Consider the following 56,789-nt stretch of genomic DNA (forward strand, 5'->3'; position numbering starts at 1 on the left):
GCGTCACACGCGTCCGGACATGGCTCCGCCCACGGTTAGAGATCGGTTTCTAACCGTGGGCGGTATGCCGTGGATGACGAGGGTGGGACTCAGCGGCGGGGACGCACCGTCGAGCCGCGTACGACGATGTGCGTGCCCAGCATCTGGTGCTGCGCGTCCGGGAGTTCACGCCGGTGCAGGGCGAGCCGTACGGCGGTGCGTCCCAGCTCCTCGTGCGGGATGCTGACGGTGGTGAGGGCCGGGTGCAGATCGATGGCGACCGGGATGTCGTCGTACCCCACCACGGACACGTCCTCGGGGACCCGCACACCGCCCTCGCGCAGCGCCTGGAGCACCCCGGCCGCCACCATGTCGGTGGCGGCGAACACGGCGTCGAACACGGCTCCGGACGCGCGGAGTTCGGTCGCGGCGCGGTATCCGAACGAGCGGGTGAACTCACCGTCGACGATCAGCGCGGGATCGGCCTGACGGCCCAGGGCCTCATGGGCGCGCAGGAACCCCTCGACACGCTGGCCGCTGGTGGACAGGCCGGGGACCCGCCCGAGGAAGGCGATCCTGTGGTGTCCCAGGCTCAGCAGGTGGGTCGTCATGGCGAAGGCGCCGTTCTCGTTGTCGTACTCGACCACGGTGGCGGGCACCCCCTCGCCGAGCGGGGGCCGCCCCACCAGCACCAGCCGCGAGCCGGCCCGGTCCAGGGCGTGCGCGAAGTGTGTCATGCGCTCCTGGTACTCCCTGTCGTCCCAGGCACCACCGACGACGATGACGGCGTCGGCGCGCTGCTCACGCATCATCTCCACAACGGCCAGCACCCGCTGCGGGTCGCCGTGGGTCGTGCACAGCATGCACAACCGCCCCTCGGCGGCGGCCTGTTCCTCGACACCACGGGCGACATGGGCGTAGAAGGGGCCGGTGACGTCGTCGACGACGAACGCCACCGTCTTGTTGGTGGATCCGCCGAGCGCCCGCGCGTGCGCGTTGACGACGTAGTCCAGCTCACGCATGGCGCGCAGCACCCGGGTACGGGTGGCCGCGGCCACCGGATAGGTACCACCGAGCACCCGCGAGACCGTCGAGGCGGACACCCCGGCGCGTTTGGCGACGTCCCTGACCGTCGACGCTTCCTTACCGGTCGAACCCGTCGCGTTCATGTCCACGTGTGTGTCCCCTCGGCCTGCCGCCTGCGTTGCGCTCACGATAGTGGAGCCGCGGCACGGGAGAGCCGCAGCAGACGGGCCGACGGCGCGCGCGGCAGATCGACCCGCAGCCGTCCGTTCTCCGCGTCGAGCACCGCGCCGCCGGGCGCCACCCGTGGGTAGACGGGGACGACGGTGTGGGTTCCCGCGGGGACGGGCAGCTCGCACACCTCCTCGGGGCCGCCTCTGCGCCAGATCGCCAGCAGTGTCTCCGTACCGGTGTCGAGGGCGAGCGCGAGCCAGTCGTCGCGCCAGCCGGGCAGCCCGAGCGGCCAGGACGGTACGGCGCGCGCCAGGGTGCGGCGGTAGCCGCGGTAGCTGTCGAGCGCCTCGGTGACCAGGGCGAGCCGTTCCGGTGGGAGCAGGTCGATCCGGCCGCTGAGGTGGACCCGGCCGAGGAGCGCGGACACCAGGGTGAAGACGGTCTCCTCCTCGCTCTGCCCCGGCTGCGGATACGCCCAGACCGCGCCCTGTTCCGGCGGTACGGCGACGGGCGCGGCGGCGGCCACGGCGGCGATGAGCAGGGCGTCCTGCTGATCGGTCAGGGACTGTACGGGGACGTGCGCGAGGGTGGCGTGGTCGATGCGCATGCCTCCGGCCGCGCAGCCCTCCAGGACGAGGCCGGGGTGGCGGTCGTGGACGCCGTCGAGCCAGCGGAGGTAGGCGCGGTTGTGGGCCAGCAGCCCGTGGCCGGGGGCGCCCGGGCCGCTGTCCGTGCCGGCGCCGATGTCGATGTTGTAGTCGAGCTTGAGATAGCCGAGACCGAACTCGGTGACCAGCCGGTCCACGGTGGTGTCGAGATGGGCGCGCGCCGCGGGGTGGGTCAGGTCGAGCTGGTGGCGGCCCCACTCCGTGAGCCGTACGCCGTCGCGCCGGAAGAACGCCTCGTCGGGCAGGGCCGACGCCAACGGGCTGCGTACGCCGACGACTTCGGGCTCCAGCCAGAGGCCGGGGATCATGCCGGCGGCCCGGATGGCGTCGGTGACCTCGGCGAGTCCGCCGGGGAAGCGGGAGGGCGAGGGCTCCCAGGTGCCGACGGCGTCCCACCAGCCCGGCACTCCCCCGGGTCCCTCGCCGGCCCGTTCGTCGTCGTACCAGCCCGCGTCGACACAGAAGTACTCGCAGCCGGTCACGGCGGCGGCCCGGATCAGGGGCAGCAGTTTCTCCGTCGTGGGGTCGCCCATCAGGCAGTTCATGAAGTCGTTGAACACCACGGGGAGTGTGGTGGTGTCCGGGTGCGGGCGGCGGGTGGCGCGGCGGTGACCGGTGAGGTGGGCGAGCGCCGTGTCCCGGTCGGGTGCGAGCGCCACGGTGACGGGCACGGTGGTGAAGCTCTCGCCGGGCGCGAGCCGCAGCGACCAGGTGTGTTCGCGCCGGGTGGGCCCCGACAGCAGCAGACAGATCTCGTCGAACCGGTCGGTGACCTCGGCGTGCCAGGAGCCGTTGTGTTCGATCTGCCAGGCGAGAACACCGGAGGGGCCCGCCAGCCAGCCCATGGGGAGGTGTTCCGAGGAGGGCCAGGATCCGGTGCTGGTGCGGGTGATCCGGTTCTTGGAGCCGGTCTGGCCGAAGCGGGTCATGCCGGTGTCGACCAGTCCCGCCTCCCCGAGCGGCGTGCCGCTCCAGCGGTACTCGCCGCTCCACGGATTGGCCGCCGTCCAGATGCTCACCTCGTGTTCCCACTGGCCGGGGGCCCCGAGCAGTTCCGCCACTCCGGCCAGCGCGAAGGACGACACGCTCTCCACGTCCAACGTGCTTTTCCCGGCGCTCACCTCGGTCCAGGTGTGCAGTACGGGAGCGCCGTCGTCGAGCCGGTAGTGGGTCTCGGCCCGCAGATCCGTGACGGGGTCGTGGGTCCGTACGGTGAGCCGCCCGTCCTCGGTGGTGTGGCCGGCGTACCGCAGCCGCCGGGAGACGGAGCCGTCCACATGGCGCTTGCCCGAGGTGCCGGTGCGGCCGTGTCCGGCCAGTTCGATCTCGACCAGGGGCAGGGCGGCGCGGCCGGGGGCGGCGCCGCCCAGGGCGAGCCGCGGTGGGTGTCCGGCGTCGGCCGTCAGGCGCAGGGTCAGGGCGTCGGTGCCCCAGGTGATGTCGGTCCTGGGGGTCATGCCGCTCTCTCCAGTTCGGCACGGTCGACCTGGTGGGAGAGCGGCACGCCGCGCAGCAGGCGCTCCAGTTCGTCGATGACGCAGCGGCCGAGCCGGTGCAGTTCGTTGCCCTGCGAGCCGGCGATGTGGGGGGTGACGAAGGCGTTGGGCAGGTCGAGGAGCGGGGAGTCCGGTGGCAGGGGCTCGGGGTCCGTGACATCGAGTACGGCGCTGATCCTGCCGCCGCGCAGCTCTTCCACGAGCGCCGGGGTGTCGACGAGGCTGCCGCGCGCGGTGTTGATGAGGGCCGTGCCCGACCCCATCAGGGCCAGCTCTCGGCGGCCGATGAGATGCCGGGTCTCGGCGGTCGCGGGCGCGTGGACGGTGACGATGTCGCTGGTCCGCAGCAGGTCGTCCAGGCCCAGCAGGGTGACGCCGAGCCGCGCCGCCTCGGCGGCGTCGACGTACGGGTCGGCGAGGGCGACCCGGAAGTCGAAGGGGCGCAGCAGTTCGATGACGCGGCGGCCGATCCGGGACGCTCCCACGACGCCGATACGGCGGCCGTAGTTCCCGATGCCGGGGATGACCTCGGCGATGGTGAAGGTGCGCTCGGCGCGGTAGCGCTCGCGGGCGGCGAGGAGACCCTTGCCGACGAGCATGATCATGCCGAGGGTGTACTCGGCGACGGGCAGGGCGTTGGCGTCGGCGGCCGAGGAGACGACGAGTCCGCGCTCCCAGCAGCCGGGGGTGATCAGGCTCTTGACCGAGCCCGCGGAGTGCAGCACGGCCCGCAGACCGGGGGCCGCCTCCAGTACGCGGGTGTCGATGGCGGGGCTCCCCCACCCGGTGATGAGGACTTCGGCCCCGGCGAGGGCGCGGGCCACCCGCGGGTCATGGAAGTCCTCCGCCACCAGGGTGGGGTCGATGTCCACCGAGGCACGGAGCCTGGCCAGGGCGTCGGGCGGGAAGAGCTTCGGCAGGTTCTCTGCACTCATGGCGAACAACGCCAGGGGACGCTCGGGCAAGGGAAGTGGCCTCCGGCTCGGGTCTGTGGCTTCCGTATAGCAACCGATCTCTACGCTAAGCACGCACTCCCGAGAGGGTCAATGGTGCGTCACGACAGAAACAGCGTCTGAGGAGGGGATTGAGCGTCGTTACGAGACGCGTCGGGTGTCCTTCGCGTAGAGACCGGTTTCCCGAATGATCGGCCGGATCGCGCTGTCGTACGGCTCAGAGAGGGGTGAGCGTGAACCGGTCGAAGTCCGCGGCCCGCCGCGTTCCGCCCAGGTCCTGGGCGCAGACACCGACGAAGGCGCCCGTGAAACGGAGCCGGTCGCCGTAGTCGTCGGAGAGCTTGCTCGCGTCGAGGACCGGGCCCACCCGGGTCCACTCCGTACCGTCGGGCGAGGCGCTCAGGCGCAGTGCGGCGCCGTCGAAGTCGGCCCGGAGGTGGAGCAGCGGCCAGTCCTCGACGGGGAGTTCGCAGTCGGCGGGCTCGGCGTACGCGCCGTCGTCGGACACGGCCAGGCCGAGCACCCGCCCGCGCTCCTCGCAGTGGGTGACCCGCAGGTAGTAGTGGGTGGTGGTGTCGTACCAGCAGATCAGTCCGGCCTGCTGGTCGAAGCGGGTGGGCCGGAAGTCCAGGACGGTGGTGGCCCGGCAGTGGACCGAGGTGAGCCGCTGGGCGACCAGGCTCTGGTCGAAAAGCGAGTGCGGGCTCTGCCGTCCGCGCAGCCGCAGCCAGCCGGGGCGTTCGGTCAGACTGAGCCAGGAGGGGTCGGCGGGCACCCGCAGCGAACTCCAGCGCGGGCCGAGGACGGGCGCGTCGAAGTCGTCGCAGTGGTCGCGCCCGCCGTCCCGGCCCCCGCCGGAGGCGGACGCGGACGGGGAGGCGCCGGATCCCGCGCCGGTACGGGCCGCGCGCGGCGCGGGGACCGACAGCCGGGGCCGGTTGTCGCCGTGCGCGAGGCGCAGCCAGCCGTCGCCGGTCCACTGCACCCGCTGGATACAGGTCTCCCGGCCCAGCACACAGCGCGGCCCCTCGGGCGTGGCGACGGGCCGGGACGCGAGATGGGCGAGGTACCACTCGCCGTCGGGCGTGCTGACCAGCTCTCCGTGGCCGGCCTTGAGCAGCGGCGCGCCGGGGTCGTCCCGGGTGGTCAGCAGCGATCCGGCGGGGTCGAGTTCGTACGGTCCGGTCAGGGCGCGGGAGCGGGCCATCAGGATGCCGTGGTTCCATCCCGTACCGCCCTCGGCGAGCATCAGGTAGTACCAGCCGTCGCGGCGGTAGAGGTTGGGGCCCTCGATCAGCTCGTCGTGGCGCAGGAGAAGGACCGGCTCCCCGGCGAGCGCCCGCGCCCCGGGGTCGTACTCCTGGAGCACGATGCCCGCGAAGGAGGGGCGGCCCGGGCGGTGGTCCCACCGGAGGTTGACCAGCCAGTGGCGGCCGTCCTCGTCGTGGAAGAGCGAGGGGTCGAAGCCGGAGGAGTTGAGGAAGACCGGCTCCGACCAGGGGCCCTCGATCGAGTCGGCGGTGATCAGGTAGTTGTCGACGTCCTTGTACGGGGAGCCGACGGTCCGCACCAGGGAGTAGACCAGCCAGAACCGGCCGCCGTGGTGGGAGAGCGAGGGCGCCCAGACGCCGGCGGAGTCCGCGACGCCGCGCAGGTCGGCGGTGTCACGGCTGTTCAGGAGATGTCCGGCGGGTTCCCAGTGGACGAGGTCGGTGGAGCGGTGCACGGGGACGGCGGGGAACCACTCGAAGGTCGAGGTGGCGAGGTAGTACTCCTGCCCCACGCGCACCACGGTGGGGTCCGGATGGCAGCCGGGGAGTACGGGGTTGTGGAGGTGGTCCGCGGTCATACGGGTCCTGCCTTTCACGCCTTGGGGCGGCTTCGGGACGGTCCGTGTGCCGGGCGGGGGCCGCTCGCGCCGGGCGCCCCGCCGACGCCCGTACCGCCGCGCGGACACGCGCCGCCGCACCGCCGCGACAGGTCTCGGGGAGCGGGCCGTGCTTGCGCGGGAGCCGGGCGGCCCCCGACACTGATCGGGCGGCGGCGGGTTCCTCAATGTAGAAAACGGTTGCTACCCCGGTCAATGAGCCGGACCGGGCGACTCCTTCCTCCTGACTTGATTTTCCCTGTCCAAAGGGGGCGACGAGGTGGGGATCAGTCACTTACGCTGCACAGAAAACGCCTTCTACCGGACCTCCGCACCCGCCCTCGAAGGGACAACTCTCCGTGCCCAGCGACCGCCTCGACCACGCCTGTCTTGACTATGTCGAAAGCCGCGATCCGGGTCAGGGGCGACTCGCCCCCCGGGCCCGGTACCGGTCGGATGCCATGGCCCTGGACCTGGACGGCGCATGGCGCTTCCGGCTCGCGGACTCCCTGCACGACCTGACGCCGGACTTCGAAGCCCCGGACCACGACGACACCGGCTGGGAGAGCCTCCCCGTCCCGTCGAGCTGGCAGATGCGGGACGTCGCCGAGGCACCTCGCTACGGCACCCCCGCCTACACGAACATCGTCTACCCGTTCCCCGTCGACCCGCCGCGGGTGCCCGACGCCAACCCCACCGGTGAGTACCGGCGGGAGTTCACACTGCCGCCGGAGTGGCCGGGCACCGGGCGCGGTGTGCTGCGCTTCGAGGGGGTCGACTCGGCCTTCGCGGTGTTCCTGAACGGCGTCCGGCTAGGCGACGGCAAGGGCAGCCGGCTGCCCACGGAGTTCGACGCGACCGAGGCGCTGCGCCCCGGGCGCAACGTACTCGCCGTACGCGTCCACCAGTGGTCCGCCGGCAGCTATCTGGAGGACCAGGACATGTGGTGGCTGTCCGGGATCTTCCGCTCGGTGGCGCTGCTGCACCGGCCGCAGGACGGTGTGGGGGACCTCTTCGTCCACGCCGACTACGACCGTCTCACCGGCGAGGGCACCCTGCGGGTGGAGGCCGGAGCCACCGGCCGGATCACCGTGCCCGAGCTGGGACTCGACCTCGCGGTCGGCGAGCGGGCCACGGCGCCGGTCGAGCCGTGGACGGCGGAGACGCCCCGGCTGTACGACGCGGAGCTGACCACGGCGGGCGAACGGGTCCGGCTGCGGATCGGTTTCCGTACGGTGACGGTCTCCGGGGGCCTGCTGCGGGTCAACGGCACCCCGCTCCTGCTGCGCGGGGTCAACCGCCACGAGTGGGACCCGGACACCGGCCGCACCCTGACCGTCGAGACGATGCGCCAGGACATCGAGCTGATGAAGCGTCACAACATCAACGCGGTGCGCACCAGCCACTACCCGCCGGACGGCCGCTTCCTCGACCTCTGCGACGAGCTGGGGCTCTGGGTCGTCGACGAGTGCGACCTGGAGACCCACGGCTTCCACCTCAACGACTGGCGCGGCAACCCGAGCGCCGACCCGGCCTGGCGCGAGGCGCTCCTCGACCGGATGCGGCGCATGGTCGAGCGCGACAAGAACCACGCCAGCGTCATCATGTGGTCGCTGGGCAACGAGTCGGGCACCGGGGACAATCTGCGGGCCATGGCCGACTGGTCGCACGAGCGCGACCCGGGCCGTCCGGTGCACTACGAGGGCGACTGGGACAGCGGCTATGTCGACGTCTACAGCCGGATGTACGCGGACCACGCCGAGACCGACCGGATAGGGCGCGGTACGGAGGACCCGACGACCGACCCGGAGCTGGACGAGCACCGCCGCTCGCTCCCCTTCATCCTCTGCGAGTACGGTCACGCGATGGGCAACGGCCCGGGCGGGCTGAGCGAGTACCAGCGCCTGTTCGAACAGCATCCCCGGCTCCAGGGCGGCTTCATCTGGGAGTGGATCGACCACGGCGTCCGCCGCCGTACCCCGGAGGGCGAGGAGTTCTTCGCGTACGGCGGGGACTTCGGCGAGGTCGTCCACGACGGCAACTTCGTGGCCGACGGGCTGGTCTTCCCGGACCGCGCCCCCTCCCCCGGGCTGATCGAGTACAAGAAGGTCGCCGAGCCGGTCACGATCCGGGTGGACACCGCCGCGCGCACGGTGTCGGTGCGCAGCGGACTGGACTTCGCCGACACCGGGCATCTGCGTTTCCACTGGCGGGTGGAGGACGAGGGTGTCCCGGCCGGGCAGGGTGAACTGACCGTGCCGGCCGTCGCGGCGGGCGAATCCACGGTGGTGGGCTGGCCGCGCGAGCTGGGCGAGGCCGCGGACGCCGGGGCGACGGGCGGCGAGCGGTGGCTCACCATCAGCGCGCGGCTGGCCAAGGACGAGCCGTGGGCCCCGGCCGGGCACGAAGTGGCCTGGACGCAGGCGGCGTTGGCGGCCGGGCCGGCGGCGCCCGCGGCGGTGCGGTCCGCGGCGGACGCGGTGGCGCCCCGGGTGGACGGTGCGCGGATCACGCTCGGGGACGGTGTCTTCGACGCGCGCACCGGACGTCTGGTGCGGCTCGGCGCGCTCCCGGTGGAGGGGCCGCGGCTCGATGTGTGGCGCGCGCCCACCGACAACGACCTGCGTGGCTGGCGCGGCTCCGACGCCGAGAGGTGGCGCGCGGCGGGGCTCGACCGGATGGAGCACAAGGTGCTGTCCGTCGAGCCCGGGGAGACCACGCTGACCGTGACGACCCGGGTGGCCGCGGCGGGCGGCGACGCCGCGCTGTCGGCCGTCTACCGCTGGAGCGCCGCGCCGTCCGGCGGGGCCGGCGGCGCGGGGTCGCTGCGGCTGACGCTGGAGGTCCGGCCGGTCGGTGGCTGGGACGTGACGCTGCCGCGTCTGGGGCTGCGCGCCGCCGTACCGGCCGCGCTGTCGGCGGTGAGCTGGTTCGGCGCGGGGCCGCACGAGGCGTACCCGGACACCCGGGCCGCCGCCCGCGTCGGACGGTTCGCCTCGGATGTGGACGGCCTCCAGACGCCGTACCTCTTCCCGCAGGAGAACGGCAGCCGTACCGATGTCCGCTGGGTGCGGCTCGCGCCGGCCGGTGGCGGGACGGGGCTGCGGCTGAGCGGTCCCGCGCCGTTCTCCTTCGCCGCCCGCCCCTGGACGAGCGAGGAGCTCGACGCCGCGGCCCACCCGACGGAGCTGGTACGGGGCGATCTCGTCCACCTCACGCTGGACGCGGCGCGGCAGGGCATCGGCAGCGCCTCGTGCGGTCCCGGTGTGCTGCCCGAGTACCGGCTGTTCGCCGCCCCGACGGTCTTCACCGTCGACTGGGCGGTCGAGGAAGCGTAGGGCCCTGGACAACGACGGTGACCGGCCTCCCTGTCAGGAGGCCGGTCACCGTCGTCGGTCCGCGTGGCGGCGGAGGTCAGCGCTTGATCTCCTTGATGCGGAGCATGCGGGTGATGACCTTGTCCAGCTCGTCGTCCTCGAAGACCTTCTTCCAGTCGTCCTTGACGATCGACTCACGGCCGTAGTCCATGGCGATCAGACAGGCGTCGGAGAACGGGTTGTCGCCCTTGAGGGTGTTGGCGAGCGCGACCTGCGTGTGGCCCAGCAGCATCGCGCGGGCGGCGGGCTCCGGCACGCCGACGGTGTGGACCGTCTCGTGCAGGGCCTCGGTGAGCAGCGCGCCGACCATGCAGGCGATGGTCTCGACCAGGGTCGGCTCCAGCACGGCGAGCTGCTTGACCGTCACCCAGTGCACGTCCACGACGGGCGCGTACATCGTACGGATCACGGCCTCGGCCAGTTCCCGTACGGCCGGGTCGGGGCCCTCGAAGGAGGCGACGACCTCCTGCGGGGCGGCGATGCCGCCGAAGGTGTCCGCGTACTCCTCCTTGGTGGTGCGCTCCAGGAAGACGGACGGGTGGCAGGGGTGGGCGACGGCGTTGTGCACGTCGTCGCGGCGGGTCAGCAGGCCCGCGTAGGCCGCCGCCGGGTCGAGGGTGAGCAGGACGGCGCCCGGCTTCATCAGCGGGACGAGCTGCTCGGAGACGACGCCGAGGACGACGTCCGGCACGGCGAGGATGAGCACGTCGGCCTGCTTGGCGGCCTCGTCGGAGTCGGTCAGCTCGCGTCCGAGTCCGCGGATCAGCTCCTGGCCCTGCGGCGAGTTCTCGGAGAACAGCGTCCGGAAGCCGCTCTTGACGAGGTTGTTGGAGACGCGCTGGCCCATCTTGCCAGCGGCGCCGATGACGGCGACGGTCTTGTTCTCGGTGGCCATTACTTACTCCTCTGAAGGGTGGTGATGCAGTGCCGGGTCCACTGGTCCTCGATCCGGGCCGTGGTCTCGAACCCGTCGTCCTGCCACGGGAGCCAGTGCTCCACGATCTGGTTGATGGACCGCTCGTGCGGCCGTACGGTCTCGACGAGGTGGGCGTGGTCGAGCAGGCCCTCGCCCAGCGGTGCGCCGGCGTAGGTGAAGCCGACCCAGCCGTCCCGGCGGCTGAAGGCGAAGTCCTTGACATGAATGTTGACGACGTACGGGGCCGTGGCCTCGACGACATCCCGGGGGCGCTCCAGACGGGCGACGCAGTTGCCCGGATCGAGCACGACGCCCAGGTGGGGGTCGTCGACGGCGCGGACGACGGTGAGGAGGTCGTCGGTGGAGACCTGTTCGTAGGTCTCCAGGCCGAGGGTGACGCCCCGCTCCGCGTACGCGGGGACGGCGTCCCGCAGCAGCTCCGTGGCCTCGGCGGTGCCGGGGCGGTGGTCGGCCGTGTTCATCATGGAGCGGACAAGGGTGACGCCGAGCCGGCCCGCCAGGTCGAGATAGCGGGCGAGGTGGTCCCGGCCGATGCCGCGGGTGCCGAGTTCCAGGGTGATGTCCAGGTCCTCGGCGGTGGCGCGCAGGTCGGCGAGGCGGGCGTCGTCGAAGGTCTCGATCAGCGGGTAGTCGCAGATCTGGAAGACGTCGCCGCCCAGGTTCCGGGTGTCGTGGAGCATCTCCTCGACGGTCAGGGGGACCGGGGCGCGGGAGGAGATCCGCCAGAAGTAGGCGTAGGTGCTCAGTCCGTAGGCCATTACGCGTCCGCCTTCACGGTCCGGTCGCTCAGCTCGTCGAGGATCTGTTCGACGGCCCGCGGGTCGTGGGCGAAACGCCCGAGGAAGAGGCCGTCGACGCCCTCGCCGAGGGTGCCGAGGAGCCCGGGGCCCGCGCTGCCGCCGTAGATGACCCGGCTTCCGGCGTACGCGGGGCGCTCCCCGAGCCAGGCGGTCAGGGCGGCGCAGACGCGGGTGATGTGGTCCGGCGAGGCGGGGCGGGGTGCGCCGATCGCCCACTGCGGTTCGTACGCCACGACGACCGGGCCGTGTTCCCCGCCCTCGTGCGCGGCGGTGTCGAGGATGCGCGCCAGTTCGGCGACGGTGCGCTCCGCGGCCTCGGCGGGTTCCGCGCGGTCGAGTTCACCGACGCAGAGCACGGGGGTGAGGCCGTTGCGCAGGGCGGCGGCGGTCTTCGCGGCGACGACGGTGTCGCCCTCGCCGAAGAGGCGGCGGCGCTCCGCGTGGCCGACCTCGGCGTAGGAGCAGCCGATCTCCTTGAGGTACGGGCCCGAGACCTCGCCGGTGAACGGCCCCCGGTCGTCGGTGGCGAGGTCCTGGGCGCCGACGGCGACGCCGGTGCCGTCCAGGACGGTGCCGAGCGGGACGATCGCGGGGAAGGCGGGCAGCACGAACACCTCGGTGAGGCCACCGGTGACGGCCGGGTGCCGGGAGGCGATGTCTCCGATGCGGCGGGCCCAGTTGAGGGTCTCGTGATGCCCGAAGTACATCTTGAGGCTCACCCCGAGCAGGGTGGGGGCGGACATCAGGCTGCGGCTTCCTCGTCGGTCTCGTAGTCGTTCATGAGCTGGACCTTGGCGGCGGAGGCGGACGACTCGTCGAAGCGGTAGGTCAGCCACTCGGCGGCCAGCCGGCGGGCGAGTTCGACACCGACGACGCGCTGGCCGAAGGTGAGGACCTGCGCGTTGTTGGAGAGGACGGCGCGCTCGACGGAGAAGGAGTCGTGGGCGGTGACGGCCCGGATCCCCTTGACCTTGTTGGCGGCGATCGCCACGCCGAGTCCGGTGCCGCAGACGAGCAGGGCGCGGTCGGCCTCGCCGCGCGCGACCATCTCGGCGGCGGCGATGGCGATGGTCGGGTAGGCGGTGTGGCCGTCGGCGTCGACACCGACGTCGGTGACCCCGGCGACCAGCTCGCTGTTCTGGAGGTCCTTCTTCAGTATTTCCTTGTAGTCGAAGCCGGCGTCGTCCGAGCCGACGACGATCCGCAGCTTGTCGCTCATGGGGGGGTGCTCCTCGTGGGTGTTCAGCGGTGGTCAGGGCGTGTTCCGCGTTCTCCCGTGGAGGAAGGAGCGGTGCTTGGTGCCTGTGGATCCAAGGCGGAGGAAGGAGGCGACGCGGAGCGTCGTGGACTGACGACAACGCCGGAGACGCTGGTGCCAGGCGCCGCGACGCCGCGGGAGAACGCGGAACACGCCCTGAGGACGCCGTGGACGGCGCGGACGATCAGGGCGAGGGAGTGGGCTCCGGCGTCGGGGGTGCCGAGGGACCGCTCCACGTGCGGGCGGGCCCGGCCGATGCGGGGGACGAGGTCGGCGGTGGCCTTCGCGGCCTGTTCGGCGGCGGTGGCGGCGCGGTCCCAGGCGTCGGCGAGCGCGGCGCCCTCGGCGGTGGCGTCGGTGAGGGTGCGCGCGAACGGGACGAGGACGTCGACCATCGTCTTGTCGCCGACCTCGGCCCCGCCCAGGCGCCGCACGGCGGCGGAGGCTTCCGCGACGCCGTGTGCCACGGTCCGCGCGGTGGGCTTCTCGGTGTCGCCGAGGGCGGTGCCGACGGCGTGCAGCAGGACGCCCCACAGGGCGCCCGAGGTGCCGCCGGCCCGGTCGGACCAGGCATCGGCGGCGGCGTTGACCGTCGTACGGGCGCCGGCGCCCGCGTCCGCGGCGGCGACGGCGGCGAGCCGGGCCGCCTCGGAGCCGCGGCGCATGCCGATGCCGTGGTCGCCGTCGCCGGCGACGGCGTCGATCCGGCCGAGTTCGTCGGCGTGGGCGTCCACGATCTCGCTGACGGCGGTGAGCGCGGCGACCGCGGTGGCCGCGGTGGCGCGGGACTCCTCGGTGGCGGCGGGGATCGCTTCGGCCGGTGCATCGCCGGCCGAAGCCGAGACGGCCTCGGCGGCGGGGGCGGCCTGCGCGGCGGGCGCGCCCTTGCGGTAGGCGGGGGTGTCGGCCCCGGCGGTCCACAGGGCTTCGAGGTCCTCGTCCAGCCAGCAGAGGGTGAGCGAGATGCCCGCCATGTCGAAGCTGGTCACCAGCTCGCCGGCCTCGGGCTCGACGGCCTCGACCCCGGCCTCGGCGAGAAGCTGGGCGACCCGCCGGTAGACGACGAACAGTTCCTCGTACTTGACGGTGCCGAGGCCGTTGAGGATGACGGCGGCGCGTTCGCCGCGCGGCCGCTCGACGCCCTCGGGGAGTTCGGACAGGAGGGTGGAGACCAGCAGTTCGGCGGCCTCGTCGGCCGTCGGTACGTCCTGTTCGCCGATGCCTGGCTCGCCGTGGATGCCCAGGCCGACGGCCATCCGGCCCTCGGCGACGGTGAACAGCGGGCCCTCGGCGCCGGGGAGCGTGCAGCCGCCGAAGGCGATGCCGAAGGAGCGGGTGCGCGCGTTCGCGTGCCGGGCCGCGGCGACGACCTCGTCCAGGGTGCGGCCCTGTTCGGCCGCCGCGGCCGCGGCCTTGAAGACCGGCAGGTCACCGGCTATCCCGCGGCGCTTGTCGCGCTCCTCGGCGCTCGCGCTGGAGATGTCGTCGGTGACGGCGACCGTACGGGTCTCGACGCCCTCGGCGGTGAGCTGCTGGGCCGCCTGTCCGAAGTGCAGCACGTCGCCCGCGTAGTTGCCGTACATGAGGACCACGCCGCCGCCGGCGTGGACGCTCCGCGCGACGGTGCGGACCTGCCGGGCCGACGGCGAGGCGAAGACGTTGCCGACCGCCGCTCCGTGGGCGAGCCCCGGACCCACCAGCCCCGAGAAGGCCGGGTAGTGGCCCGAGCCACCGCCGATGACGACGGCGACCTGGCCGGGCGCGGTCGGCGCGGAGCGTACGACACCCCCGGGGACGGCGCGCACCCAGCGGCGGTGGGCCGCCACGAATCCTTCGAGCGCCTCGTCGGCGAAGGCTTCGGGAGCGTTGAACAGGCGGGTCATGTCAGTGCACCTCAAGAAGCGGCTGGTCCGCGGGGTCGGAGGGGTGGGCGGGCCGGCGCCTGGCGAGTACGACCATCAGGACGGCCGACAGGAGCATGAAGCCGCCGACCACGAACATGGAGAGGGTGTACGAGCCACTGAAGTCCTTGAGCCAGCCCGTGACGTAGCCGGCCGCGAAGCCGCCGATGTTGCCCGCGGTGTTGATGAGGGCGATGCCCGCCGCGGCGGCGGCGCCGGTCAGGAAGCGGGAGGGGATCGACCAGAAGACGGGCAGCGCGGCGAAGATCGCGCACGCCGTCACGGTGATCACGGCGATGGTCGCGGCCGGGGAGTCCATGTAGAGGGCGATCGGGATGGAGACACCGCCGACGACGGCCGGCCCCGCGACGTGCCAGGTCCTGGTGCCGTGCCGGGTGGCGTGCCGGGACCAGAAGAAGAGGACGACGGCGGCCGGCAGGTAGGGGATGGCGGTGATCAGCGCCTTGTCCATCACGCTGAAGGAAGTGCCGAAGCTCTCCTGGAAGCCCTCGATGATCGTGGGCAGGAAGAAGGCGAGCGCGTAGAGGCCGTAGATGAAGCCGAAGTAGACCATCGCGAGGGTCCAGACGCGGCTGCTGCGGAACGCCTCCTTCAGGGCTGCGCGGCCGTGGCTCTCGTCGGCGCCCGTCTTGGCGGCGTTCTCCGTGGCCAGCTCGGCGGTCAGCCACTCCTTCTCCGCGGGGGTGAGCCACTTGGCGTCGGCGGGCCGGTCGATCAGGTAGAACCAGGCGATGACGCCGAGGAGGATCGCGGGGATCGACACGAAGAGGAACATCACGCGCCAGCCCTCAAGGCCGAACAGCCCGTGGTGGCCGATGAGCCAGCCCGCGAGCGGGGCGCCGAAGACGGTGGTGAGCGGCTGGGCCAGGTAGAAGAGCGCGAGCACCTTCGTACGGTGCCGGCTGGGCACCCACTGGCTCAGGAAGAGGATCGCCCCGGGGAAGAAGCCCGCCTCGGCGACGCCGAGCAGGAAGCGCAGCGTGTAGAGCTGCTCACTGCTCTGCACCCAGGTGAAGAGCAGGGAGACGATGCCCCAGGTGACCATGATCCTGGCGAGCCAGCGGCGGGCACCGAAGCGGTGCAGCGCCATGTTGCTGGGGACTTCCAGGATGATGTACCCGATGAAGAAGACCCCGGAGGCGAATCCGAACTGCGCCGCGGTGAGCGCCAGGTCCTGCCCCATACCGTTCGGCTCCGCGAAGGAGACCGCCGTCCGGTCGAGGTAATTCACAAAAAACATCAACGCCACGAACGGGACGAGCCGGATCGAGACCTTCTTGATCGCTGATCGCTCGACGGCGGATGGCGCGGACGGCAACGCGGTGGCACCCATGGTGACTCCCTCGGCAGCGCCGGACAGCTCTGTCCGGACTCGGGTCACAGTCGGCGGGGATCATGGCTGAAACAGAGCGCAGCACCCGCTCCACCGGCTGATGTGTCTTCAACGTAACCCCCAGAAGAAAATTGGTCACCAATTGACCAATGTGGCGAGCGTCACTCTTAAAGTGACGCATGCCACTCTTGACAAGGGGTGGGGCGACTCGGCTACAGGCGGGTTCCGGACACCTTTGAACAGCGGGAACACCCATCTGGTGTACTGGTGACCGTGACCAGTCAGCCTGATCAGCAATCGTCTGCCTCGCCGGATCTCGCCCGGCTTCTGCGTCCTGTCGTGCGCGAGTCGTCGGTGAGCGAGGTCGCCAAGCGGCTTCTCGACCATCTCTCCGCGGGCGACATCAAGCCCGGCACCCGGCTGCCCGCCGAGCGTCAGCTCGCCGAGGCCCTGGGCGTCGCGCGGTCCAGCGTGCGGGGCGCGCTCTCGGCCCTCGACGTGCTCGGGATCATCGAGATCCGCCCCGGCTCCGGCTCGTACGTGCGCGAGGGGACCTCGGAGTTCCTGCCGCGCGCCATCAACTGGGGGCTGATGCTGGGACAGCGGCGCACCCAGGACCTGGTGGAGGTCCGTACGCACATGGAGGGCGTGTCGGCGCGTCTGGCGGCGGAGCGCGCCACCGAGGAGGACGTGGCGCGGCTGGAGGACCATCTGCGGCGGATGCGGGACGCCGGCACGGACGTCGCGGCGTTCATCGACGCGGACATCGCCTTCCACCTGGAGACGGCGAGCATCGCCAGGAACTCGGTGCTGAGCGACATCCTGCACTCCATCCGCGCGCTGCTCCAGGTGTGGATGGAGCGGGTCAGCGATCTGGAGGGGACCGTGAGCGGCACCCTGTGCGAGCATGACGCCGTGCTGGCGGCGATCCGGGCCCATGATCCGGACGCGGCCAACGAGGCGATGGCCGAGCACATGCGGATGGCCAGCGCCCGGCTGCGGGAGTCCATCGGCCCGGCGGACGGCACGGCGGCGCCGAACGTATGAGAGCCGGTCGAAGATCACCCGACAGCCTCTGAGGCGCCGCCCCGTGGCAGGCGGGGCGGCGCTCGGCCGCACCCGGTCACGGCGGCGCGGTCACCGGGTGACGATCACCAGTCGTACGGGTCCCGGGGACCGTTGCCCCGGTGCGGGCCCCGCGCCGGGGCGGGGGGCGGGGTGGGCTCCGGGGCCCTGGCGCCGGGCGCCTCGTCGTACACGGGCGGCCAGACGGGCCGGGACGTGGTGTCGTTCCGTACGGGCTTCCTGCCCGTCGGCTGGTCCCATTCGCCCTCGCCGAGGACGAGGAGGGGGTCGAACATCACCACGACGCCCGCCAGCACCAGGAAGACGACCGGGCCGAGCAGCATCGGGAACATGATCGAGGCCGGTGAACCGCCGCCCGCCGATCCACCGGTGGCGCCCTGCAGATGCACACCGATCGCCGCCATGCCCGTGTAGTGCATCCCGGTCACGGCGACGCCCATCACGAGGCCGGCGCCGAGGCTGGGCAGAAAGCCGTGGATCGACACCGCTGCCCAGAGCGCGGCGGTCGCGGCGACGACGGCGATGACGACCGAGAGCACGACGGTCGTCGCCTCGTAGTCGAACCGTCCGTGCAGTCGCATTCCGGCCATGCCGATGTAGTGCATCGCCGCGACACCGAGGCCGGTGATCGTCCCGGCGGTGGTCAGCGTGGCGCGGGTCGCCCCGCGGTAGCCGACGATGAAGATCCCCACCCCGACCATGACGATCGCCACGACCAGGCTGAGGACGGTCGTCGGCACGTCGTAACTGACCGGCGCCTCCTTGACCTGGAAGCCGATCATGGCGATGAAGTGCATGGTCCAGATGCCCGAACCGATGGAGGTCGCGCCGAGCGCCAGCCAGCCGGGCTTCCAGGACTGCTCGGTCCGCAGCGACCTGGTGGTGCAGCGGAGCCCCAGGGCCCCGCCGAGAACTGCCATGAGATAGGCCGCCACCGGTGTGACGGCGCCGTAGGTGAACCCATCAACGGTGCCCCGCATACGCGATGCGTCCTTCCCCCCGTGAGATATATGTGCAGATAGTGTGTGCTCATGGCGACACTAGGGCCATAAGAGGTGGCGAAAAACATCTCTCCGATCACTTGTTGATAAAGGTGTCCGGCCTACCGAGCGCAGGAGCCGGTACATCGACCGATGTCCGCACTTGTCCCGCGCTCCGGTGGTACGGCCCGGGGTGCGCACCCCGCTCGACGGCGCGTCAGAAACCCTCGGTCCGCAGTCGCGACAGCGCGGCGGCGGTCATCGCCGTGATGCCGGTGGGCAGCGCGGTACGGATGTCCGGGGCGAACTCCGGGGAGTGGTGGGGCGGGAGGGCGGCGAGCTTCTCCTCGGCCGTGCCCGGCGTCCGTGCCCACACCGTCGGCCCGACCACCCCGAACATCCAGTACGCCAGGGCGATCCCCTCCTCTCCGTGCGCGGAGAGGCCCGCGTCCCCGTACAGGGAGAAGTCCTCGGTCGCCATGGACGGCGGCCAGGACGCCACACGCTCGGGGCCGTAGAGGCCCACATGGGCCCGGCGTACGGCGTCGGTGGCGGCCGGGTCGGGATGGGTGACCGGGGAGCGGGAGACGGTGCGGATCTCCGGGTCCCTGGGGCAGCCGGAGGCGGCGCACTCGGCCCGTACGATCCGCTCCACCGAGGCCGTCATCCGGTCGAGTGTGCGCTCGGACAGGGCGCGGACGGTGATGCCGAGCGTCGCCCGGTCGGGGACGAGGTTGCCGGCCGTCCCGGAGTGCAGGGAGCCGACGTTCAGCAGGGCCGGTTCGGTCGGGGCGCACTCGCGGGAGACCACCCCCTGGAGCCGCAGCACCGCCGCGGCGGCGGTGACCAGCGGATCCACCGCGAGGTGCGGGGTGCCCGCGTGGCCGCCCCGGCCGTGGACGACGGCCTCGACACCGGCGCTCCCCGCCAGCATCGGCCCGTAGCCGTGGGCGACCATGCCCGCGGGCAACAGTGCGGTGTGCTGGGCCAGTACGGTGTCGGGCCGCCCGAACCGCTCGTACAGCCCGTCCGTCAGCAGGGCCCGCGCCCCGGCCAGGGTCTCCTCGGCGGGCTGGCCGACGACCACGACGGTGCCGCGCCAGCTCTCCCGGCCCCGGGCCAGCAGGGACGCGGCGCCCGCGACGGCCGCCATGTGCAGATCGTGGCCGCAGGCGTGCGCGACGGGGCCGCTGCTCGTGTACGGCAGGCCGGTCCGTTCGGTGACGGGCAGCGCGTCCAGCTCCGTACGGATCATGACGCGGGGGCCGTCGCCGTTGCGCAGCACCCCCACGACGCCGTGCCCGCCGATGCCGCCCGTCACCGCGTATCCCGCCCGGCGCAGCCACTCGCCCAGCCTGGCCGCCGTACGGCGTTCCTCGCCGGAGAGTTCGGGGTGCTGGTGCAGATCGAGGCAGAACGCGACGGCCGGGCGCAGGACTTCGCGCACTCCGTCCAGGACGGGGGTGTTCTCTCCGGGGTACGCGACGGGGCTCATCCGGCCCATCGTGCGCCACGCCGGCCGCGTACCGCGTGCAGAGCGCTGACACGACCGGTCAGTGGAAGACCGGCCGAGGTGGCAGTGGGTTCGGCTGGAATACGAGGGCACCACGGCGCCGCCGCGGAGCAGCACGGCACAGGACCACCGGGGAACCCCTCGGGGGCCTGGCGCGGACACCAAGGAGTCACCATGGCCGACAAGAACGCCCTCGCCTCGCTCGCCGACGAGATCATGGAGCTGGAGTCGGAGACCTTCGAGATCTCGGACTACTCGGACGCCAGCGAGGTCGTCCTCGCGGGCTCCACGAGCTGCAGCTCGACGTCGACGTGCTCCTCCACCACGAGCACCACGTCCTGCAGCGCCTGATCCAGGCCGCTCCGTGACCGGACGGGCGGCACCCGCGACCTTCCGCGCGGGTGCCGCCCGTCCGTGTGTGTACGCGCCCGCGGTGCGGGCTCAGGGGAAGGGGTGCGGTACGAGACGGATCTCCGGCTCGGTCAGCTCCCGGGTGCGCAGTCCCGCCCGGTGGGCGGCGGTGCGCAGTCTCGGCATGCCCGGGGCCCGTTGGCGCGACCAGCCGAAGTCGATCGGCAGCAGCCCGGGGACGACGGTGGCCACGGTGCACAGCCCCATCCGGCGCTGTTCCGGGGTGGTCTGGTCGACGACGATCACGTCGTGGCCCGCGCGGACGAGTTCGTCGCGGCAGTGTGTCACGTCGTCGAGCAGGTCGCCGGTGCGCGGACGCGGCCCTTCCTCCCAGCTCCGGTAGATCTCGTCCGCCGGCCGGACGGCGGGCGGTTCCAGATAGCCGCGGACGTGCTCGGCCATCCGGGGCAGCCCGTAGAGCTGGGCGTGGTCCTTCAGATGCAGGACCTTCCCGAAGTCGTCGGCCATGGCCTCCAGTTCGGCGCGGCGCTCGGCCACCTGGCGGGGCAGGTGCGGGATGTAGGTGAGCACTTCGGAGAGGGCGCCCACCAGGGCGGCCGTCGGGTCCAGGCCGGCGCCGGCGCCGAAGGAGAAGGTGCCGGGGCCGCCGTCGCGCCGTACCGCGAGACCGGTGACGACGGGTACGGCGAGATCGATCCGGTTGTCGAAGGCGTGGACGTCGTAGCCCTGCGCGGCGGCCCGGTCGATCATGGTGCGTACCGTACGGTCCCGTACCGAGCCGAGGTCGATCTCGGTGAGCGGGGTGGCGCCGTACCAGGCGAGCAGGAAGGCGTCCCGTTCGACGAGTTCGAGGAGACCGCCGAGGATCGCCTCCTCCGGACTGCCGCCGATGGCGCAGCCGTTGGAGCACTCGAAGACGAAGTTGTCGGAGGCGAGGCCCGCGCTGTAGTGGACGAGTCGGGCCGGGACGAGGATCGGGCGGTCGTCGCGCAGCGAGTGGCCCCGGACCCAGGGGATGGGCCTGTCCGGGTCGAAGGGGCTGACCATCGGGTCGTCGCGGTAGGTCTCGGGCGGGTAGAAGCCGCAGTCGGCGGGCGAGAGCGCGGTGTCGCCGAGGTCGCGGTAGGCCGCGACGACGGGGGCGCCTCCGGTGCGCCGGTGGGTGCCCGCGTACCGTTCCAGCCCCTCCAGGAAGGCGAGGTCGCGGCTGGCGTCGAAGCCGTTGGCCTGGCCGCTCCAGGTGACGTCGGTGAGTCCCGCGTAGCCGCGCATGAACACACTGCCCGCGACCGGTGCGGTGGTGGGCGAGGTGACATTCATCCAGGTGCCCGCGCCGAGCACCCCGGAGACGGGGTTGGCGAGCGCGGCCACCGGCATCGGGTAGGCGGAGGCCGGGCGCAGCCGGTAGACGCCGGGGTCGGGTTTGGGCCGGCTCACCAGGGTGAGCGGCGCGCCGTCGGCGTCCGCGTCCCTTCCGGCGGCGCCGGGACCGCAGTGCGGGCAGAGCGGATCGGCGAGCAGGGGGTACGTCCGTATCTCCAGCGTGGCCAGATCCAGCCGCGACACCTGGGGCAGGGACCGGTCGGCGGCGCCGGGCCCCGGCGGATCCACCCGGCCCGTGCGGATCACGGCGCGGTGGAGCGCGTCGACCGCGTCGAGCACGTACGGGGTGAGATCCGGCCAGGGCCCGGCCGCGCGGGTGCCGGAGCCGGTCTCCAGCGCGTCGCGTTCGGTACGGGTGCGCAGCCGCTGCCAGCGCATGGCCAGGCACTGGCCGCAGGCGGGCGCGGTGCCGTCGCCGCCCCAGGGGCCCACCAGCACGTCGCGTGAGGTGAGATGGACGGTGGCGGCGGGGCGGACCGCGGCGAAGGGGTCGCCGCCGCGGTGGCCGAGGACATCGGCGGCGCCCAGCGGCACCACGGTGGGCGCCGCGGCCGGTCCGGCGGCCTGTGGGTGGCGCGCGGCGAGCGCCCGCCGGAGCCGGCGGCACGCCGCCGTCAGGGGGGCACGGTCGTCCGGGGACGGCCGCGCGGGGCCGGTCGAGGTGTCCGCCGTCTCCGCGGTCCCGGCCGTCATGCCGCGTTGCTCCAGCGGAACGTCTTCAGCGCGATCGCCCCGAAGACCACGGTGAACACGGCCAGTCCGCCGCAGCCCAGCGCGATGTCGCCGAGGCCGCCCCGGCCGGTGAGGGCCGCGGACGCCGCGTCGTTGAGATAGCGCAGCGGCAGCACCCGCGAGAATGCCTGGAGCCAGGACGGCATCATGTCGAGCGGCAGGAACGAGCCGGAGACGAAGGCCATCGGCACCATGAGGCAGTTGGCGATGGCCGCGACCGCCTCGGGGGTACGGGCGTACGAGCCGATGACCACGCCGATGGTGAGGAACGCGGTGATGCCGAGCACCAGTACGGGCAGCGCCAGTGGCCACCGGGCGTCCAGTTCCAGACCGAAGAGCGGCGCCATGGCCACCACGACGAACACCGCCGCCTGTACGACGCCCACCCCGAGGGCGAGGACATAGCGGGAGGCCAGGACCGAGGTGAGCGGGGTCGGGGTCATCCGGATCAGCCGGAGCAGATCGTCACGGCGCCACTGCATGAGGGTGAAGGCGACACCGAAGACGGCGGCGTTGGCCACGCCCCAGGACATCACGCCCGGAGCGATGTAGGAGATGTACGGGCGTCCGGTCTCCTCGACCTCCTGGCCCCGGAAGATCAGCCCGAAGACGACCAGGAAGAGCAGCGGGAAGGCGAAGGTGAAGAAGAGGGTGGCCTTGTCCCGGATCTGTGCCCGGTAGCCGGCCCCCGTCAGGCTTGCGTACGCGCTCATCCCTGCTGCTCCGTCGTGTCGGTGTGTGCGGTGTCGGTGGAGGTGTTCGCGGCGCCGGTGTGCGGGGTGCCGGTGAGCCGGAGGTAGACGTCCTCCAGCGTCGCGGTGCGGGTCTGGACGCCGTCCAGGCCGATGCGCGCGTCGACGGCCTGGAGGACCTTGCCCGACGACGCCGTCTCCAGGACCAGGGAGCCTCCCTGCACGGTGACCCGGTCGACCCCCGGGATGCCCGCCGCGTCGTCCGGGGTCATCCGCTCGACGGGGATCATCAGGCGTGTCGGCGCCGCGGTGGCGGTGACCAGGTGGTGCGGGGAGTCCAGGGCGACGACGGAGCCGCCGACGAGGATCGCCACACGGTCGCAGAGCGCCTCGGCCTCGTCCAGGTGGTGAGTGGTGTAGACGATGGTGCGGCCCTCGCTCTTGAGTCCGCGCAGTACCTCCCACAGGTCGCGGCGGGCCTGCGGGTCCAGCGCGGCGGTGGGTTCGTCCAGGAAGATCACCTCGGGTCCGTGGACCAGGGCGGACGCGATGGCGAGGCGCTGGCGCTGCCCGCCGGACAGGTCCTCGACGCGTACGTCGCGCCGGTCGGTCAGCCCGACCGTCTCCAGGGTGCGGTCGGCGTCCTCCCGTCCGGCGCCGTACAGGGCGGCGACGGTACGGAGGTGTTCGCGGGCGGTCTGCCGTACGAAGAAGGCCGACGACTGGGTCTGCACCCCCAGCCGGGGCAGCAGGGTGACGTCCCGGGGCCAGGGAGCCCGGCCGAGCACCGAGACGGTGCCCGAGTCCGGACGGCGCAGGCCCTCCATGATCTCGACCAGGGTGGTCTTCCCCGCGCCGTTGGGGCCGAGGAGCCCGAAGAACTCCCCGCGTCCGACCTCCAGGGAGACCCCGTCCACGGCCTGGTGGCCGCCGTATCGTTTGCGTATCTCCTCGACGACGATCGCCGGATCGGCGGCTGACTCGTGCGGCACGGACGCCATGGTCCTGGCCTCGCTCATGTGGTTCTGCGCCCCTCTGGGGTTGTGGATCAGTGAACTGGAAGGAGGACGAGCCCTGTTGTCAGGGCCGCCAGGACGAGAGCGACGAGCAGGACCGATCCCACGGCATAGCCGAGGTAGAGGGTCCTGGCCCGGCGCGGATACGCGGCGGCGTCCGGTCCGCCCCGCAGACGCAGCCGCAGATAGCGTCCGCTCTCCGGGGCGAGTGACGAGACGCGCAGCGCGTGGCCGAGCATCGTGTAGCCGTCGAGCGGAGGCAGTGGGAGGAAGTTGACGAGTGCCTGGACGCTGCCGAGCAGCAGCAGCCCCGACAGGACGCGACGGGTCGCGTCTCCCGGCTCCAGCGCCGTCCACCAGGCGAGGAACGGCAGCAGGAACAGGAGATTGGCGAAGGCGCCGGCGCCCGCGACGGCGAGCTGGTGCCGACGGCGGCGCAGATAGCGGTAGTTGTCGACGGTGCAGTACATGACGGCCATCGGCAGCCGCCAGCGTACCCCGATCTCACCGACGGTCCCGCCGTGGTGGCGGGCGGCGACCCCGTGGGCCAGTTCGTGGGCCGCGGTGGAGAGCCAGAGCAGGGTGAGGACGGCCACCAGCGCGACGGGCTGCCTGACCAGCCACCAGGTGTCCCGGGCGAGTTCGGGCAGATGGGCGGCGAGCAGGACCTCCATCGCCACCGTCAGGGCGGCGAGCGGGAGCAGGACGGGGGTGCGCAGCGCGGGGCGCAGCAGCCGGTGCAGCCGGGTGGTGGTGGCGTGGGCGTCGGCGACCAGCCGCAGGGTGCCGCGCAGCAGGGTCCCCTCGAAGGGCCCCCGGGCGGGGGGTTCCGGCGTCGGCCGGGGCGGCCCTCCGGCCAGCAGGCCCCGGACGCCGAGCAGGTGGAGGAGGCGCTGCCAGTGCGGTGCGGCCAGCCGTCTGCCGTACGTCCGGGCGTACTCCTCGCCGATCTCCGCGAGGCTGCGCACCCCGTCGAGCCGGGAGATCAGGAAGTACTCCTTCTCCCCGACCTCGAACGACGCGCCCGCCGCCGGTTCCTTGATGAGGTGCACGGTGGCGGCGCCGTGCAGCAGCGCGGGGCTGAGGAGGATGTCCGGTCTCAACGCCGGCCGGTGCGAGAGGAGTTCTCCCGGGGGCGTGCTCATCGGGCCGCCGCCCGGTGGCCGGCGCCGGGAGCGGCGCCGGGGGCCGCCTCCTCGCGCAGGACCCGGCCGAGGACGTGCGACAGATACGCCTCGTCGCGGATGGTGACATGGAGCCGGTTGTTGGTCATGTGCATGTACGGGGAGAGCAGCAGCGGCAGGGCGACGGCGGGGTCCGTCACCCGTTCGTCCCGTGCGCCGTCCCAGGAGCGGAACACCAGCTCGCCACCGACCGCCAACTCCTCTGCCCGGCCGCGCAGTTCGAGGCAGTGTGCGGCCCAGCCGCGCAGCAGGACGGGCAGCCGCTCCAGTTCGCCCGTCCGCACGGCCCGCCGGATACCGGTGAAGCGGCGGGCGAGCCCGGGGGCCAGCTCCGCGTAGTTGCGGTCGTACTCCTTCGAGCCGATGAAGCCGGTGCCGGGGAACGCGGTGTGCCAGAACTCGTAGTAGCGGTCGAGGTAGGCGCCGAGTTCGTCCCGTTCGGGCAGGAAGGCGCCGGCCATGACCATCATCAACTGGGCGGCGGTGCCGAGCAGTACGGTGCGCAAGTGCAGGTTCATGGTGCGAAATGCGTCCATGACCAGGGTGCTGGAGTGGGCGAAGTGCCATTCGGCCAGTTCGATCCCGGCGGGGCCGCCGTACTTGCCGTACTCGGGCTCGTACGGTTCGTGGGAGAAGGAGTTGTTGGGGCGCAGATTCATGCGGCCGTCGGCGTCCATGAACGCGCCGCGGTCGCCTTCCGGGAACTCGATCTCGAACAGGGTGTTGTAGAACTCGTTGAGGAAGCCGGAGTCCACCTCGTAGAGCGCGGGCCGCGTGCGCAGGAAGCCGCTGACGGCCTCCTCGGCCCGGCGGACGACCTCGGGGGTCGCGGCCGCGTCGGCGGGCTTGAGCCGCAGCCTGACGTGCGGGCCCTCCAGCCAGTAGTTGATGAAGAAGTGCCCGGCGAGCAGGCCGTCGGCGGTCAGCTCCGTCACCAGGGGCTGCACGCATCTCACCAGCAGGGGCTGCGGGTTGGCCGCGTAGAAGATGTGGAGGGCCTGCCAGTCGCCCGAAGGGCCGGCGCCGGGGAGGACGGGGGTCAGCTCTGGCATGTCGGTGCGCCCTTGGTCGGTCGGTCCGGAGACGGGACCGGGTGCGAAATCCCGGTCGTGGCCGCGCTCGTCATCGTGGTCGTGTTCGTGTTCGTGGTGAAGGTTTCGACGGCCAGTTCCGCGACGTGGTGTCCGCGTGCCGAGCGGACATGCAGTCCGTCCTCGGAGGGCAGCATCTCGCGCAGGACGATCCGGTCGTCCGGGTGGTCCGGCAGCGCCTCGAAGGCGGTGAGCGAGAGGATGCTGTCGAAGTCCACGTACTGCGGTTTGGCGCCCGCGCCGCCCCGGGGGCCGCCGGACACCGTCGCGAAGACCCGGTCGGGCAGTGCGTGGGCGCGCCGCCAGCGCTGCCAGGCCAGGAACCGGTCCTGATCCGCCGCCCCGGCCCCGGAGCCGGTGCCGGGACGGCGTACGGGCAGTGCGCCGGCCGTGGTCGTCCAGCTCCGGCGGCTGAGGACGACCTCGCCGTGCACCACCCGGGGACGCGAGGTGACACCGTCACGCACCGCGCCCTCGGGGACACCGCCCCACATGTCCAGGGGCGCCATCGAGGTCGGCGACATCAGCAGCAGGGTGCGCGGTATCTCGGGCAGGGCGAGCGGCACGAGATAGCCGAGGTACACCGGGATCACCTCGCGGCCGAGCCGCGCCGAGCGCAGGACCAGCCGGTCCGTGGCGGTGTCGTGCTCGACGTACAGGTCGTCGAGGTGGATACGGCGCTCCACGGGCACGGAGCTGGACTCGCCGGGGCAGACGATCTGGTGGCCGGTGAGCGGGCTGTGCAGATTGAGGTTGCTGGTGACCGCTCCCCCGGTGATCTCGGCCAGCACGGCGCCCTCGGGGGTGACGGCGGAGGCGGTGTCGCGCAGCGCCGCGGAGAAGGTGCCCGGCCGCCCTTCCTCGTCGGGGGTGTCGTAGACGTGGGTGAACCGGCTGAAGGGAAAGGAGAGCCCGCCGTAGGAGCGGTTGAGCACGATCAGCGGCGCGCCGTCCCGCTCGGACCGCGCGAGTTGAAGATGGTGGCACTGGGGTACGAAGTCGCCCGCGACCGGCGCGAGTTCGTCCGCGACAAGGGCGAGGTCCCGCTCCCCGAGCCGGATCTCCTCCGCGGTGTCACCGCCCCGGTCCCACGCCTGCCGCATCCGCTCGGTGAACTCCCGCCGGGCCGCGTCGAGGGCGCGGATCCCGGACAGGCCGAGCCAGTTCTCCTCCGGGACATAGGCGCCCCGGTCGTCGAACGGACGTCTCCTGGCGGAGAACGAGAGGTACTGGTCGAAGAAGTCCTCGTGGAAGTCGTGGACGAGCCCCAGGAGGTCGTCGCACCGGCCGCCGGCGCCGTAGCGCGCCAGAAAGAAGCCCTTGAACGTGATGCGCTGCGGGAGCGTCAGGTCGAAGGCGGGCAGGATCCGTTCGACGGAGCGCAGGGCCCCGCCGCCCGGTCCGGTCCAGGCGTCGAGTCCGCAGGTGAGGTCGCGGCCCGCGCTGACGTCCTCGTACAGCAGGGTCTGCGGCAGGGTGGCGGCCTCGCCGCCGCTGAGCCCGCGCTGCGCGGCGCGCAGTCCGGTACGCAGCTCCCTCAGCAGCTCCCCCCGCCCGGCCCGGTCGGCCGCGGGGAAGCGGTCGATGGCGCGCAGGGGGCCTTCGAGCGCGGCGGCGAGCCCGTCGGCCCAGGGGCGTCCGAGGGCGGTCAGGGAGTTCCGGAAGGACCGCAGCGGATCGGGGCTGTGCACATCGGTGTCCAGACACGGCACCCGGACCATCCCGAGCTGGAGCAGCGCGGCCACATAGGTCTCGCAGTGCGCGGGCTCGGCACCGTGCTCGGTACGGAGCCGGTCGACCAGGTCGCGGTAGCGCGGTTCGGCGCCGCCGTCGAAGAGGCCGAGCAGCCTGTCCAGGGTGCCGCTGCGGCGCAGGAAGAAGAGCCGGTCCTTCACCGCGTCGAAGGTGACGGCCGCCGAGTCGTCGCCCGTGGTGATCCACTGGCGTACGTACCTGACCCGGTCGCCGTCGCGTTCCCAGCCCGAGGCCAGCCGTACGGGCAGATCGCCCCGCCGCCGCGGGTCGGCGAGGACGAGTTCGGCGAACCGCGCCAGCACGACGACATTGAGCCGGACATGGCTCGTCCACCGCTCACCGAGGTGGACGGCGGCCGGGTCGTGCGACGGCTCGTCCCCGTCGTCGTCCGCGTCGTCGGCGCCGTCGGACGTACCGGCGGCGAACGTACCGGCGGCGACGGCGGTGAAGGTGCTGAAGGGGCTGGTCTTGCACGCCGTCCGGTAGAGGTACGAGAGCACCGACCGCTCGATCTTGCGCATCCGCCGGTCGGGAACCGCGCCGCTCCCCGACTGCGCCAGATACCCGTCGAGCTGCCCTTCCAGGGTCGGGGAGGCCAGCTGGAGGCCGTGGCGGAGCCGGTCCTCGGCGAGCAGCCCGCGCAGCGCGGCGCGCGTCCTGGCGAGGTCCGCGGTGAGCAGCGGCGCGCCCTCGGTCCGCAGCTTCTCCAGCAGACGGCGGTCCCGCAGCCATTCCGCGGTCGGTTCCACCGCGTCCGGGTCGAGCGCGCCGACCAGGCGCAGGGCGGCCTCGGGGTCGGCCGGCAGCCGGTTGTTGAAGATCTGGCGGCGCAGTGCGAGCAGGCGCCGGCGGTGTGCCGCGCCCTCCCCGTCCGGGTCGGTGCCGGTGGTCCCCACCAGGGCGTGGAGGAGGTCGCCGAGCGCGGCGCCCCTGCCTCGCAGCCGCTCCTCGGCCTCCAGGACCTCGTCCGCCCAGCGGCGGCTGTCCACGCAGCGCAGCGCGCGGACGGATTCGACCGGCAGTCCCGCGACGCGCAGCATGAAGCGGCGTCCGGGTTGCCAGGTGGTGGTAGGCGGCGGGCGTGTGTCCGTGCCGGGTGTCATGACGGATTCCCCCATTCCCGGTCAGACGATCTCGTAGCGGAAGTCGGCCGGGCGCGGCCGCTCGTTGCCGAGCAGCATGATCAGCAGTGGTTTCTCGCCGGTGCGTTCGAGGCCCAGCTCCTCGATGTACGAGATGTTGTCGAAGCCGAGGGCGACACCGGCCCCGAGGCCGAGCGCCGTGGCCACGGTGTAGAAGGTCTGGGCGACGGCTCCGATCACGCCGTTGACCAGCCGGTAGCCGCGGTCTCCGACGGCGTCGAGGACGGCGGCGGTGCGGATGGTCGGGACGATCACCACACCGGCCTGTTCGAGGTTGTAGTTGGAGAGGAAGTAGTTGCGCTGGAGGAAGGGTCCCGGTGGCCCGGACACCACCGGGAGCAGGGCGTGGGCGGTGGGGTCGTAGGCGTACGCGCCGGGTTCGACGCCCTCGACATGGTTGACGAACGCGTACTGGGTGACGAGGCCCGGTGTGCCGGTGGCGGCCGGTGACGCGGGCCGTTCCGCCTCGCTGCCCAGGGAGGCGGCGGAGCAGGCGTGGAGGGTGGCGCCCAGTTGGGCGGGGGTGACGGGGCGGCCGGCGTCGAAGCGCCCGAAGCTGCTGCGGCGTTCGCGCAGGGCCTCGCGGACGGTGACCGCCGGCAGTTCGGGCGCGGGCAGCGGGACGGGGGCGCCGGTCGCCCTGGGCGGTACGGCGGCCGCCGGGGCCAGCGCGCCGGGCGCGGGCCGGTCGGTGGCCGCTTCCGTCGTCGCGGTGTGGATGCGCCGCAGGGTCTCGAAGTCGAGGACCGTACGGGAGCGTTCGCTGTCGGTGTGCCGGACGGCCGGGGCGGCGCCGGGCGCCTCCCCGACGGCGGGCGGTGGAGCGACGGGGCGCGGCGCGGTGGGGGGTGGTGCGGCAGGTCGTGGCCCGGCGGGTCGTGGTGCGGCGGGGGGCGACTCCGCGCCGTCCCAGGACAGCGGGACGACGGCGAAGACGCCTTCCTCCTCGTTGTTCACGCCCAGCAAGTGGCTCAGCCTCTTCTCGTCGAACCACAGCGCGGGTTCGACACTCAGCCCCTGCGCACGGGCCCAGAGACGCCAGGTCCCGAGGATCGCGCCGAGATCCATGGTCACCGCGTGGAAGGAGAAACTGTTGTATTTGAAGGCGTTCTGCCAGTACTTGATCCCCAGGACGAGGAACTGGTCGTGGGCTCCGTCCGTGTCGCCGAGCGCCGCGCGTACCTCGCCGGTCACCTCACCGGTGAGCAGCCGCTGCATGGCGTGGTGGTGTGCGTTGTAGTAGTGGATGCCGGGGGCGCGCGGCCCGCTGGGGCCGGAGACCCAGTACACACCGACCGGGTACAGTCCGCCGCCCGAGGCGGTGCCGCGCGACCAGTTGGCCTCGGTGTAGTGGGGCAGCGCCGCGAGGTCGGTGTTGGTCTGGACGCCGAGCCGGCGCCCGGTCAGCCCGTAGGAGTCCCGCAGCATCCCGGAGAGCGTGTCCAGGGTGAACGCCCGGGAGGGCAGCGGGGGTTCACCCGCGTCGTCGGCGCCGCGAGGGCCGCGGGGGCCTGGACAGCCCGCCGCCACGGTGGCCTGGGCGGGGATGTCCGGGTCCGGCAGCGGGAACGACTCGACACCGGGGTAGAACTTCGCCTTCCTGGGCCGGTCCGCCCAGTCGGGGACGAAGTCGGCGGGCTCCATAGGGATCCTGCCGCGCTGCATGATCGCGGCCGCGTAGTCATGGGCGTAGCCCACGGGACCCTCCTCTCTGCTGGACGGTTCTCGGCTGGACGGCGGGAGACGGTGGTACGGGTGACGGTGGCGCGCCGGGCGCCGGGCAGCGGGTCACGGGAACGGGTGGGGGGCCGGGTTGATGTCCTCGGGCCGCAGATCGTGCGCGCGCAGTCCCGCCCTGCGCAGGGCGGTGCGCAGCCGGGGCATGGTGCGGGCGCGCTGGCGGGACCAGCCGAAGTCGATCGGCAGGAGTCCGGGGACGAGCACACTGACGGTGTGCAGGCCGAGTGTGCGCTGTTCGGGCAGGGTCTGGTCGACGACGACCACATCGAATCCGGCCGAGGCCACCGCGTCGACACAGCGCCGCAGGTCCTCCCCGAGGTCCGGGGAGGCGGTGGCTCCGGAGGGGTCCGGCCAGCTCAACTCGCCGACGGAGCACGGGGGCGGGGCCGGAACACCGTGGCGGTGCGGGGTGCCCGGGTCGAGGAGGAACCCGGCGTGCTCGCCCATCTCCGGTACGCCGTAGACGAGCGGGTGGTCGTGGAGCGCGGTCACCCGGTCGAAGTCCCGGGCCATGGCGCGCAGCCGGGGCGCGTCGCGCTCGGTGCGGCCGGTGAGGTTCACGGCGTCGGTGGCGATCTCGCAGAGCGCCGAGTCCAGCGCCGACTCCGGGTCCAGTCCGGCGCCCGCGCCGAAGCACATCCGGCCGGGTCCGCCGTCGAAGCGCTCCGCCACGGCGGTGACGACCGGGACGGGGAAGGTGATCCGGGTGTCGAAGAACCGGGCGCGGTAGCCGTACATGGCCAGCCGGTCGACCATGTGCCGGGTGGCGGGGCGGGCGCTGGTGGCCGGGTCGATCTCGGGGAGGGGCTGCTGTCCGTACCAGGCCAGCAGGAACGCGTCGCGCTCGATGACCTCCATGAGCCCGAAGTAGACGGCCTCCTCCAGACAGCCCCCGGAGGCGCAGCCGTTGGAACTCTCCTGGACGAAACGATTCTCCAGACCGGGTGCGTGGTAGTACGTCAGTATCTCGGGGACCAGGCGCGGCCGGTCGTCACGGAGCGAGTACCCCCATACCCAGGGGATCTCGCGGTCGGGTGCGAAGGGGCGGACCCGTGGGTTGGCGCGGTGGAACTCCTCGGCGTACAGGCCGACGTCCCTCGGGTCCACCGCGTCGGCGCCGAACCGGTCGAGGGTTCCGGTGACGCTGGTGACCCGGGAGCGCGCCCGCATCCCCGCGTACCGTTCCATCCCCTCCAGGACACCGATGCGGTTGCTGCGGTCGTACGAGTCGGCGTGGCCGCCCCAGAACGTCTCGCGCAGATAGTCACCGGCGCGCATCGAGAAGCAGCCGATGGTGGCGGAGGTGGAGGTGGAGGAGATGTCGTGGACGACGGAGGGGCCCAGCGATCCGCACACCGGGTTGGCGTAGGCCGCGATGTCGAGGGCGTACGACTCCACGGGACGGAGCCGGAAGGCGCCGGGGCGGTGTTTGGGCGCGGGGCTCAGGACGATCCGGGCGGCCTCCGCGCTGTCGGCGCGGGGGGTGGCGCAGCGCGGGCACTCCGGGTCGGGCACCAGCGGGTAGCGCCGGACGGTGAGGGTGCGCAGGTCGAGGAGGCGGATCTCGGGGAACGGCCCTTCGGGGGCGGCGGATCCGGCCGCGAGCGCGGTGATCAGTGCGGCGAGGGCGTCCACCGCGAAGGGCGTGGCGTAGGGCCACCGGCCGGCGGCCCGGGTCTCCCCGCCGCGTTCGAGGGCGTCGCGCAGCGCCACCGACCGGACGGCCTGCCAGCGGCGGGCCAGGCAGTGTGCGCAGCCCGCCGGGCCCGGGGCGCCGCCGGCCGCCGGCAGGGGGCCGACGACGGCGTGGCCCGCGTACACCTGGACCGGGACGGCGGGGTCCTGGACGCCGGGCTCCGCGGCGTGCGGGGCCTGCGTCGGGCCGCCGGGCGCGAACGCGTCGTGGGCGCCGAGTGCGGTGACTCTCGCCCGGGGGCCGCCGAGTGCGTCGAGTGCGCGGCGGAGCGGGCCGTGCAGTGCCTGCCCTGTCGGGTCCTGCCGCCGGGGGGACCGCGCCGGTGTGTCCGGGCGGGCGTCGAGGGTGCTAGACGCCACGGGGTTCCTCCGTGGTGAGCAGGACGCGAGCGGTCCTGATGCCGGCGGCGGCCAGGTCGGGCGAGCCGGTCTCCACCATCAGGGCGTCGCGGCCCGTCGCCTTCAGCCGGTCGAGCACATCGGACCAGGTCGTGCGCGCACCGACGGCGGAGGGGGCGGTGCCGGTGTGATCGGCGTGGCGGATCGTCGACGCGTCGAGGTCGCGCAGGAGCGGGTCGCCGGTGTCGAAGGGGACGGCGGTCTCCTCCTGGCCGAGCTGCACCTGGCCGACCAGGTCGCGTATCGCGGCGACTGCGGCGTGCCGGCGGACGGTGTCACTGCCGACGGCCCAGCGCCCCGCTCCCCTGGCGAGCAGCACATGCACGCCGGACCGCTCGCTCTCGCCGAGGTCGAACACCTCAAGGGAGAGGTCGAGGACGTCCGCCGACCGTACGAGGAAGGTGAGTTCGGCGTCCTCGTCCTCGGTGAGGGCGGCCGGTGCGACCCGGTGGGCCGGGGCTCCGCGCAGGGTGCGGCTGAGGGCGTCGTGGGCGAGGGCGGAGAGCAGTCCGCCGGCGGCGGCCTCGGCCGTCGAGGCGCCCGCGCCGGTCCCGGCGCCGGTCGGTTCGACCAGCCGGTCGGTGTTGTGCGGCCCGAAGGTCCGTACCGCGGCGGCGGGCACCAGGACCTGTTCCCCGGTGAGGAGGGAGGTGGCCCGGGCCCAGGCGCGCACCCGCCCGCCGGACACCGCCGCGCCCGGGGCGACGGCGAGCGCCCCCGGCTCCACGACACGCGGTCGCGGCCGTGCGGCGTCCGAGGGGTGCTCCGTCACCACGTCGGTGGCGGGGACGACATGGTCGGCATACACACCGGCCGCCGCGTTCAGGGCGCGCAGCCGGGCGCCCGCGACATGGTGCACGTCGAAGGCGGCGACCCGGCGCCGGACGCCGTGTCCGAGGCCGAACTCGACGACGCTGACCTTCAGCGGTATCTGGGTGAGCGGTTCGTCCGCGAACCGGGTGAAGACGCCCGCCCGTGGCCGCACCAGGGTCGAGCGCCGGTTCAGCTCCTCCACCAGCGCGTCGGCCTCCCGGGCCGTGTCCGCCGTGGGCATCGGCGGTGTGCCGTGGCCCACCGTCCGCAGGTCGACGGGGAGTTCACCGGACGGCTCGGCGCCGGTGGCCGCCGCGTCACGGGCCGCCGCGCGGGTGGCGGCCCCGGCGCAGAGCGGGCAGCGGGGGTGCGGCAGCAGCGGTTCGGTGGTGACGTCCAGGGACTTCATGTCCTGGATCACCAGCTGGCCCGCGGTCTCGGCGGGCAGGGCGCCGGTGGTGAGGCGGAAGATCTCGTACCCCAGCAGATTGCCGATCATCGCCGACAGCGGCCCGCTGGGCAGTTCGCCCGCCGGTACGGCGCCGGGCAGCGCCAGGCCTTGCCAGATGTCGGCTGCGGCCGCCGCGTCCTGTGCGCCGACGCGCAGGACGGCGCAGGACCAGCAGCCGGCGGTGCCGGCCCTCATCAGCGGTCCCACGACGGCCTGCCCGCCGTAGGACCAGGCCGGGAGCAGGGTGCGGCCCTCGGGTACGCCGGCCCGCAGCAGCGGGAGGAGCCGGCCGGGCGTAGCGGGCCCCCCGGTCGTCACGACGAGGTCGTACGAAGCGAGATCCGCCCAGCTCACCAGGGCGTCGGGGGTGTCGGGGGCGATCCGCGGGAGGTCCACCGGGCAGCCGTCGGCCGTCGCTTCCCGTGCCTCCGCCTCGATCGCCTCGATGTTCTCCGCGCCGAGCGCGGGCCGTACGCCGATGGTGGCGCAGCCGTTGCGGATCAGGCTGAGGACGCACCAGCGGGCGACGAGGTCGTCACCGAGCACGGCCACCCGGGCGGTGCGGAAGCGCTCGAAGCGGCGCTCCGCGTCGTCGGCGTAGTGGTCGGCGTAGGCGATCTGCGGGGCGAACCGGCGGGCCGCGTCGGGCGGGGTGCCGGGGGCGTCGCCGGGGGTCGCCGGGGGCGGGACGGCGCGGGCGAAGTCCCGTTCGTAGAGGCTGTTGACCAGTTCGCCCACCATGGAGCGCTGCTGGTCGCCGAGGCCCTCGCAGATCTCGGAGACCGAGTGCTCGCCGGTGAGATGCGGGACGATCAGTGTGGCGAAGCGGTAGGCGGACTTGGCGGTGAGCTGGAACCCGCCGTCCGCGTTGTGGAACAGCACACCGTCCGGTGTTTCGGTGAACAGGACGTCGCGGCGGATGCGCGGACTGGTCGAGGCAACGGCTTCGTAGGTCGCTGAGCCCATGAGAGATGACACCCCTGGATACGTGGTCAAGGTGGCCTGGTCGTACGGGAGTTCAAAAGCGCGGGGAGAGCAGGACAGGAGGGGAGATATGGCAGGCGGCGGGAGAGCGGGGCGCTCTCAGTGGGGCACGGTCGCCGCCTCGCCGCCGTCCCGGTCACGCGCCTGCCGACGCGCGTAGATTTTCAGCAGAAGATGGATGCGGTAGGGGCCGGGCGGCCCTTCTTCGAGCAGTCCGGCGTCGGCCAGCCGCTCCAGCGCCTCCTCGGCCTCGGGCGAGTGGCCGAGGGCGTGGACCGGCACCAGCAGTCCTTCCTGGTCGCCGAGGAGGCGGAAGGCTTCCTGCCAGCGCGGCTCCAGCCGGTGCAGCGCCCGTCCGAGCACCTGCGGTACGGACATCCGCGGATCGTCGGCGAGGGAGAGTCTGGCGGGCAGGTCCTCGGCCAGCCAGCGGACGCAGTCCTCGACACGCAGCCCGGGGCGGGTCAGCAGCCGGGCGGCGGCGATCCGCAGGCTGAGCGGGAAGTGGCCGCAGACGTCGGCGAGTTCGTCGGCGGCGTCCGGTTCCGCCGCCACCCGTCCGGCGCCCAGCGCGGCGGTGAGCAACTGCCGGGACTCGGCCGGGTCCAGGGTGGAGAGCCGGTGGACGCTGCCGCCGTGGCTGGCCACCAGCCCGGCGAGTCCGCGCCGGCTGGTGACGATCGCGGCGCCGCCGGTCACCGCGGGGAGCAAGGGGCGCACCTGGTCGGCGGTGGTGACGTCGTCGAGGACGAGCAGGGTCCTGCCGTCGCCGGTGCCGGGCCGCGGCAGGTGGGCCGCCGCCTCGGCGGGGGTGAGGGCGGTGCCGTCCGGGTGGGTCATGGCGACGACGAACACACCGCCGGGGAAGGTGTCCTGGGTGTCATGGGCACACTGCCGGGCCAGCGCCGTCTTTCCGATGCCGGGCGCTCCGGAGAGGACCACGAGGGTGGTCCCCGGCGAACGCTCCGTCAGCCGGGCCGTGATGTCGGCCCGCTCGGCCGACCGGCCCGTGAAGGCCGGCACCGGCGGTACGGGCCGCGCCGCCACCCGTACCTCCTCCCCCTCCGTACGGCCGTCGGCGGCCAGGTCCGCGGACCTGGCCGGAGCGGCGAGTTCCAGGGGGCCGGCGGCCTGGTCGAGGGCGGGCGGACCGAGGTCGTCGCCGCGCAGGATGGACAGTTCGAGCCGCTGGAGCGGGGGTCCGGGGTCGATGCCCAGTTCCTCCTTGAGGCGGCCCTTGACGGTGCGGTACTCGGCCAGCGCCTCCGACTGCCGTCCGGTGCGGTACAGCGCCTCGATGAGCTGTTCGGAGAAGCGTTCCCGGCCGGGGTGGCGCCGGGCGGCCTCCCACAGGTCGACCAGGACCTGACGGCAGCGGCCCAGCGCCAACTCGATGTCACAGGCGCGTTCGAGGGTGCGCAGCCGCTCCTCGGTGAGCCCCGGCACCTCGTCGCGGTGGAGCATCAGGGAGGGCACGTTGGCGAGCAGGGGCCCCTGCCACAGGGTCAGGGCCTCCTTGAGCCGGTACAGCTCGCCCTCGGCGTCCCCGGCGGCGTCCGCCGCCCGTACCAGCGTCCGGAACCGCACCAGGTCCAGGGTGCCCGCGTCCACGTTCATCCGGTAGCCGCCGGGCACCGCCTCGATGACATCGCCGGAGACGCCGTACTTGACGAAGATCCGGCGCAGCCTGAGCACACAGCTCTGGAGCGCGGCCCGGGCCGTGGCCGGCTGGTCCTCGTCCCACAGGGCCCTGAGCAGATACCCCGTGGAGACGACGGATCCGGGATGGAGAAGCAGAGCCGCCAGCAGGCTGGACGGTTTGGACGGTTTGAGCACCACAACGTCATGACCCTCGGCAATACTCAAAGGGCCCAAAAGCTGGAAACGCACGCGACCCCCGCCCCTCGCATCAGCATCCCTGCCCATGACGCATGAAAGTGCCGAAGAACGGGCACCTCACACCGCCAGGACATCCACAGAACGAATTTCTTCGTTTTCTTCTGTGGTCCAGACCTCTGTCGGACCGCACGGATTCCCTACTCCCCCGTATCCGCTTGGCCGAGCAGCCCAACGTTTCCGATGTGGGCTGCTCAACGGAGCGATACGTCCAACTATGCCGAGAGGCATTAACTGTGCTTTACCAAGAGATGAACAATGTCCAACACATTATGGAGGGTTCCCACAATGCCGTCGCCAAGAACTTGTTTGGCATCCTAGTAACTGGTCGGCGGAAAGTCGACCCTCCGGCACCCGCATCGTTCGGTATTCCGTACGGACACCTTCCGATCCACTCCACAATCGGAAAGAAGGCGCTTATTGAGCATGAATACGGTCCGCCACCGCGAACACGAACAAAAAGGGAGGTCCCACGGGCAAAAAGAGAGGTCCCGCGGAGCGTGTGCTCCGCGGGACCTCCTCGGGTGGCCGGTTTCAGCCCACCGGCTCCCGCGCCGTGCCCGGCGCAGTGTCCGGCTCCGTCGCGGTGAGGACGACCGTGACGCCACGCGAGCGCAGCCCGTCGACGACGCGGGGGTCGGCCGCCTGGTCGGTCACGAGGGTCCAGTCCGCCCTGAGCGGGGTCCAGGTGTGGAAGGGGCGCCGGCCCAGCTTCGCCGCGTGCGCCAGGACGTACACCCGGTCCGCGCGCCGCGCCATCAGCTCCTTGAGCCGGGTCTGCCGCAGGTCGGCCTCGCAGATGCCGTGTTCGGGCGAGACTCCGTCCGTCCCCAGGAAGAGCCGGTCGAACGTGAGGCGTTCCAGGGCCGCTTCGGTCAGCGGGCCCACGAACCCCTGGCTGAGCGGTCGCAGTGTGCCGCCCAGACACTCGACATGGACCGACTCGACATCCGCCAGCTCCTGCAGGGCCGTCAGACCGGTGGTGGCGACGGTGACGTCCTTCGCGGTGCGCAGTTCGTGCGCGAGGGCCCCGACCGTGGAGCCCGCGTCGAGCAGCAGCGACTCCCCGGGGCACACCTCGGCCGCCGCCCACCGCGCGATGGCCTGCTTGGCCTCGAACGCCTCGCCCGTGCGCTGGCGCAGTGACGCCTCGGGGTGGGCGGCCAGCGCCATGGCGCCGCCGTAGGTACGGGCGAGCTGTCCGTCGACGGTGAGCTTCGCGAGGTCGCGGCGGATGGTGGACGCCGTCACACCGAAGAGCCGCGACAGCTCCTCCACGCTGGCGAGCCCGGTCGTCGTGGCGAGATGGACGATGCGGTCGCGCCGTGCCTTCGATCCGATGGGGGCCATCACTCCTGTGTCCTCCGGTGCGGGTGTCCTCCGACGGGGGGCCGCCTGCGGGTCAACGGGCCGGAGCGGTCGCCATCTCGGCGGCCTGGCGCAGCGCCTCGACCATGCTACCGGCCTCGGCCCGGCCCGTACCGGCGATGTCGAAGGCGGTGCCGTGGTCGACGGAGGTACGGATGACGGGCAGTCCGACGGTCAGGTTGACGCCCGCTTCGATGCCCATGACCTTGACGGGGCCGTGGCCCTGGTCGTGGTACATGGCGACGATCAGGTCGTAGTCGCCGCGCGAGGCGAGGAAGAAGGCGGTGTCGGCCGGGAGCGGTCCGACGGCGTCGATACCGTCGGCGCGCAGGACCTCGATCGCGGGGACGATCTTCTCCTCCTCCTCGCCGTAGCCGAACAGACCGTTCTCCCCTGCGTGCGGGTTGATGCCGCACACCCCGATGACCGGCTCCGGGACACCGGCGCGCACCATCGCCTCGTGGCCGCGGCGCACCGTCCGTTCGACGAGGCCGGGTTCGATCCGGTGCACGGCGTCGATGAGGCCGATGTGCGTGGTGACGTGAATGACCTTCACCTTCGGTGTGGAGAGCATCATCGACACCTCCTCGACACCGGTGAGATGGGCGAGGAGTTCGGTGTGTCCGGGGTAGAGATGGCCGCCCGCGTGCAGGGCCTCCTTGTTGAGCGGCGCGGTGCAGATGCCCTGCACGTCGCCGCGTACGGCGAGTTCGGCGGCGACGCGCACGTACTGGTAGGCGGCGTCGCCCGCGACGGCGGAGAGCCGGCCCCAGGGCAGGTCGGCGGGGAGCAGTCCGAGGTCGATGACGTTGACGCGCCCTTCGGTGAACTCGGCCTGGTCCAGGGTCTCGACGGTGGCGATCTCGCAGCTGAGACCGAGGATGCCGGCGGCCTGGCGCAGCCGCGTCGCGTCGCCGATGACGACAGGACGGCAGCGGCGCACGGTGTCCGGGTGGAGCAGCGCGGGGACGATCACCTCGGGGCCGATGCCCGCGCCGTCGCCCATGGTGACCGCGATGAGCGGGAGCGGCCGTCCGGCGGGGTCGGTCGGCTCCACGGGGGCGGTCGTCGGGGCTGCGTTCACAGGAACTCTCCTTGCGGTACGGGTGACACGGGCGGTGGGGGGACGGACGCGCGGTGCTCGGCGCCCGGTACGGGTGGAGCGGTCTTCGGGAGGGGATCGTCGGGCCGCAGGGCGCGGGCGATGAGCAGCAGGGAGCCGGTGTCGCCGTAACTCCCTGGGCGGGTGACGACCGTACGGCCGTCGGAGGCGAGGGAGCGTACGGCGCCGTGGTGGATCTGGCCCACCGGGCGGAGGTGGGTGATCGAGAGCGCGTCCAGGACGCGGCGCGCCGTCTCGCCCCCGGTGAGGACGAGGTCGGCCGCGGCATGCGCCGCGGCGACGGTACGGGCGAGGCCGGCCACCACCCGGCGGGCGGCGCCGGTCCTGACCCCATGGGTGTGGTCCACGCTGACGACCGTGACGGCGCCCGGGTCCACGGTGAGCGGGAGGCACGCGCCGGGCGCCGCGAGCAGATCGGCGGAGAGGGCGGTGTGGCGGGCCCCGACGGCGACGAGTTGCGCGATCTGCGCAACAACGGCGGGCTCCGCGGTGCCGACGACCACGAGCAGCGGGCGGGTGACCGTACGGCCGGGCCCCGCTGACGGCCCGTCCGCTGACCGCCTGTCCGGCGTCGCTCCGTCCGGTGACGGCCCGTCCGGTGACGCCCCGTCCAATGGCGTGGTCCCGGTCGGCGGAACGCCGGACACCGGAGCGTCAGGGGAGGCTCCGGCGACGGCGTCGCCTTCCTCGCCCGTGTCGAGGAGCCGGCCGAGGGCGGCGGCGAGCCCGCCCGTCCCCATCAGCCGTACGCCCGGTCCCAGCCGCAGCGCGGCGGCGGCGATCGCGTCGAGATCGGCGTCCGTCTCCGCGTCGCACACCGGCCGGCGCCCGGCCAGGGCGAGTGCGCGCAGCCGCTCCGTCAGTTCAGGACCGGGCCCGCGTACGGCGGCCAGCGGGACCGGCGCCGTCCGCATGTCGCCGAGCGCGGCGGCCACCGACGTCGGGGCCGGCCGCGGTTCCGCGCGCCAGGCGTCCGTGGCGTGCAGCGGGGTCCCGTGCAGGTGGACGACGCCGTCGCGGACGGTGCGGCCGGCCACCGGCAGCGCGGGGGCGATGACGAGCGCGGTGGCGCCCTCCGCATAGGCGGCGGTCTCGGCGGCGAGGTTCCCGCGCAGCAGGGAGTCCGTCTTCTTCATCAGCACGGTGCCGGTGCCGGCGCCCCGTACGGCCTCCCGTACGGCGGAGGCGGCCGCGGCGGCGTCGAGCTGCCGGGTGTCGAGGTCCACGACGAGCGCCTCGCCGGGGGCGGGTGGCCCGGTGGCCGCGGGGCCCAGGACGATCCGGGCGGGGCGGCGCAGCGCCGCGGCCGTCTCGGCCGCGCCGGACAGGTCGTCCGCGAGGGCGAGCACCCGCCGCGCCCGGGGCCCGCCGCGCGGCCAGGGGTCACCGTGCGGCTCGGGTCCGGCCTGCTCAGGGATCACGGATACCTCCTCGGGCGACCCGGGGCGGGCTGCCTCGGTGCTCGATGATGGCACAGGTTGCGCGAAGTGCGCGAGGCCTCTTGCGCGAAACACGCAATCGTGCCACCTTGTGCGGCGCGACACCTGTTGGTGCGGAACAGGCCGGACACCATGCCGGCCGGAGCGGCACCGACGACTGGGCCCCGTCGCGGGACAGGGCCCAGGAGCCGCTGGACGAGCGAGTCCAGCACCCCGGAACCCGAGAAGGTCGACGATGACCCCTACTCCTCAGAGCGCTCCCCCCGACGCTCCACCGCGTGCGGCGGTCGACCGCCGCACCCTGCTGCGCTGGGGCGCCGTCGGCGGCGCCGGCCTCGCCCTCGCCCCGCTCTCCGCCTGCGCGGGGCCCACCGGCGCCCCCGGCCCCGGCACCCTCACCCTCGGTCTGAACCGCTCGCTGGTGAGCCTGGACAACAAGCTGAACCAGTTCGACGCCGCGGTCACCGTGCAGCGCGCCGTACGGCAGGCGCTGACCCGTATCGGCCCCGGCATGAAGCCGCAGCTCGTCCTGGCCGACCGCTTCGAGATGGCGGAACCCACCGCGTGGGCGGTGCGGCTGCGGGAGGGCGTGTGCTACTCGGACGGCAGCCCCGTCACCGTCGAGGACGTCGCCACCGCCCTGAAGATGTACGGCAAGGTCAACGGCTCCTTCCTGCTCGGCCTCTTCCCCGAACTCCCCACCGTGGAGAAGACCGGCACCCGTACCTTCCTGCTGCACACCGGCAAGCCCGTACCGGTCCTCGACCGGCTGATGGCCAACATCCACATCACTCCGGCCGCCGCCAACCGTCCCGAGGAGTTGCAGAGCGGCCTCGGCTCCGGTCCGTACCGCGTTCTCAAGGCGAACGCGGGCGCCGGTGAGTACACCCTCGGCCGCAACCCCGAGTACTGGGGACCGCGCCCGCGTATCGACACCGTACGGGTCAGGTTCGTCCCCGAGGAGTCCAGCCGGGTCGTCGCGCTGCGCAGTGGTGAACTCGACGTCGTCGACACCCTCACACCGGACTCGGCCGAACAGCTCACCGGACTCCCCGGCGTCCGGGTCGAGCAGACCGCCGGCGTCCGGATGTGCCAGCTCTTCTACAACTTCCGCAAGCCGAAGGGGAGTCCGCTCGCCGACCCCCGGGTGCGCAAGGCCCTCAGCTACGCGATCGACGGCAGAGCCCTGGTCGAGGACGTGCTGAACGGCGCGGCCGAGGAGGCCGGCGGTGTGGTGCCGCTCGCGCTCGAAGGCGCGGTGCGCACCGGCGGTTACGAGTACGACCCCGGCAGGGCACGCACCCTGCTCAGGTCGCTGGGCGCGGCCGACCTGCGGATCCGGATCATCTGGGAGTCGGGCGAGTTCGCCGCCGACACCTCCGTCATGGAGGCGGTCGTGGACATGCTGGGATCGGTCGGCGTCCGCGCCTCGCTGCGGCAGTTCGAGCCGGGCGGCGACATCCTGACCTGGCGCCAGGGCAAGGCCGGCGACTGGGACGTCATCGGCAACGGCTACGGCAGCCCCACCGGCCAGGCGCTCACCATGCTCCAGGGCATGTACGGCGGCACCGTCGAAAAGGACCGCACCGGCGACGCCTTCATGGGATACATCGTCCCCTCCGTCGAGAGGCAGCTCACCGCCGCCGCCACCCAGGTGGACGACGCCGAGCGGAACCGGCAGCTCGCCGTGGTCCAGAAGGCCGTCTGGGAGACATGGCCCAGCCTCTGGGCCTTCGCACCGAAGACCCTGCTGGCCCGCAGGACCCGGGTCCGCAACCTGTCGCTGCTGCCGATCAACTCCTACGACCTGTCCGCCGTACGGCTGGAGGGCTGAGCCGTGCCGAAGTATCTCGCCCGACGGCTCGGCCAGAGCGTGCTGACCGTCTTCCTCACCCTCACCACCGTCTTCCTGCTGGTCCGGCTCGCGCCCGGCGACCCCGCCGCCGCGTACGCCAGTCCCAACGCGACCACCGCCGACCTCGCCAGGATCCGCGCCCAGTTCGGCCTCGACCAGCCGCTGTTCACGCAGTACGGCATCTTCCTGCGCGACCTGTTCACCGGCGATCTGGGCACCAGCTACTCCTTCCACGCCCCCGCCCTCGACGTGGTCCTGGAGCGGATGCCGTACACCATCACCCTCGCCGTCTCGGCGATCACGGTGACCGCCGTGGTGGCGGTGCCGCTCGGGGTGTGGATGGCGCGGCGCGCCGACTCCAAGCGCGAGCTGGGCGCCAATGTCCTGACCATCACCGGTCAGTCCATGCCGGACTTCTGGACCGGTGTGATGCTGCTGACCGTCTTCGCCGTGCTGCTGCCCGTGCTGCCCGCCTCCGGATTCACGTCCTGGAGCGGTCTGGTGCTGCCGACGGTCACCGTCGCCGTCCTGCAACTGGCCCTGATCTCCCGGCTGGTACGGCGCGAGATGACCACGGCGCTCAACTCCCCGTACATCATGGTCGCCCGCTCCCGCGGCTTCTCGGAGCCCACCCTCACCTGGCGCTACGCCCTCGCCAACTCGGGGGTGCCGCTGCTCACCGCGCTCGGCACCCGCTTCGCCGCGCTGCTCAACGGTGTCGTCGTGGTCGAGGTGGTCTTCGGCTGGCCCGGGGTCGGCTCGCTCGTGGTGCGCGCCCTGGAGACCCGGGACTATCCGCTCATCCAGGCCACCGTCCTGGTCACCGCGGTCCTCGCGATCCTCGTCCAACTCCTCGTCGACCTCGCCTACCCGCTGCTCGATCCGCGGGTGCGCCTCGGAAAGGCGGCCTGAGACATGACCACCGCCCCGCGTACCGCCGCCTCTTCAGGGCCCGCACCCGCCGGTCCCGCGCCCTCCGGCGCCCGGCCGAGCGCGGTCACCGCCCGCGATCTCGCCCGTGCCACCGCCACCCGGCAGCGGCGCGGCGCCCGGTTCAAGCTGTGGGCGGGCACGGTGTGCACCGCGCTCGTCGTCCTGCCCGTCGCGCTGGCGGCGCTGCTGCCCCTGCCCGGCGCGGACGCGCAGGACCTGTCCCGGCGCCGGCTGCCCCCGCTCAGCGACGGCCATCTCTTCGGCACGGACCAGCTCGGCCGGGACCTGCTCTCCCGGATCCTGCACGGCGGCCAGGTGTCGCTGACGGTCGGCATCCTCGCCGTCCTCGTCTCCGGGCTGATCGGTGTCGCGGCGGGCTCGGCGGCCGGGTTCTTCGGCGGCTGGGTCGACGCGGTCGTCTCCCGGCTGCTGGAGGCCCAGCTCGCGCTGCCCCTGCTGATGATGCTGCTGCTCGTGGTGGCCCTCTTCGGCCCCTCCGTCACCGTCATCACCTGTGTGATCGCGGTCGCCCAGTGGCCGGAGGTGGCGCGGCTCACCCGCTCGCTGGTCCTCGTGGAGCGGGAGAAACCGTATGTCGCCGCCGCCCGCGTGCTGGGGCTGCGCGGCTGGTCGGTGCTGGGCCGCCATGTGATCCCCAATGTGATCCGCCCGGCCAGCCTGGTCGTCCTGCTGCTGCTCGCCCAGGCGGTGCTGCTGGAGAGCGCGCTGAGCTTTCTGGGGGCGGGCCCGCAGCGGCCGTTCGCGACCTGGGGCCGGATCATCTCCGACGGCCAGGACTACATCACCACCTCGTGGTGGCTGGTCACCCTGCCGGGCCTGGTCATCGCCCTGCTCGTGGTCGGCGTCAACCTGATCGGCGACGGTCTGCGCGACCGTACCCGGGCGGTCAAGGCGCCGCGTGGAGCGCGCGTACCGCGCGGGTCGCGCCTGGCGCGCGCCAAGAAGGGAGCCTGAGCCATGACGGAGACAGAGACCACGGCGACGGCCGGGACCGTGCCAAAGTCCGGACCGGCGGCCGGGACCGTGCCGGAGTCCGGTACGGACGTCCCGCTGCTGGACGTCGAGAACCTCCAGGTCGAACTGATCACCGCGCACGGAGTGATCCGCGCCGTCGACGGGGTGAGCTTCACCGTGGGCCGGGGTGAGACCGTCACCCTGATCGGTGAGTCCGGCTCGGGAAAGTCGACCACCGCCATGGGCGTCCTGCGGCTGCTCCCCGAAGGGCTCGCGGTGCTGTCCGGCTCCGTACGGATCGGCGGGCGGGATGTCCTCGCCGACCCGGCGGCGGCCCGCGCGGTGCGCGGGCGCACCGTCTCGCTGATCCCGCAGGACCCTATGACGGCGCTCAGCCCGGTCCACACGATCGGCCGCCAGCTCGGCGACGCGCTGCGGCTGCGCCACCCCGGGCTCTCCCGCGCGGAGGTACGGGAGCGGGGCACCGAGCTGCTGGCGCAGGTCCGTATCCCGCATCCGGAGACCCGCTGGAAGGCGTATCCGCACCAGTTCTCCGGCGGGATGCTCCAGCGCATGCTGATCGCGGTCGCGCTCGCCGGGGAGCCGGAGCTGCTGATCGCGGACGAGCCGACCTCCGCGCTGGACGCCACCGTGCAGGCGGGCGTTCTCGATCTGCTGATGGAGCTACAGGAACAGGAGTCCCTCGGGATGCTGATGATCACGCATGATCTGGGGGTGGCCCGGGTCGTCTCCGACCGTATCCATGTCATGAAGGAGGGCCGATTCGTGGAATCGGGTTCCGCCGCGCGCATCGTGGACGAGCCGGTCGAGCCGTACACCCGCGCCCTGCTCGCCGCCGTGCCGCGGCTCGGCACCTGGGACGAGGACGCGCTGTCCGGCGCCGCGCCGCAGGGGGCGGCGACATGAGCGCCCCCGCACCGGCCGGAACGGCGCCGGCAGCGGCGGCGGCCGCGCCCCTGCTCAGCGTCGAGGACCTGGTCGTCGAGTACCCGACCGCGCGGGGACCGTTCCGCGCCGTCGACGGGGTGAGCCTCACCCTGGAGCGCGGCGGCGCGCTGGCCGTCGTCGGCGAGTCGGGCTGCGGCAAGTCGACCCTCGCGCGGGCGCTGGTACGGCTGCTGAAGCCGGCGTCGGGCCGGATCGTGCTGGACGGTACGGATATCGCGGCGCTGCCGGAGCGGCGGCTGCGCCCGCTGCGGCGGCGGGTGCAGATGGTCTTCCAGGACCCGTACGGCTCGCTCGACCCGCATCTGACGGCCGAGCAGATCGTGGCGGAGCCGCTGCGCCTCTCCGGCGTCCGGGACCCGGCCGAGCGCGCCCGGCGCGCGGCCGAGCTGCTCGACCGGGTGGGGCTGCCCGCCACCGCGCTGCACCGCAGGCCCCCGGAGTTCTCCGGCGGGCAGCGCCAGCGCATCGGCATCGCCCGCGCGCTCGCCTCCCGGCCCAACCTGCTGGTGTGCGACGAGGCGACCTCCGCGCTCGACGTCTCCGTCCAGGCCCAGGTGCTGGAGCTGCTGCGGGAGCTCCAGAGCGAGACGGGCATCGCCTATCTCTTCATCGCCCACCACCTCGGGGTGGTCCGGGAGATCAGCACCGATGTCGTGGTGATGAACGCCGGCCGCGTCGTCGAGCGCGGTCCGACCGCCTCCGTCCTCGCCTCCCCCGCCGAGCCGTACACCCGGGCGCTGCGCCGGGCCGCGCTCGACCCCACCACCGTCCGGGGCGTCAAACCCCGGCAGGTCCTCAACCCCGCGCTCCGCTCGGAGCAGCCCCGCGCGACCGCGGCCGCCGCGGCCGCGCCGTCCACCACCGCACCGGAAGGCAACCGCTCGTGACCACCGGCATCGACCTGCCGCAGCTCCCCCGCCCCCTGTCCAGGCTCGTGCTCGGCACGATGACCTTCGGCGACACCGTCGACCGCGCGGGCGCCGCCGCCATGCTCGACACCGCGCTGGACGCGGGCATCACCGGCGTCGACACGGCGAACGGCTACGCGGGCGGCGAGAGCGAGCGCATCCTCGCCGAGCTGCTGCCGGGCCGCCGCGACCGGATCGTGCTGGCCACCAAAGCCGGTATCCCCCACCCCGACCAGGGCGGGCACGCCCCGCTCTCCGCCGCCGGGATGCGCGCCGCGCTGGAGGGCAGCCTCCAGCGGCTGGGCACCGACCACGTCGATCTGTTCTATCTGCACCAGCCGGACCGGGCCACGCCGATCGCCGAAACCCTCACCGCCGTCGCGGAGTTCGCCGCCGAGGGCAAGATCCTCGCCCTCGGCGTCTCGAACCACTCGGCGTGGCAGATCGCCGAACTCGCCCGCACCGCCGACGCCCTGGGATCGCCGCGCCCCGTCGTCGCCCAGCAGCTCCACAATCTGCTGGCGCGCCGGCTGGAGGAGGAATACGTCGAGTACGCGAAGTACGCGGCCGTCACGGGCCTGCGCACCATGGTCTACAACCCGCTCGGCGGCGGGCTGCTGACGGGCCGTCATACTTTCTCCCGTACCCCGGACTCCGGCCGGTTCGGGGACTCCCGGCTGGCCGCGATGTACCGGGAGCGCTACTGGGACGAGCGGCTGTTCGCCGCCGTGGAACAGCTCACCGGGATCGCCTCCGAAGCCGGCGTCCCGCTCACCGAACTGGCGCTGCGCTGGCTGCTGGACCGGCCGTCGACCGACGCGCTGCTGCTCGGCGGTTCACGCACCGAGCATCTGCGGGCCAACATCGCGGCCGCCCAGGCCGGTCCGCTGGACGCGGACGTGACCGCGGCCTGCGACGAGGTCGGCGCCGTCCTGCGCGGCCCGATGCCCGCCTACCACCGCTGACCGGCCCCCGCGCCCCCGCCCTCCGCACGGCACACCCCTACGCTCTCAAGGAGTCCTTCCCATGACCCGCGACACGTCCGGTACGCCCGCCGCCTTCGCCACCGCGCTGCGCGCCCGCGAGCAGCTCGTCGGCTACTGGTCCGTCCTCGACTCCCCGGTCTCCACCGAGCGCGTGGCGCGCCTCGGCTACGACTACGTGGCGCTGGACGCGCAGCACGGCCTGATCGAGTACACGGGTCTGCTCGCGTCGCTCACCGCCATCGACACCAAGGGGTCCACCGCCGTCGGCCTGGTGCGGGTCGACGCCAACGACCCGACGCCGATCGGCAAGGCGCTCGACGCGGGCGCGGCCGGGGTGATCGTGCCGCTCATCGACAACGCCCGGGACGCGGCCGACGCGGTGGCCGCCGTACGCTACCCGCCGCTCGGCCGGCGCTCGTACGGGCCGATGCGCTCGGGTCTGCGGATCGGCCCCAACCCGGCCGAGGCACATGAGCAGACCGTGGTGCTCGCCATGATCGAGACGGCGGAGGGGCTGGCCAACGTCGAGGAGATCTGCGCCACCGAAGGACTCGACGGCATCTATGTCGGCCCCTCCGACCTGCGGATCGCCATCGGCGGCGCCACCTCGACCGACCCGGCCGTGGCCGACCGGTTCGAGGCCGCGCTGGTCACGGTGCGGGAGGCCGCGGCGGCGGCCGGGATCGCCGCGGGCATCCACAACGCGGACGGGGCGAGCGCGGCCAGGCGACTGGCCGAGGGGTACACCTTCGCGACCGTCTCCAGCGATCTGACCCATCTGGAGCAGATCGCCGGCCGTCATCTCGCCGACGCCCGCCCGTCCGGGAACGCCTGATGGCCGCCGGGGCCGGGACGTCCGGCGACGCGGACGGTGTGCTGCGCCCGCACCCCATCGAGCCGGGGCGCGCGGAGGCCCGGCTGTCGGCGCCCGCCGTGCAGAACCACGCCGCGAATCTGACGGTGCTGCCCGGCGGCGACCTCGGCTGCGTCTGGTTCGCCGGTACGCAGGAGGGCGTCGCCGACATCTCCGTCTGGTTCTCCCGGCTCGCCCCGGACGGCGCGGCGTGGTCCGCGCCGGTGCGGCTCTCCGGCGACACCGGCCGCTCCGAGCAGAACCCGGTCCTCTTCCCGGCGCCCTCGGGCGACCTGTGGCTGCTGCACACCGCGCAGCGCGCGGGTCATCAGGACACCGCCGAGGTACGGCGGCGGATCAGCCGGGACGGCGGGGCCACCTGGGGCGAGTCCCGCGTCGTGTTCCCCGCCACGGACGAGGGCGGCGTCTTCGTACGCCAGCCGGTGACCGTACTTCCGTCGGGGCGCTGGCTGCTGCCGGTGTTCCGGTGCCTGACCGCGCCGGGCGAGCGCTGGTCGGGCGGCCGGGACACCAGCTCCGTGATGGTCAGTGACGACGCCGGGGAGAGCTGGACGGAGCGGCCGGTGCCCGGCTCCACCGGGCTGGTGCACATGAACGTCCAGCCGGGGCCCGACGGTTCACTGGTCGCGCTGTTCCGCAGCCGCCGGGCGGACGCCGTGCACCGCTGTGTGTCGTGGGACGACGGGGAGAGCTGGAGCGTGCCCGAGCGGCTGGCCGTGCCCAACAACAACTCGTCGATCCAGTTCGTGCCGCTGGCCGGCGGCCGGCTCGCGATGGTCCACAACCACAGCAGCGCGGCCGACGCGACCGAGCGCCGGGAGTCGCTCTACGACGAGATCGACGACGACGGCGTGAGCGAGGAGACGCCGGCCGGGGGCGCCGCGCCACCGGCCGGGGCCCTGGACGAGGGCGCGGCCTTCTGGGGCGCTCCCCGCGCTCCGCTGACGCTCTCCGTGTCGTCGGACGGCGGGCTGACCTGGCCGGTACGGCACGATCTGGCGACCGGGGACGGCTACTGCCTGACCAACAACTCCCGGGACGGGCTCAACCGGGAGCTGTCCTACCCGTCGGTCGCCCGCTCCGGTGACGGAACGCTGCATGTCGCGTACACCCGTCACCGCCGCTCGGTCCAGTACGTCAGGCTGGCGCCGGAGTGGACCGACGCGCACCTGTCCGCGTAGCGGCCCGGCGCGGTGACAGCCCCCGTCCACCAGGGCCGTTGGTCCGCGCCGTACGGAGGTCAGCCGTACGGCGCGGACCAGACGCGGCGTTTGGGGAGGGGCCGGGCGTAGCCGCCCGCGCGGCTCGTGGTGAGCCCCAGCGCGACCAGTGACTCGGCGAGCCGGACGGCAGCCGCGACCCCGTCCACGACGGGCATACCGAGGCGCCGGGCCACGTCGCCCACCGTACGGTCGAGACCGGTCATGCCCGCGCAGCCGAGGACCAGCACCTCGGCGCCCGCGTCCCTGGCCCGTTCCGCGGCGTGCAGGAACGCCGCGGCGGTGCGCTCCTCGTCGGCCAGGCCGAGGACGCCGAGTCCGGTGCCGACGACGGCGGCGCAGTGCGCGGCGACGCCCGCCGTGTGAAGGCTGTCCTCGATCTGGCCCCGGGTGCGGTCCAGGGTGGTGACGACCCCGTACCGCCGTCCCAGCAGGCAGGCGAGATGGGCGGCGGCCTCGGTGATGTCCACGACGGGCACGTCGAGGAGTTCCCGGGCGCCCTCGCGGCCGTGTTCACCGAATCCGGCCATGACGACCGCGTCGTACGGCTCCTCGTGGCGGCGCAGGGCGTCCAGGACGGCGGCGGCGGAGAGATGGCTGTCGAGCCAGCCCTCGGCGGACTCGGGTCCCCAGTCGGGGGTGAGTCCGGTGACGGTGGTGCCGGGGGCGGCCGCGCCCCGGGCGCCCCGGACGATCTCCTCGGTCATCGTCTCGGTGGTGTTGCAGTTGGTGACGAGGATCCGCATGCCGTCAGAGCTCCACCGGCCGCGGTCCGGCCTCCCGCGGCGGCGCGGCGGCGCGTTCCGCGCGGCAGAGCACCGAGTAGAGGAGGCCGGAGGTGACGGTTCCGATGAACCAGGAGTACGGGGCGATGTCGGCGAAGTACGGGACGAGCGCGCACACGGCGGCGACCGCGGCGGTCGGCAGGAACGCCCCGAGCGCCTTGGGGTTGACGCCCTTGCGGTAGTAGTAGCGGGAGCCCTCCCGCGCGTCGAAGAGCTGGTCCACCTCGATGTGCCCGCGCTTCACCCAGTAGTAGTCGACCATGATCACGCCGAACAGGGGGCCGAGGAAGGCGCCGAGACCGCCGAGGAAGTAGTTGACGACCGCGGGGTTGGAGTAGAGGTTCCAGGGCGTGACCAGCAGCGCGGCGACGGTGCTGATCATCCCGCCGGCCTTGAAGCTGATCCGCTGCGGCCAGAGGTTGGCCAGGTCGTACGCGGGTGAGACGAAGTTGGCGACGATGTTGACGCCCATCGTGGCGACGGCGAAGGTCAGCGCCCCGAGCACCAGGACCCAGGTGTTGCCCGCCTTGGCGACGAGCAGGGCCGGGTCGGTGATCGCCTCGCCGAAGACCTCGATGGAGCCGGCCGTGACGATGACGGAGACGATGATGAAGGCCGTCGAGTTGATGGGCAGGCCCCAGAAGTTGCCGCGCCTGACGGTGCGGTAGTCGGGGGCGAAGCGCGAGAAGTCGCAGAAGTTGAGCATGAGCGTGCCGTAGATCGACAGGATCAGGCCGATCGCGCCGAACCACTGGGCGAACTGCTTTCCGGTGGAGACGGGGTGCGGTGTGGAGGTGAGCGAGATCGTCCAGCCCGCCTTGGCGAGGATCCACACGGCGAGCACGATCATCACGAGCCAGATCGCCGGTCCGCAGAAGTCCTGGAACTTACGCACCGACTCCATGCCGCGGTTGATGATCAGCGCTTGGGCGGCCCACAGGATCAGGAACGAGGTCCAGCCCAGCGCGTCGAGCCCGAGGAAGGAGTGGCGCGTCCAGGAGACGAGGTCCGGCAGCGCCGCGAGCAGCATCACATTGACGGCGACGGAGGCCAGATAGGTCTGTATCCCGTACCACATGATGGCGATGACGGCCCGGATCAGGGCGGGGATGTTGGCTCCCCAGACCCCGAAGCTGATGCGGCCGACCACAGGGAAGGGGACGCCGTGGCGCTGGCCGACGCGGCCCATCATGTTCATCCCGAGATAGATCAGGACGAAGCCGACGAGCAGGGAGGTGAAGATCTGCCAGACGTTCATGCCGAGCACGAGCAGCCCGGCGGCGAAGGTGTAGTTGCCCAGGTTGTGGACGTCGGACATCCACAGCGCGAAGAGGTCGAAGACCTTCCACTTGCGGTGGGCGGCGGGGGCGAGGTCGTCGTTGGTGAGACGGGGATCGGGGACGAACGCGGGGGCCGCGACGGGTTCTGCGCGGTCTGCGAGGGACATGAGGCCTCCCGGCGGGGACAGGGGACGGTTTGGTATACCAAACGGCCTGACTATGTTCCGCCCCGGATCACCGCATGGCATGTCCCTGCCGTTACGGCTCGGTAAATCACCTCAGGGATCGGGGATCATGGAGGCATGACCACCGCCGAACCGCTGGGGGCCGTCCGCGAGCGCGTACTCGCCGAGCTGCGGCAGGACATCATCGCGGGGCGGCTGCGCCCCGGGGACCGGCTCGTCGAACGAGAACTCGCCGAACGCTTCGCGGTCTCCCGCGTCCCGGTACGGGAGGCGATCCGCGCGCTGGTCGCCGAGGGTTTCGTCCTCTTCGAGACCCCGCGCCGCACGGTGGTGCGCCGCCTCACCCGGACCGATGTGGCGGAGCTGTTCGAACTGCGGGAGGCGCTGGAGGTGTACGCCGCCGGCCTCGCCGCCGAGCGCGCGGGCCGCGACGCGCTCGCCGAGCTGGAGGAACTGCTCGACACCGCGGCGAGCGCCACCCGGATCACCGATCCCGAACGGATCACCGACGTCAACACCCTGTTCCACGACCGGATCCTGGTCATGGCGGGCAACAGCCTGCTGATCTCGGTGATGCGGCCGGTCGACGGCCGGCTGCGCTGGCTCACCCGCCAGAACGACCGGTGGCCCGAACTCCTCGCCGAACACCGTGAGTTGTACGGGGCGATCGCATCGGGGGATCCGGAGCGGGCGCGCGCGAGCGCCCTCGCCCATGTCCGGGCCAACCACCGCTCCACCGTACGGCGGCTGTTCGGCCCGGACGCCGCGGCCGGGGAGCGCCCCGAGACGGGGGAAAGGCCCGAGCGGTACGGCTAGCTTAAGCTAGGGCGTGTTTCGAAAGTCCCGCCTGGCACGCGACGCCTGGCACGCACACTCGCCGCGTTGTCGGAGTCGTCCAAGTACGTCCAGTACGAGGACGATCCTCCGCCTTGCGATCGCGCTCGGCATCCGGAGGGCAATTCAGTGCGCCGAGACGGAGCGAGCGGAGCGAGTGCAGTGCACCAGACGCCGCGAGCCCCGCCCTACGGTTAGTCCGCGCTGACCGCGCTCACCCTGAAGGTGTCGCCGCAGACCACAGGGGCGGAGGTGGCCAGGGTCATCGCGTCCTTGGAGCCCGGCGGATAGATCTGGAGCAGGCTGGGCCGGGGCCAGCAGGACGAGCCCTTGATGCCCTTGTTCAGGGTGTGCAGCGTGATGTGTGCCGCGGCGCCGGGGGCCAGGGTCACGGCGGGGAGCTGCCCGCCCTCACGGGTGGCCGGTGTGCCGATGGGGGCGCCGTCGCCCGCGAGGAGGGAGACACCCGGGAAGCCCCGCAGGGTGCAGGAGCCCGGCCCCTTGTTGATGAGCCGCAGGTCGTAGTAGATCTGGCCGGCGCCGGGGTTCGGGGCGCTCAGGCCCAGGCCGAGGCGTGCCGCCGTACACCGTGCCGACGTGGCCCGCGCCTGGCCCGAGACGGGTGGCGTGGACGAGGCCGGTGCGGACGGGGCGGGCGTCGCGGGTGGCGTGCTCGGCGCGCCCGCCGTACCGCTCCCCTCCGTACCGCTGCCCTCCGTGGCGTCCCCCGCCGTGCCGCCGCCGCCCGTGGGCGTGGTGGCCGAGGCGGCGGGCGGGGCCGAGGCCGCCGGGCCGCCCGAGGATCCCCCGCCGCTGTCGCAGGCCGCGGTGGCCACCGCCAGCAGCGTCGCGCTCGCCGCCACGGCGGCTATGCGCCATCGTCCGCGGCTCTTCCCGGCCCGTGCCGCGCTCGCGCGCCAGGGCCGCCGGGGTGTCGCCCCGGAGGTCTGGGAGTGATCGGACATGTGCTCCACCTGTCCCTTCGCATCATGCGTATACCCGCCACAAACGCACCCATCGCACATATACCCGGAAGTCCGGGGAAATACGGCGCGGTCCCGCTCCGAAGGCCGTGGAGCGCCTGCCCGCACGTGTGCCCGGTCAGGGCGGGCACAACCGCGGCAGGGGTGTGAGACTCAAGGGAGGAGGTGGTCGCTGATGGTGGGTGAACCCCCCGCGGCCGGCCCCCCGGGGGCGCCTGGTCCCCCGGAGACATCCGGTCCGACGGAGACATCCGGCCCCACGGCGACGTCCGGGCCCGTGGAGGCGCCCGGGCCCGTGGAGGCGCCCGATCCGGTGTCCCCCGCCGGGCCGGGCCCCGGCGAGCGGCTGCTCGAAGACCTCCTCGCGCGGGCCCAAACCGCCGCCCCCATGGAGCTGCCCGCCCTGGTGAACCGGTGCGCGGCCGCGATCGGTCTGGAACGGATCGTCGTCTATCTCGTCGACATCCAGCAGCGGCACCTCGTACCGCTGACCAGCGGTCCGCCCGCCATCCCGGTCGACACCTCCGTCGCGGGCTCCGCCTACCGCTGGCTCGATCTGCGCGTCGAGGAGCGCCCGGAGGGCGGGCTCTCCGCCTGGCTGCCACTGGTCGACGGGGCGGAGCGGCTGGGCATCCTGGGGATCCGTACGGACGCCCTCGACACCGCGCGACTGCGGCGCTGCCGCATGCTCGCCTCCGTACTCGCCATGGCGATCACCTCGAAGCGCGCGTACAGCGACAGCTACGCGCGCTACGCCAGGACCGAGGCCATGGACCTGCCCGCGGAGATGCTGCGCGGCCTGCTGCCCCCGCGCACCATCGGCTGTGACCGCGCCGTCTCGACGGCGGTGCTGGAACCCGCTTACCACATCGGGGGTGACGCCTTCGACCACGCGCTGACCCCGTCCACCCTGCAGGCCGCGCTCTTCGACGCCATGGGCCACAATCTGGCCTCGGGGCTGACCACCACCGTGGCGATGGCGGGCTGCCGCAACGCCCGCCGCGCGGGCGCCGAGCTGACGGAGCTGGTGGACACCATCGACCAGGCGCTCGGGCGGTGGCTGCCCGACCAGTACTGCACCGGTATCGTCACCCAGCTCGATCTGGCTCAGGGCGTCTTCCGCTGGTGCAACTGCGGGCATCCCCCGCCTCTGCTGATCCGTGGCCGCCGCGTCCTGGACAGAGCGCTGGAGCGGCCCGCCCAACCGCCGATGGGGCTGCCGTCCCAGCTGGCCACGGCCCCCCGCACGTCGTACGAGACCGTGCTCGAACCGGGCGACCGGGTCCTGCTCTACACGGACGGGGTGACGGAGTCACGGATCGAGGGCGGCGACGAGTTCGGACTGGGCCGGTTCACCGACTCCATCATCCGCGGCGCGGACGCCGGGGAGCTGGCGCCGGAGGCACTGCGCCGGATCATCCACACGATCCTGGACCGCCAGAACAATCACCTTCGCGACGACGCCACCCTGCTGCTCATCGAGTGGCGGCCACCCCGGACATGACGGCCGGCCCTTCCCGCCGGGGACGTGGCGGTACGAACAGCAGCCCGAGCGTGATCCAGACATAGGTGTTGGCGCCGAGGAAGGCGTCGGGGCCGGTCGAGTCCCACCGCCACAGCCAGACGACGCTGCTGCACAGCACCACGTACAGGACGGCGCACAGGGCCGGCCGGACCCGGCGCCCGCTGTCCGGCCCTGCCGACGCCGCATCCGCCAGGACGATCAGCGCCGGGATCAGCCAGACGAGATGGTGCACCCAGGTCACCGGGGAGACCAGGCAGGCGGCGAGGCCGGTGAGGGCGAATCCGGCGCGGTCGTCACCGGCGCGCACGGCCGCGCGGGCGCGGTACGCCCAGACGGCGAGCACCGCGAGCACGCACACCGCCCAGAGCACGCGGTTCGGGTGGTCGGGCTGGAGGCGGGCCAGGACACCTTGGAGCGACTGGTTGGAGACATAGGAGAGCGCGCCGACGCGGTCCGTGTCCCACAGGGCGCCGGTCCAGAAGTCCCGGGACGCGGCCGGGTCCACGAGGGCCGCGAGCAGGGTCGCGCCGCCCGCTGTGGCGCAGGCGATCGCGGCCTGGCGCCTGCGGCCCGTGATCAGCAGGTAGCCGATGAAGAGTCCGGGGGTGAGCTTGACGGCGGTCGCCAGGCCGATGCCGACGCCCGCGTACCGGCCGCGCCCGGTGGCGAGCAGCCGCGCGTCGGCGAAGACGAGCGCCACGAGCAGGAGGTTGACCTGGCCGAAGCTGAAGGTGTCACGGACGGGTTCGAGGAGCGCGAAGAGGCAGCCGGCGACGGTGAGCACGAACCAGGCGCGGCCGGCCGCCCGCGTGCCCTCCCCGGCCGCGGGGTCCGTACGGGCGGCGAGCGCGCACCGGACGACCGGGACGGCCAGCCAGTACAGCAGCAGCGCCGAGGCCAGGGCGCTCAGCGCGACGCTGATCGCGACGGCCACCGGCCAGGAGACGAGGGCCATCGGCGCCATCGCGACCGCCGCGAAGGGCGGGTAGGTGAAGCCGTAGTGGGTGCCGGGTTTGAGGTAGTCGTAGATCCGGCCGCCGTGGACCCAGTCGCCGACCGCGCCCCAGTAGACGGCCACGTCGAAGAAGTCCCGGTGCAGCGGGACGGTCGCGAGGAAGACGGCGGTGGCCACGACCAGGCAGCCGGCGGTGAGGACCCGGCGGGCGGGGGCCGCCACGGCCCGGTGCGGGGCTCTCACGCTCATGCCGCGGTCCGGGCGCGGGAGGGCAGCGTCGCCGGGCCCGACATCTCGAACATCCACCACAGGGCGAGCGCCCCGAGCGCCCCGCCGCCCACCGCGAGCGTCATCCGCATCACGTCCGGCGGGGCGCCGCTGGGCAGCAGGGCCAGGGCCAGGACGCCGCTGCCGACCGCGGCCCAGCGGCGGATCCGGCCGTCGGGCGCGGCGGCGGCGATCAGGAACAGTGCCCACAGCGCGTACCAGGGGCGGAACGCCGGCCCGAGCGCGAAGACCGCGAGCAGGCTCAGCGCCAGCGCGTACACCGGTCCGAGGCGTGCGCGGCGCAGCCACAGCAGCGCGACGGCCACGGCGGTGGCCGCCAGTCCGCACCAGCGCCACACCGGTACGGCCAGCTCACCGAGGCCGGTGCCCGCCGCGTCCAGCAGGACGCCGCTGAGCCGGCCGAGTCCGCTGGTGAGGGACCAGTTGTCCGGTGACACGGGGGTGGAGAGGGTGGCGAGCCAGCCGTACCCCGTGCCGGTCACGGCCGTCACCAGGGCGGTGGTGGGGGGGGGGGCCGGGCCGCGGGCGCGCCGCCGCCCGTCCCCCCCCGGGGCGCCCCCCACAATGGCGGGGCACACCGGCGCCGACCCGCC

The 56,789-nt window shown here is 73.0% G+C and carries 43 protein-coding genes; 13 read left to right on the forward strand and 30 right to left on the reverse strand.

The genetic code is table 11. From position 1 onward, the window contains the following. Positions 1-89: 89 nt before the first annotated feature. From ACIQ7D_RS28870 to ACIQ7D_RS28885, 4 genes are all read right to left on the reverse strand, one after another. On the reverse strand, positions 90-1,148 hold the full coding sequence (locus tag ACIQ7D_RS28870; protein WP_403942410.1) for a LacI family DNA-binding transcriptional regulator: 1,059 nt from the start codon (positions 1,146-1,148) through the stop codon (positions 90-92). A 41-nt stretch (positions 1,149-1,189) separates the two neighbouring features. Next, complete coding sequence (locus ACIQ7D_RS28875) at positions 1,190-3,301, reverse strand: alpha-galactosidase (protein ID WP_403942413.1); 2,112 nt, start codon at positions 3,299-3,301, stop codon at positions 1,190-1,192. Next, positions 3,298-4,305, reverse strand: a complete 1,008-nt coding sequence (locus ACIQ7D_RS28880; RefSeq protein WP_403942415.1) for a hydroxyacid dehydrogenase — start codon at positions 4,303-4,305, stop codon at positions 3,298-3,300. Before ACIQ7D_RS28880 ends, ACIQ7D_RS28875 begins: the two co-directional genes overlap by 4 nt. 205 nt (positions 4,306-4,510) lie before the next feature. Continuing rightward, entirely contained in the window at positions 4,511-6,142 is a 1,632-nt protein-coding gene (locus tag ACIQ7D_RS28885) for a glycoside hydrolase family 43 protein (RefSeq protein WP_403942418.1), read from the reverse strand. A gap of 377 nt (positions 6,143-6,519) precedes the next feature. Here ACIQ7D_RS28885 and ACIQ7D_RS28890 point away from each other — a divergent pair, with 377 nt between their 5' ends. Beyond that, complete coding sequence (locus ACIQ7D_RS28890) at positions 6,520-9,498, forward strand: glycoside hydrolase family 2 TIM barrel-domain containing protein (protein ID WP_403942420.1); 2,979 nt, start codon at positions 6,520-6,522, stop codon at positions 9,496-9,498. 76 nt (positions 9,499-9,574) lie between these two features. Here ACIQ7D_RS28890 and ACIQ7D_RS28895 read toward each other — a convergent pair whose 3' ends face one another. From ACIQ7D_RS28895 to ACIQ7D_RS28920, 6 genes are read right to left on the reverse strand one after another with little or no spacing between them, the layout of a single operon-like run. Beyond that, positions 9,575-10,432: a phosphogluconate dehydrogenase C-terminal domain-containing protein gene (locus ACIQ7D_RS28895; RefSeq protein ID WP_403942422.1), complete on the reverse strand. Its 858-nt coding sequence runs from the start codon at positions 10,430-10,432 to the stop codon at positions 9,575-9,577. Beyond that, positions 10,432-11,232: a sugar phosphate isomerase/epimerase family protein gene (locus ACIQ7D_RS28900; protein WP_403942424.1), complete on the reverse strand. Its 801-nt coding sequence runs from the start codon at positions 11,230-11,232 to the stop codon at positions 10,432-10,434. Before ACIQ7D_RS28900 ends, ACIQ7D_RS28895 begins: the two co-directional genes overlap by 1 nt. Next, positions 11,232-12,017 (reverse strand): triose-phosphate isomerase family protein, encoded by a 786-nt coding sequence (locus tag ACIQ7D_RS28905; protein ID WP_403942426.1) that lies wholly within the window; start codon positions 12,015-12,017, stop codon positions 11,232-11,234. Before ACIQ7D_RS28905 ends, ACIQ7D_RS28900 begins: the two co-directional genes overlap by 1 nt. After that, a complete protein-coding gene (locus tag ACIQ7D_RS28910) occupies positions 12,017-12,493 on the reverse strand; it encodes a ribose-5-phosphate isomerase (RefSeq protein ID WP_403942428.1) in 477 nt (158 codons plus the stop codon). The genes ACIQ7D_RS28905 and ACIQ7D_RS28910 overlap by 1 nt, the downstream gene beginning before the upstream one ends. A 23-nt stretch (positions 12,494-12,516) precedes the next feature. Next, positions 12,517-14,415, reverse strand: coding sequence for a dihydroxyacetone kinase family protein (locus ACIQ7D_RS28915; protein ID WP_403942430.1), 1,899 nt, complete (start codon positions 14,413-14,415; stop codon positions 12,517-12,519). A gap of 1 nt (position 14,416) precedes the next feature. Further along, the gene (locus tag ACIQ7D_RS28920; protein WP_403942432.1) at positions 14,417-15,787 is read right to left on the reverse strand and encodes an MFS transporter; all 1,371 of its coding nucleotides are present in this window, start codon (positions 15,785-15,787) and stop codon (positions 14,417-14,419) included. A 267-nt stretch (positions 15,788-16,054) separates the two neighbouring features. Between ACIQ7D_RS28920 and ACIQ7D_RS28925 the strand changes: the two genes are divergently transcribed. Continuing rightward, positions 16,055-16,834 (forward strand): FadR/GntR family transcriptional regulator, encoded by a 780-nt coding sequence (locus ACIQ7D_RS28925; RefSeq protein WP_403942434.1) that lies wholly within the window; start codon positions 16,055-16,057, stop codon positions 16,832-16,834. Between the two features lie 104 nt (positions 16,835-16,938). Here ACIQ7D_RS28925 and ACIQ7D_RS28930 read toward each other — a convergent pair whose 3' ends face one another. Both ACIQ7D_RS28930 and ACIQ7D_RS28935 read right to left on the reverse strand, forming a co-directional pair. Next, positions 16,939-17,853: an MHYT domain-containing protein gene (locus ACIQ7D_RS28930; RefSeq protein ID WP_403942436.1), complete on the reverse strand. Its 915-nt coding sequence runs from the start codon at positions 17,851-17,853 to the stop codon at positions 16,939-16,941. A gap of 217 nt (positions 17,854-18,070) precedes the next feature. Further along, entirely contained in the window at positions 18,071-19,348 is a 1,278-nt protein-coding gene (locus tag ACIQ7D_RS28935; RefSeq protein WP_403942438.1) for an amidohydrolase, read from the reverse strand. A gap of 192 nt (positions 19,349-19,540) precedes the next feature. On the opposite strand from ACIQ7D_RS28935, the gene ACIQ7D_RS28940 reads away from it, so the two are divergent. Beyond that, positions 19,541-19,717 carry a thiazolylpeptide-type bacteriocin gene (locus tag ACIQ7D_RS28940; protein WP_399298319.1) on the forward strand — a complete coding sequence of 59 codons (177 nt, stop codon included), beginning with the start codon at positions 19,541-19,543 and terminating at the stop codon, positions 19,715-19,717. 90 nt (positions 19,718-19,807) lie between these two features. On the opposite strand, the gene ACIQ7D_RS28945 is transcribed toward ACIQ7D_RS28940, so the two are convergent. The 13 genes from ACIQ7D_RS28945 to ACIQ7D_RS29005 form a co-directional block, all read right to left on the reverse strand. Next, positions 19,808-21,814 carry a TOMM precursor leader peptide-binding protein gene (locus tag ACIQ7D_RS28945; RefSeq protein WP_403942440.1) on the reverse strand — a complete coding sequence of 669 codons (2,007 nt, stop codon included), beginning with the start codon at positions 21,812-21,814 and terminating at the stop codon, positions 19,808-19,810. Beyond that, on the reverse strand, positions 21,811-22,566 hold the full coding sequence (locus tag ACIQ7D_RS28950; protein WP_403942443.1) for an ABC transporter permease: 756 nt from the start codon (positions 22,564-22,566) through the stop codon (positions 21,811-21,813). Before ACIQ7D_RS28950 ends, ACIQ7D_RS28945 begins: the two co-directional genes overlap by 4 nt. Continuing rightward, entirely contained in the window at positions 22,563-23,546 is a 984-nt protein-coding gene (locus tag ACIQ7D_RS28955; protein ID WP_403942514.1) for an ATP-binding cassette domain-containing protein, read from the reverse strand. The genes ACIQ7D_RS28950 and ACIQ7D_RS28955 overlap by 4 nt, the downstream gene beginning before the upstream one ends. Before the next feature lie 47 nt (positions 23,547-23,593). Continuing rightward, entirely contained in the window at positions 23,594-24,706 is a 1,113-nt protein-coding gene (locus ACIQ7D_RS28960) for a peptidase M50 (protein ID WP_403942446.1), read from the reverse strand. Further along, entirely contained in the window at positions 24,703-25,797 is a 1,095-nt protein-coding gene (locus ACIQ7D_RS28965; RefSeq protein WP_403942448.1) for a lantibiotic dehydratase C-terminal domain-containing protein, read from the reverse strand. Before ACIQ7D_RS28965 ends, ACIQ7D_RS28960 begins: the two co-directional genes overlap by 4 nt. After that, on the reverse strand, positions 25,785-28,694 hold the full coding sequence (locus ACIQ7D_RS28970; protein WP_403942450.1) for a lantibiotic dehydratase: 2,910 nt from the start codon (positions 28,692-28,694) through the stop codon (positions 25,785-25,787). Before ACIQ7D_RS28970 ends, ACIQ7D_RS28965 begins: the two co-directional genes overlap by 13 nt. A gap of 21 nt (positions 28,695-28,715) precedes the next feature. Further along, the gene (locus ACIQ7D_RS28975) at positions 28,716-30,431 is read right to left on the reverse strand and encodes a SagB family peptide dehydrogenase (protein ID WP_403942453.1); all 1,716 of its coding nucleotides are present in this window, start codon (positions 30,429-30,431) and stop codon (positions 28,716-28,718) included. A 90-nt stretch (positions 30,432-30,521) separates the two neighbouring features. After that, on the reverse strand, positions 30,522-32,528 hold the full coding sequence (locus ACIQ7D_RS28980; RefSeq protein ID WP_403942455.1) for a TOMM precursor leader peptide-binding protein: 2,007 nt from the start codon (positions 32,526-32,528) through the stop codon (positions 30,522-30,524). Next, positions 32,518-34,797 (reverse strand): TOMM precursor leader peptide-binding protein, encoded by a 2,280-nt coding sequence (locus tag ACIQ7D_RS28985; RefSeq protein ID WP_403942456.1) that lies wholly within the window; start codon positions 34,795-34,797, stop codon positions 32,518-32,520. Before ACIQ7D_RS28985 ends, ACIQ7D_RS28980 begins: the two co-directional genes overlap by 11 nt. Before the next feature lie 117 nt (positions 34,798-34,914). Beyond that, positions 34,915-36,741: a BTAD domain-containing putative transcriptional regulator gene (locus tag ACIQ7D_RS28990; protein WP_403942459.1), complete on the reverse strand. Its 1,827-nt coding sequence runs from the start codon at positions 36,739-36,741 to the stop codon at positions 34,915-34,917. 504 nt (positions 36,742-37,245) lie between these two features. Beyond that, positions 37,246-38,061 carry a DeoR/GlpR family DNA-binding transcription regulator gene (locus ACIQ7D_RS28995; RefSeq protein ID WP_403942461.1) on the reverse strand — a complete coding sequence of 272 codons (816 nt, stop codon included), beginning with the start codon at positions 38,059-38,061 and terminating at the stop codon, positions 37,246-37,248. A gap of 52 nt (positions 38,062-38,113) precedes the next feature. Beyond that, positions 38,114-39,163, reverse strand: coding sequence for a 4-hydroxythreonine-4-phosphate dehydrogenase PdxA (gene pdxA, locus ACIQ7D_RS29000; RefSeq protein ID WP_403942463.1), 1,050 nt, complete (start codon positions 39,161-39,163; stop codon positions 38,114-38,116). Then, a complete protein-coding gene (locus tag ACIQ7D_RS29005; protein WP_403942465.1) occupies positions 39,160-40,623 on the reverse strand; it encodes a four-carbon acid sugar kinase family protein in 1,464 nt (487 codons plus the stop codon). Before ACIQ7D_RS29005 ends, pdxA begins: the two co-directional genes overlap by 4 nt. A gap of 253 nt (positions 40,624-40,876) precedes the next feature. Between ACIQ7D_RS29005 and ACIQ7D_RS29010 the strand changes: the two genes are divergently transcribed. The 8 genes from ACIQ7D_RS29010 to ACIQ7D_RS29045 all read left to right on the forward strand — a co-directional run bounded on the left by ACIQ7D_RS29010 (position 40,877) and on the right by ACIQ7D_RS29045 (position 49,322). After that, on the forward strand, positions 40,877-42,475 hold the full coding sequence (locus ACIQ7D_RS29010; RefSeq protein WP_403942467.1) for an ABC transporter substrate-binding protein: 1,599 nt from the start codon (positions 40,877-40,879) through the stop codon (positions 42,473-42,475). Between the two features lie 3 nt (positions 42,476-42,478). Next, positions 42,479-43,408 (forward strand): ABC transporter permease, encoded by a 930-nt coding sequence (locus tag ACIQ7D_RS29015; RefSeq protein WP_403942469.1) that lies wholly within the window; start codon positions 42,479-42,481, stop codon positions 43,406-43,408. 3 nt (positions 43,409-43,411) lie between these two features. Then, complete coding sequence (locus ACIQ7D_RS29020) at positions 43,412-44,404, forward strand: ABC transporter permease (protein ID WP_403942472.1); 993 nt, start codon at positions 43,412-43,414, stop codon at positions 44,402-44,404. A 3-nt stretch (positions 44,405-44,407) separates the two neighbouring features. Continuing rightward, positions 44,408-45,331 carry an ABC transporter ATP-binding protein gene (locus tag ACIQ7D_RS29025; RefSeq protein ID WP_403942475.1) on the forward strand — a complete coding sequence of 308 codons (924 nt, stop codon included), beginning with the start codon at positions 44,408-44,410 and terminating at the stop codon, positions 45,329-45,331. Further along, positions 45,328-46,260, forward strand: coding sequence for an ATP-binding cassette domain-containing protein (locus ACIQ7D_RS29030; RefSeq protein WP_403942478.1), 933 nt, complete (start codon positions 45,328-45,330; stop codon positions 46,258-46,260). Before ACIQ7D_RS29025 ends, ACIQ7D_RS29030 begins: the two co-directional genes overlap by 4 nt. Continuing rightward, the gene (locus ACIQ7D_RS29035; RefSeq protein WP_403942480.1) at positions 46,257-47,246 is read left to right on the forward strand and encodes an aldo/keto reductase; all 990 of its coding nucleotides are present in this window, start codon (positions 46,257-46,259) and stop codon (positions 47,244-47,246) included. Before ACIQ7D_RS29030 ends, ACIQ7D_RS29035 begins: the two co-directional genes overlap by 4 nt. Before the next feature lie 61 nt (positions 47,247-47,307). Then, complete coding sequence (locus tag ACIQ7D_RS29040) at positions 47,308-48,102, forward strand: HpcH/HpaI aldolase/citrate lyase family protein (RefSeq protein WP_403942483.1); 795 nt, start codon at positions 47,308-47,310, stop codon at positions 48,100-48,102. Then, entirely contained in the window at positions 48,102-49,322 is a 1,221-nt protein-coding gene (locus ACIQ7D_RS29045; RefSeq protein WP_403942485.1) for an exo-alpha-sialidase, read from the forward strand. The genes ACIQ7D_RS29040 and ACIQ7D_RS29045 overlap by 1 nt, the downstream gene beginning before the upstream one ends. A gap of 59 nt (positions 49,323-49,381) precedes the next feature. On the opposite strand, the gene ACIQ7D_RS29050 is transcribed toward ACIQ7D_RS29045, so the two are convergent. Both ACIQ7D_RS29050 and ACIQ7D_RS29055 read right to left on the reverse strand, forming a co-directional pair. Continuing rightward, positions 49,382-50,107, reverse strand: coding sequence for an aspartate/glutamate racemase family protein (locus ACIQ7D_RS29050; protein ID WP_403942488.1), 726 nt, complete (start codon positions 50,105-50,107; stop codon positions 49,382-49,384). 4 nt (positions 50,108-50,111) lie between these two features. After that, positions 50,112-51,593 (reverse strand): NCS1 family nucleobase:cation symporter-1, encoded by a 1,482-nt coding sequence (locus tag ACIQ7D_RS29055; RefSeq protein ID WP_403942491.1) that lies wholly within the window; start codon positions 51,591-51,593, stop codon positions 50,112-50,114. Between the two features lie 135 nt (positions 51,594-51,728). Between ACIQ7D_RS29055 and ACIQ7D_RS29060 the strand changes: the two genes are divergently transcribed. Next, positions 51,729-52,427 carry a GntR family transcriptional regulator gene (locus ACIQ7D_RS29060; protein WP_403942493.1) on the forward strand — a complete coding sequence of 233 codons (699 nt, stop codon included), beginning with the start codon at positions 51,729-51,731 and terminating at the stop codon, positions 52,425-52,427. Positions 52,428-52,639: 212 nt separating this feature from the next. On the opposite strand, the gene ACIQ7D_RS29065 is transcribed toward ACIQ7D_RS29060, so the two are convergent. Then, entirely contained in the window at positions 52,640-53,410 is a 771-nt protein-coding gene (locus ACIQ7D_RS29065) for a DUF4232 domain-containing protein (protein WP_403942495.1), read from the reverse strand. A gap of 313 nt (positions 53,411-53,723) precedes the next feature. Here ACIQ7D_RS29065 and ACIQ7D_RS29070 point away from each other — a divergent pair, with 313 nt between their 5' ends. Then, a complete protein-coding gene (locus tag ACIQ7D_RS29070) occupies positions 53,724-54,932 on the forward strand; it encodes a PP2C family protein-serine/threonine phosphatase (protein WP_403942498.1) in 1,209 nt (402 codons plus the stop codon). Here ACIQ7D_RS29070 and ACIQ7D_RS29075 read toward each other — a convergent pair. Both ACIQ7D_RS29075 and ACIQ7D_RS29080 read right to left on the reverse strand, forming a co-directional pair. Next, positions 54,904-56,157, reverse strand: a complete 1,254-nt coding sequence (locus ACIQ7D_RS29075) for a glycosyltransferase 87 family protein (protein WP_403942501.1) — start codon at positions 56,155-56,157, stop codon at positions 54,904-54,906. The genes ACIQ7D_RS29070 and ACIQ7D_RS29075 overlap by 29 nt on opposite strands. After that, a complete protein-coding gene (locus ACIQ7D_RS29080) occupies positions 56,154-56,687 on the reverse strand; it encodes a hypothetical protein (RefSeq protein ID WP_403942504.1) in 534 nt (177 codons plus the stop codon). The genes ACIQ7D_RS29075 and ACIQ7D_RS29080 overlap by 4 nt, the downstream gene beginning before the upstream one ends. Between the last annotated feature and the right edge of the window lie 102 nt (positions 56,688-56,789).

Source organism: Streptomyces sp. NPDC096310 (assembly GCF_044763125.1).
GTDB lineage: Bacteria > Actinomycetota > Actinomycetes > Streptomycetales > Streptomycetaceae > Streptomyces.

Coding starts and splice junctions, on each gene's coding strand:
- ACIQ7D_RS28870 (WP_403942410.1), bottom strand. CDS start 1,148: ATGAACGCGACGGGTTCGACCGGTAAGGAAGCGTCGACGGTCAGGGAC.
- ACIQ7D_RS28875 (WP_403942413.1), bottom strand. CDS start 3,301: ATGACCCCCAGGACCGACATCACCTGGGGCACCGACGCCCTGACCCTG.
- ACIQ7D_RS28885 (WP_403942418.1), bottom strand. CDS start 6,142: ATGACCGCGGACCACCTCCACAACCCCGTACTCCCCGGCTGCCATCCG.
- ACIQ7D_RS28895 (WP_403942422.1), bottom strand. CDS start 10,432: ATGGCCACCGAGAACAAGACCGTCGCCGTCATCGGCGCCGCTGGCAAG.
- ACIQ7D_RS28900 (WP_403942424.1), bottom strand. CDS start 11,232: ATGGCCTACGGACTGAGCACCTACGCCTACTTCTGGCGGATCTCCTCC.
- ACIQ7D_RS28905 (WP_403942426.1), bottom strand. CDS start 12,017: ATGTCCGCCCCCACCCTGCTCGGGGTGAGCCTCAAGATGTACTTCGGG.
- ACIQ7D_RS28910 (WP_403942428.1), bottom strand. CDS start 12,493: ATGAGCGACAAGCTGCGGATCGTCGTCGGCTCGGACGACGCCGGCTTC.
- ACIQ7D_RS28915 (WP_403942430.1), bottom strand. CDS start 14,415: ATGACCCGCCTGTTCAACGCTCCCGAAGCCTTCGCCGACGAGGCGCTC.
- ACIQ7D_RS28920 (WP_403942432.1), bottom strand. CDS start 15,787: ATGGGTGCCACCGCGTTGCCGTCCGCGCCATCCGCCGTCGAGCGATCA.
- ACIQ7D_RS28930 (WP_403942436.1), bottom strand. CDS start 17,853: ATGCGGGGCACCGTTGATGGGTTCACCTACGGCGCCGTCACACCGGTG.
- ACIQ7D_RS28935 (WP_403942438.1), bottom strand. CDS start 19,348: ATGAGCCCCGTCGCGTACCCCGGAGAGAACACCCCCGTCCTGGACGGA.
- ACIQ7D_RS28940 (WP_399298319.1), top strand. CDS start 19,541: ATGGCCGACAAGAACGCCCTCGCCTCGCTCGCCGACGAGATCATGGAG.
- ACIQ7D_RS28945 (WP_403942440.1), bottom strand. CDS start 21,814: ATGACGGCCGGGACCGCGGAGACGGCGGACACCTCGACCGGCCCCGCG.
- ACIQ7D_RS28950 (WP_403942443.1), bottom strand. CDS start 22,566: ATGAGCGCGTACGCAAGCCTGACGGGGGCCGGCTACCGGGCACAGATC.
- ACIQ7D_RS28955 (WP_403942514.1), bottom strand. CDS start 23,546: ATGGCGTCCGTGCCGCACGAGTCAGCCGCCGATCCGGCGATCGTCGTC.
- ACIQ7D_RS28960 (WP_403942446.1), bottom strand. CDS start 24,706: ATGAGCACGCCCCCGGGAGAACTCCTCTCGCACCGGCCGGCGTTGAGA.
- ACIQ7D_RS28965 (WP_403942448.1), bottom strand. CDS start 25,797: ATGCCAGAGCTGACCCCCGTCCTCCCCGGCGCCGGCCCTTCGGGCGAC.
- ACIQ7D_RS28970 (WP_403942450.1), bottom strand. CDS start 28,694: ATGACACCCGGCACGGACACACGCCCGCCGCCTACCACCACCTGGCAA.
- ACIQ7D_RS28985 (WP_403942456.1), bottom strand. CDS start 34,797: ATGGGCTCAGCGACCTACGAAGCCGTTGCCTCGACCAGTCCGCGCATC.
- ACIQ7D_RS28990 (WP_403942459.1), bottom strand. CDS start 36,741: ATGGGCAGGGATGCTGATGCGAGGGGCGGGGGTCGCGTGCGTTTCCAG.
- ACIQ7D_RS28995 (WP_403942461.1), bottom strand. CDS start 38,061: ATGGCCCCCATCGGATCGAAGGCACGGCGCGACCGCATCGTCCATCTC.
- ACIQ7D_RS29010 (WP_403942467.1), top strand. CDS start 40,877: ATGACCCCTACTCCTCAGAGCGCTCCCCCCGACGCTCCACCGCGTGCG.
- ACIQ7D_RS29020 (WP_403942472.1), top strand. CDS start 43,412: ATGACCACCGCCCCGCGTACCGCCGCCTCTTCAGGGCCCGCACCCGCC.
- ACIQ7D_RS29025 (WP_403942475.1), top strand. CDS start 44,408: ATGACGGAGACAGAGACCACGGCGACGGCCGGGACCGTGCCAAAGTCC.
- ACIQ7D_RS29030 (WP_403942478.1), top strand. CDS start 45,328: ATGAGCGCCCCCGCACCGGCCGGAACGGCGCCGGCAGCGGCGGCGGCC.
- ACIQ7D_RS29040 (WP_403942483.1), top strand. CDS start 47,308: ATGACCCGCGACACGTCCGGTACGCCCGCCGCCTTCGCCACCGCGCTG.
- ACIQ7D_RS29045 (WP_403942485.1), top strand. CDS start 48,102: ATGGCCGCCGGGGCCGGGACGTCCGGCGACGCGGACGGTGTGCTGCGC.
- ACIQ7D_RS29050 (WP_403942488.1), bottom strand. CDS start 50,107: ATGCGGATCCTCGTCACCAACTGCAACACCACCGAGACGATGACCGAG.
- ACIQ7D_RS29055 (WP_403942491.1), bottom strand. CDS start 51,593: ATGTCCCTCGCAGACCGCGCAGAACCCGTCGCGGCCCCCGCGTTCGTC.
- ACIQ7D_RS29060 (WP_403942493.1), top strand. CDS start 51,729: ATGACCACCGCCGAACCGCTGGGGGCCGTCCGCGAGCGCGTACTCGCC.
- ACIQ7D_RS29065 (WP_403942495.1), bottom strand. CDS start 53,410: ATGTCCGATCACTCCCAGACCTCCGGGGCGACACCCCGGCGGCCCTGG.
- ACIQ7D_RS29075 (WP_403942501.1), bottom strand. CDS start 56,157: ATGAGCGTGAGAGCCCCGCACCGGGCCGTGGCGGCCCCCGCCCGCCGG.